The following is a 56,811-nucleotide window of genomic DNA, read 5'->3' on the forward strand; positions in this document are numbered from 1 at the left end:
ACGCCCGCTGTACTCCTCGCGCAGGTTGAGGAAGGCCACCGGCCGCTCCGGGCAGGCCTCGTTCAGCTCCGCGACGAGGTCCACGAGCCGGGTGATCCGGTGCACCTGCTCCGGCAGGATCACGTAGTTGAAGCCGAGCGCCGGCCCGTGCCCGCGCCGCCGGACCGCCCGCTGGTACTCGAGCAGGTTCGCCCGCACCCGGGTGAAGGCGCCGGCCCGGCCGGTCGTGCCGGTGTACTCCCCCTCGTCGGTGCCGTAGAGGGAGACCCGCAGCGCGCCGAGGTCCCACAGCCCCGGCTGGCGCCGCAGCGTGCCCGGTGTCAGCGCGAACGCGTTGGTGTAGCAGGTGACGTTGAAGCCGCGGGCGGCCGCGCGGCGCACCAGCTCGCCCGTGCCGGGGTTGGTCAGCGGCTCCAGCCCGCCGGAGATGTGCAGCCGCTCCGGGTCGTCGGTGGGCAGCTCGTCGATGATCGCGGCGAACGTGTCGTTGCCGGACGCGATGGCCGGCGTCTCGTACCGCACGCCGGTCAGCCGGCCGCAGAAGCCGCACCGCAGCATGCAGGTCGGCCCCGGGTAGAACCCGATCATCTGCGGGTACCGGGGCAGGCCGCGCAGGACCGCGTCGAGGCTGCCGGACTGCTCCAGCGGCAGCACGGTCTTGGCCCAGTACTTCTGCGTCGGTCCGGTGAGCACCGCCTCCCGCAGCTGCGGCACCTCGTGGAACGCGCGCAGCAGAGCGGCAAGGCGCGTACGGTCCACGCCAAGCCGGCGGCGCGCCTCCTCCAGCGTGAGGAAGGGCTCCGCGACGTACATTCCGGTGAGCCTCACCAGCTCGGTCGCGGTGCGGGCCGGGTCGTCGGGCAGGTCCGGCTCGTAGGGCGGGCGGACCGGCCGGCGCCGCAGCGCGGCGAGCACCCGGTCCCGGAGGTCACGACTCTGGACGTCGGTGGTCACGTGCGAATCTCCCTTCGGTTCGTCCGCCCCCGGGGGCTGGCGGGATCCGGGTCCGAGGAGCGCAGCGACGAGGCCGGATGGCGCCGGCCCCGGGCGCGCCCAGCGAGCGAAGCGAGCGCAACAAGCACAGCCCCGCCGCACCGGTTCACCCCGCCAGGTACGCCTCCGCGCGGTTGGCGAGGGTCGGCGCGTGCGCGACGGCGAACCGGATGAGGTCGCAGATCCGGCGCACGTCCTCAAGGGAGACCGACGGCCCGGTGGGGAGCGCGAGGACCCGCGCGGCGAGGGCGTCGGCGTGCGGCAGCGACACCGCGGCCCGGTCCCGGTACGGCGGCAGCCGGTGGCAGCCGGGCGAGAAGTACTTCTGGACGATCACGTTTTCGGCGGTGAGCACCTCGGCGAGCGTGTCGCGGCCCAGCCCGGCGCCCGGGTCGACGGCCACGACCTCGTAGTGGTAGTTGTTGCGCTGCCGCTCGTCGAAGCGGAGCAGCCGGACGCCGTCGACGCCGGCCAGCTCCCGCGCGTACCGCCGGTGGTTGGCGAGGTTGTGCGCGGCCGACGCGTCGTACGCCTCCAGCGAGGTCAGCCCCATCGCGGCCGCCGCCTCGCTCATCTTCGCGTTGGTGCCGGGGCCGAGCACATCGCGGGACCCGTTCATCCCGAAGTTGCACATGGCCCGGAGCCGCTCGGCCAGGTCGGCGTCGTCGGTCACCACGCAGCCGCCCTCGAACGCGTTCACCACCTTGGTGGCGTGGAAGCTGAACACCTCCGCGGCGCCGAACCCGCCGACCGGACGGCCCCGGTACGACGCCCCGAACGCCTGCGCGGCGTCGAAGACGAGCGTGAGCCCGTGCCGGTCGGCCAGCGCCTCCAGCTCCTCCGCCGCGCACGGCCGGCCCCACAGGTGCACGGCCAGGATCGCTGTCGTGCGCGGCGTGATGGCGGCCGCGACGGTGGCGGCGTCCGCGTTGCCCGTGCGCGGGTCGACGTCGCAGAAGACCGGTCGCAGGCCCAGCCACTGCAGCGCGTGCGGTGTGGCCACGAACGTCAGCGCCGGAACGACCACGTCGCCCCGCATGCCGGTGGCCCGCGCGAGCAGCTGCAGCGCGGCCGTGCCGTTGCAGGTCGCGACGCAGTACCGCACACCCGCGCGCTCGGCCACCCGCCGCTCGAACTCGCGCACCAGCGGGCCGCCGTTGGTGAGCCAGTTGCGGTCCAGCACACCCTGGAGCCGTGCGAACAGCCGCGCGGTGTCGCCGACGTTCGGCCGGCCGACGAACAGCGGCTCGGCGAACTCCGGTGTCCCGCCCAGAACGGCGAGATCGGCGGCCTGAAGCTTCACGCGCGTGGCCTTCCCCAAACGGGCGAGCGCCGGGCCGACCAGCCCGGCTTGCCGTTAGCTTCTAAAACATATAGCGTACGCCTATCCGGGGTCAACGACGCCGAGTACGCCAGCCGGCCTGCACCGAGTGGGGTGGTCGACATGTTCGAGCGGTTCACCGACCGAGCGCGACGGGTTGTCGTCCTGGCTCAGGAAGAAGCCCGGATGCTCAACCACAACTACATCGGTACGGAGCACATCCTGCTGGGTTTGATCCATGAGGGTGAAGGCGTCGCGGCGAAGGCTTTGGAGAGTCTGGGTATTTCGTTGGAGGGCGTCCGCCAGCAGGTGGAGGAGATCATCGGGCAGGGTCAGCAGGCGCCGAGCGGGCATATTCCGTTCACGCCGCGGGCCAAGAAGGTGTTGGAGCTGTCGCTGCGTGAGGCGTTGCAGCTTGGTCACAACTACATCGGTACTGAGCACATCCTGCTGGGGTTGATCCGGGAGGGTGAGGGTGTCGCGGCTCAGGTGCTGGTGAAGTTGGGTGCTGATTTGAACCGGGTGCGGCAGCAGGTGATCCAGTTGCTGTCCGGCTACCAGGGCAAGGAGCCCGCTGCGGCGGGTGCTGCCGCCGGTGAGGCCGCCCCGTCGACGAGTTTGGTGTTGGACCAGTTTGGTCGGAACCTGACCCAGGCTGCCCGGGAGGGCAAGCTGGACCCGGTGATCGGGCGGGAGAAGGAGATCGAGCGGGTCATGCAGGTGCTGTCCCGCCGGACGAAGAACAACCCGGTCCTGATCGGTGAGCCCGGTGTGGGTAAGACCGCCGTGGTGGAGGGGCTGTCTCAGCGGATCGTCAAGGGTGAGGTCCCGGAGACGTTGAAGGACAAGCAGCTGTACACCCTGGATTTGGGTGCGTTGGTGGCGGGGTCCCGGTACCGCGGTGACTTCGAGGAGCGGTTGAAGAAGGTCCTCAAGGAGATCCGCACCCGCGGCGACATCATCTTGTTCATCGACGAGATCCACACCCTGGTGGGTGCGGGTGCGGCGGAGGGTGCGATCGACGCCGCCTCGATTTTGAAGCCGATGCTGGCCCGGGGTGAGTTGCAGACGATCGGCGCGACCACGCTGGATGAGTACCGTAAGCATTTGGAGAAGGACGCGGCGTTGGAGCGGCGGTTCCAGCCGATCCAGGTCGGTGAGCCCTCGTTGGCGCACACGATCGAGATTTTGAAGGGGTTGCGGGACCGGTACGAGGCCCATCACCGGGTGTCGATCACCGACGCCGCGCTGGTCGCCGCGGCCACCCTCGCCGACCGCTACATTTCGGATCGGTATCTGCCGGACAAGGCGATCGACTTGATCGATGAGGCGGGTGCGCGGATGCGGATCCGTCGGATGACCGCGCCGCCGGACCTGCGGGACTTCGATGAGCGGATCGCTCAGGTGCGCAGGGACAAGGAGTCCGCGATCGACGCGCAGGACTTCGAGCGGGCGGCGCAGCTGCGGGACAAGGAGAAGCAGCTGCTGGGTCAGAAGGCGCAGCGGGAGAAGGAGTGGAAGGCCGGCGACCTCGACGTGGTCTCCGAGGTTGATGACGAGCAGATCGCTGAGGTGTTGGCGAACTGGACCGGTATTCCGGTGTACAAGCTGACCGAGGAGGAGACCTCGCGGCTGCTGCGGATGGAAGACGAGCTGCACAAGCGGGTCGTCGGGCAGGAAGACGCGGTCAAGGCGGTGTCCAAGGCGATCCGCCGCACGAGGGCCGGGTTGAAGGACCCGAAGCGGCCTTCTGGTTCGTTCATCTTCGCCGGGCCGTCGGGTGTGGGTAAGACCGAGTTGTCCAAAGCCCTGGCCGAGTTCCTGTTCGGGTCCGAGGACGCGTTGATTCAGCTGGACATGTCGGAGTTCCACGACCGGTACACGGTGTCCCGGCTGGTCGGTGCCCCACCCGGGTACGTCGGCTACGACGAGGGTGGTCAGCTGACCGAGAAGGTCCGCCGGCGGCCGTTCTCGGTGGTGCTGTTCGACGAGATCGAAAAGGCCCACCCGGACGTGTTCAACACGCTGCTGCAGATCCTGGAGGACGGGCGGCTGACCGATGGTCAGGGCCGGATCGTCGACTTCAAGAACACGGTGATCATCCTGACCACCAACCTCGGCACCCGCGACGTCGCCAAAGCCGTCAGCTTGGGGTTCCAGGCTTCGGAGGACTCCGAGTCGAACTACGAGCGGATGAAGCAGAAGGTCAACGACGAGCTCAAGCAGCACTTCCGGCCCGAGTTCCTGAACCGGATCGACGACACGATCGTGTTCCACCAGCTGCAAGAAGACGAAATCCTGGAGATCGTGGACATCATGATCGCCCGGATCGAAACCCAGCTGCGGAACAAGGACATGTCCATGGAGCTGACCGACAACGCCAAAAAGTATTTGGCGAAGAAGGGCTTCGACCCCGTCCTGGGCGCCCGCCCACTACGCCGCACCATCCAACGCGACATCGAAGACAACCTCTCCGAGCGGATCCTGTTCAACGAACTCAAACCCGGCCAGATCGTCGTCGTCGACTGCGAAGGCGACCCGGAGGACGTGTTCCGGTCGACGCTGCTCTTCCGCAGCGCCGCCAAGCCGGAGCCCGCTCCCGCGCACGTGCCCGCCGACCTGCTGGCCCGCGGTACCGATCAGGAGTAGCCGTAGGCGGCCGCGCCCAGTGCTTCAAGGCGTCGCCGGGTCACCTCGTCGCAGAGGGCCCCGGCGACGCCCGCTTCGTAGGCGGCCGAGGGCGGGACGCCCAGCCGCTCCGCGACCGTCCACTCGCGACCCAGGTCGGTGTCGAACATCGCCGGGTCGTCGGTACCGACCGAGCAGCGGACACCGGCCGCGTGCAGCGCCGGCAGCGGGTGGTCGTCGAGCGTCTCCACGACCCGGGTGCGCAGGTTGGAGGTCGGGCAGACGTCGAGCACGATCCCCCGGTCCACGATCTCCTTCAGCAGGCCGGGATCGTCGACCACGCGCAGGCCGTGCCGCACCCGCGCCGGGTCGAAGCCGAGCACCTCCCGCACCGAGTCGCTGCCGCCGGCCTCCCCCGCGTGCGGCACCAGCGCCAGCCCACCCTCGCGGGCGATGGCGAACGCGCGCGCGTACCGCGACGCCGGCGCCGCCAGCTCCGGACCGCCGATGCCGAACCCGACCACCCCGCGGTCGCGGTAGCGGACGACCTGCCGGGCACACTCCTGCGCCAGCTCGGGATCCAGCTCGCGGTCGATGTCCGGGGTCAGGCGCACCACGACACCGTGCTCCTGCTCGGCCGCCGCGGCGCCGTCCGCGTACCCCTCGAGGATCTCCGCCCAGCCGACGCCGCGCATCACCCGCTCCGCCGGCGAGAAGATCCCCTCCAGGTACACGGCGCCGTGCCCCGCCGCCTCCGCCGCGTAGTCCACCACGACCTGCCGGAAGTCGTCCGCGGTGCGCAGGCAGTTCGTGGTCATGCTCCACACGCGGATGAAGTTGGCGAAGTCGGTGAACTCGTAGAGCCTGCGCAGCTCGTCCACCGTGTCCACCGGCAGGCGCTGCCCGTTGCGCCGGGCGATCGCCAGGAGCGTGTCCGGGCGGACCGTCCCTTCCAGATGCACATGAAGCTCGATCTTCGGCGCCGGACTGCCGGCCGCCCTCGTCGTCACGCCGTCCCGCTCGAGCACGCCTGCTCACGATACGCGCTCGGCGACAGCCCGACCCTCAGCTTGAACCGCGAGCTGAACGTGCCCACGCTCGCGTACCCGACCCGCTGGCTGATCTCGGCCACGCTCAGGTCGGTGGCGAGCAGCAGGCGCTGGGCCTCCTGGATCCGCAGCGCGGCCAGAAACCGGCCCGGCGTCACGCCCGTCGTCTGCCGGAAGAGCCGGATGAAGTGGTACTTGCTGAACACCGCCGTGCGGGCCATGTCGTCGGCCGTGAACGAGTCGCCCAGGTTGTCGTGCATCGCTTCGACCACGCGCCGGACAGCATCTTCGGCAACGGTCCCCATGTGTCGCCCCCCAGCCACGGAAGCTTTTAAAAAGGCTAGCATTGAGATCGCTTGCTCCACCATAGCCAGCCTTCGAGCCAAGTGGTCTTTACCTTAGCTTCAGAACCACATAGCATTTTGTATCGTGACCAACCCTCTCCACACGGCCCTCGGCCGCACCGGCCTGCAGGTGAGCAGGCTGGGCCTGGGCACGGTCAACTTCGGTGGCCGGGTCGAGGAACCGGAGGCCCGCCTGCTGCTCGACGCGGCGGTGGACCGGGGGATCAACCTGGTCGACACGGCCAACATCTACGGCTGGCGGGTCCACAAGGGATACACCGAGGAGCTGCTCGGGCGCTGGCTGTCCAGCCGCCCCCGGCGCCGCGACGACCTCGTGCTGGCGACCAAGGTGGGCTGGCCGATGACCGACCGGGTCAACGACCGCGGCCTCTCCGCCCGCAACATCATCGCGGCCTGCGAGGCCTCCCTGCGCCGGCTCCGGACCGACTGGATCGACCTGTACCAGATGCACGAGGTCGACCGCGCGGTCGGCTGGGTGGAGATCTGGGAGGCGATGGAGACGCTGATCCGCCAGGGCAAGGTGCGGTACGTCGGGTCGTCCAACTTCGCCGGCTGGGACATCGCCTCCGCGCAGGAGGTCGCGGAGCGGCGCGGGCTGCTCGGCCTCGCCGCCGAGCAGTGCTGCTACAACCTGGTCACCCGGCACACGGAGCTGGAGGTGATCCCGGCGGCCGCGGCCCGCGGGCTCGGCGTGCTGGCGTGGTCGCCCCTGCACGGCGGGCTGCTCGGCGGGGTGCTGCGCAAGCTGGGGGAAGGCACGGCGGTCAAGTCCGCGCAGGGCCGCGCGGTGCCGGCGCTGGAGCGCGACCGGGCCACGATCGCCGAGTTCGAGCGCTACTGCGCCAAGGTCGAACGGGATCCCGCGGAGGTCGCCATGGCCTGGGTGCTCGCCCAGCCGCACGTCACCGGCATCATCACCGGCCCGCGCACACCGTCCCATCTGGACGCCGCGTTCGCGGCGCTCGAACGCGGGCTCTCCGGCGAGGAGCTGGCCCAGCTCGACGAGCTGTTCCCGCCGATCGGCAACGGTGGACCGGCACCGCAGGCGTGGATGTCATGACCAGCAACAGCTACCGCGACCCGAGCCACCTTCCGCACGAGTCCTCCCGCGAGCGGGACGTCCGGGAGCGGCTGAGCCACCTGCTCGGCACGACGCCGATCCGCTCCGAGTACCTGATCGACAACCTCGCGCTCTACATGCGCCGGCACCAGCTCACCGACCTGCTCTCGATGGACGAGCTGTACCGGATGATCCTCGACGTCCCCGGCGTGATCATGGAGTTCGGCGTGCTGCACGGCCGCCACCTGGCCACGCTGACCGCGCTGCGCGGCATGTACGAGCACTACGACACGGCACGCCGCATCATCGGCTTCGACACGTTCAACGGCTTTCCCGACATCGCCGACGTCGACGAGGTCAGCCCCAGCGCGGTCGTCGGCCGGTTCGCGACGCCGCCCGGATACCCCGAGCACCTGCGCGAGGTGCTGGCGGCGCACGAGGCCGGCGAGGCCAGCGGCCACGTGCGGCGCACGTTCGCGATCGAGGGTGACGTGCGGGAGACACTTCCCAAGTACCTGGCCGACCACCCGGAGACGGTGATCGCCCTCGCATACTTCGACCTCGACCTGTACGAGCCGACCCGGCACGCGCTCGAGGCGATCCAGCCGTACCTGACCCGCGGCAGCGTCATCGCCTTCGACGAGATCGGCTACCCCCGGTGGCCCGGCGAGACGGTCGCGGTGCGGGAAACCATGGGCCTGGCCGGGTCGGCCCTGCGCAAGCTCGCGACTCCGCGCGACCCCCGGTCGTGTACCTGCGCTGGGGTCTCTGACGAAAGGCAGCGTGTCATGACCAACGTAGAGGCGCGCCCCCGCCCCGGTACGGCGCCGGCGACCCCCACCGACCTGCCCGAGCGGCTCGCCGCCTCGGCCGCACAGGCACCGCGCTCCGCGGCCGAGATCGCCGGCTGGCTCGACGAGCGGCGCCGCGGCAACCCGTCCACTGTGGAGCGGGTACCGTTCGCGGACCTGACCGGCTGGGAGTTCGCCGCCGGCAGCGGCGACCTCGTGCACAGCACCGGCCGCTTCTTCAGCGTGCACGGCCTGCGGGTGCGTACCGACTACGGCCACCGCCCAGAGTGGGAGCAGCCCATCATCGACCAGCGGGACGTCGCGATCCTCGGCATCGTCGCCCGCGAGATCGACGGTGTGCTGCACTTCCTGATGCAGGCGAAGATGGAGCCGGGCAACGTCAACACCGTCCAGCTCTCCCCCACCGTGCAGGCCACGTCGAGCAACTACCTGCGCGCGCACAAGGGCGCCGCGTCGCGGTACGTCGAGTACTTCATCGACCGCACCCGCGGCCGCGCGCTCGTCGACGTGCTCCAGTCGGAGCAGGGCTCCTGGTTCGTCGGCAAGCGCAACCGCAACGTCGTGGTCGAGGCCCTCGGCCCGGTCGAGCCGCACGACGACTTCATCTGGCTCACGCTGGGCGAGATCTTCGCGCTGCTGCGGGAGCCGCACCTGGTCAACATGGACGCCCGTACCGTGCTGTCCTGCCTGCCGATCCCCACACCCGGGGGCGCGAGCAGCACGTCGTGGCGGACCATGCCCGAGGTGCGCAGCTGGCTCACCGAGCGCAAGGCCAACTACGCGCTCGCCGCGGACTACGCGCCGCTGGCGTCGGTGTCCGGCTGGCGGCGCACGGCCGACGAGATCGTGCACGACGAGGAGCGTTACTTCCGGGTCATCGGCGTACGCGTGTCGGCCTCCAACCGCGAGGTGCCCGGCTGGTGCCAGCCGCTGCTGGCACCGTGCAGCACGGGCCTCGCCGCGTTCGTCATGCGCCGCATCGGCGGTACCCCGCACGTCCTGGCCCGCGCCGACCTGCGCCCCGGCTACCGCGACGTGGTCGAGGTGGGCCCCACGGTGCAGTGCACGCCGGACAACTACACCGGCCGCCCCGCCGACGAGTGGCCCGCCTACCTCGACCTGGTCCTGTCCCGCCGGGTACGCCCCATCTTCGACGTGGTGCAGTCCGAGGAGGGCGGCCGCTTCCATCACGCCCTCACCCGGCACCTGATCGTCGAGGTCGGCGGCGGCTTCCCGCTGGGCACCCCGCCGGACTTCGCGTGGCTCACCCTCGACCAGCTCGGCGAGCTCACCCGCCACAGCTACCAGCTCGACATGGAGGCGCGCAGCCTGCTGCTCTGCCTGCGCGGCCTGGCCACCTACCGCTAGCGACCCTTCGGGGTCGGGGGCGGGGTGGGTGGGACCTCCGCGGCCTTCAGTAAATCCAACCCAAACGAGACGCGAGCTACCGCGACGCCCGCGGTGGTCCGGACCGTCGCTCCCGCGGCCTCACCCTCCGCGGTCGCCCCGCTCCACCCAGGAGCCCACTCCGGCAGATCTTGGCAAGTTAGCGTCGAAATGGCGGGGCTAACTCACCAAGATCTCGAAGCTCACACCGACCCAACAGATCGACAGTCACAGACCGCGACGACGGTGCCGAACCGCGGCGGCCCCAGACAGGTGGATCTTGCATCTTGCCTTGTCAATGCCATACCCCGTAACCGGCCAACGCGGCGCGGACACACCGTGAGCTGGGAAGACGCCGGAAGCTGTCCGACGGCGCAGGGCGAGGCCCGCAACCGCGAAAGGTCGCTAGCGGATGCGGCCGCGGAAGAGGTCCATGCTCAGGGCGGCGAGCACGATGGTCATCAGCGGCAACGTCAGCAGGTGTCCCACGACGATGACGTTGGTGATCTCGCTCATCGACGGGATGGTGGCGTAGATGATGTCCTGTCGCATGGCGGCTCCCGGCCGGCTCCAGCGCGGGCGTCAGGAGGCGACCGCGGCCCACTTCTTCTTGGCGTTCTTCCAGGTGGAGGAGTTGATTTCGCTCCAGGCGCGACTGCGCATCTCCTCGAGGACGTCCGGGGGCACGAGGGTGCCGCTCATGTTCGCGTTGTAGATGTTCATCGTGTCCGGGTCGAAGTCCTCGCTGATGTGACCGCCGGCGACCGCCTGGTCGAAGAGCGGGGAGCCGGGCAGCGGCACGACGAGGAAGAAGTTCGCGGCGTCCAGGCCGTACGACACGTGCTCGCGGGCGAGGTCCAGCGTGCGTTCGATCTCCTCGAGCGTCTCGTCCGGGTACCCCATCATGTAGTTGCCGTAGATCTTGAAGCCGTACTCCTTCATCGCGATGATCAGGCCCTTGATGTCCGCCATCTCGATGTTGAGCTTGTTGCTCGCGTACTTGCGCATGATGCGCAGGTTGCCCGTCTCGAACGGCATGTTGATCTGGGTGAAACCGGCGTTCGCCAGCGCCTCGAGGACCTCGTGGTCCGGCTTCCACTTCTTCAGCAGGTGGATGATGTTGATGCCGTTGAGGTCGCAGATGGTCACGCCGGCGCCCTGGATCTTGCGCAGCAGCCGCAGTCCCCGCCGCTTGTCGCCCAGCAGCGAGTCGTCCTCGATGAACACGTCGGTCACGCCGAGGCCCTTGAGCGTGTCGATCTCGGCCAGCACCCGGTCGTCGGACTTGACGCGGAACTTGCCGATCGGGCCGCTCAGGCTGCCCTCCTGCTCGCCCGCGATGTGGCAGTACGCGCAGTGGAAGGGGCAGCCGAGCGAGGTCATCATCTGCGCGTACCGCAGCTCGACGCCGGGCTCGAACATGCCCGAGTGCGGCCGGGCGATCTTCCAGTACCGCGCGTTGGGCATCAGGTCCCAGGCGGGCATCGGCAGCTTGTCCAGGTCCCAGACGACGTCCTGCGCGCGGGCGGGGTTGGCCAGGATCCGGCCCTCGCCGGGCAGCGCGACCCCGTGTATCCCGCTGAAGTCGGGGTTCGGCGAGCGCCGGGCCGCGTCGACGATCTCGACGATCGCCTGCTCGCCCTCGGAAAGGGCGATCGCGTCGAACCCGGCCGCGAAGAAGCGCGGCATGCGCGACCGCGCGTTCACGCCGCCGGTGATGAGGAGCTTCTCGGGGTACGCCGCGCGGATCAGCCGCGCGCAGTGCAGGACCATCGTCTCCTGGTCCGTGAAGATCGAGGTGATGCCGACGATGTCGTAGTCGGCGGCGACCTCGAGGATGCGCTCGTCGCTCACGCCGGTGCGCAGGAAGCCGCTGGGCAGTGGCACGGGCTTCGCGAACATCTCCTCCAGCGGGTCGCCGTCGCTGCCCACGCACGCGTCGAAGATCCGCACGTCGACGCCGTGCTCGCGCAGGGCGCCGGCGAGGTTGGGGTAGGCGAGCGACCCGTTCGGCTTGCACACCGCCCCCGGGGCGGTCTGGGCCGGCGGGTACAGGAGCAGCACGCGTACATCACGAAGACCCATGCCCACAAGACTATCTAATTTTCAAGCTATGGCAAGGGCGTCCTAGCGCAGCACATGACCGCTGCGGCCGTACGGCGGCCACTGTGGAATCCCCGCGTGCGAGGGGTCTCCGGTGTGGACGAACGCCGCGACCGTCCGGAGCACCCCGCCGGCCAGTGCGCCCGCCGCGGCGCCGTCGATGCCGGCGAGCATCGGCGCTTCCGCGAAGGCGGGCAGCGAGTCGAAAGCGTAGGCGGATTCGGCCGCGTCGCCCAGGAAGTTGTCGCAGATCCGCACGGCTCCGGCGTGGTCGGCGGCGCGGACCCGCTCGTCCACGGGTGCCCACGCGGCGGCCTCGTGCCGCGTGTACCCGAGCATCCGGCTCGCGACCGCACCGCTCGCGGCGGCGACCGGGTCTCGGACCGACGACGCTCGACAGGCGGCCGGCGGCTGTGGCGCGCCCGGCCCTCGGGTCGTCGCGTCCCGCACGCCGGACCACGGCGGCGGCTCCCGCGGCGCGGCGAAGCGCAGCGGTCCCACCGGCGCCGCGGCGTACGGGACGGCGAAGAACGCGGTGGTCGTGCCGGCCCGCCGGCCACGCACCGCGCCGCCCGCCGTGCGCACCACGACGTCCGAAGTGGACATCAATCTCCGGTGCGGCGGTAGAAGTCCTCGATGTACTTCGTGAACGGCTCGCGGTCGAGGTAACCGTCGCCGTTTTCGTCCAGGCGCTGAAACGCCTCCAGGCTCGCGACCTGCGGATAGTCCGAGACCGACTGGGTGGTCATCCAGACCTGCAGCGAGACCCGGCCCTCGCCGTCGGCGCCCATGTCGAAGACGGACACGGCCCACGGCATCGCGACCCGCTCCACGAAGTCCCAGTCGTCGTGCGCGGCCACCCAGTCGTCGAGGCTCACCACCTTGTCGCCGGCCTCGTCGATCCGGCCCGGAAGGTGCTGCCAAAGGCGGTTGGAGTGCGTGGTGATCGCGTACCACTGTGGACAGCCGGGAGCCACGTGCAGTGCCACGCACCAGCGCTGGTTGAGAAGGTCCAGATCGGACTGCCGGATCAGGCCGTCACCGTTGTGGTCGTACCGCTTGAAAAGCCCTTCGTACTCGGCCCTCGTGGCCATGGGTCACCCTCCAAACCGGTTGCCGATGCGCTCCGCCACCACTGGCAGCAGGCGCCGCTCCAGCAGGTCGCGCCAGGCCGACTCGTGGCCGGCTCTCGTCTCGTCGTCGGGAAAGCCGCTGTGGGTGAGGCGCTGCGCGCTGCCGTCGCCGTCCGGCCACAGCTCGACCCGGAGCACGGTCTCGTGCCCGCGGGTGCCGGCCTCGTTGACCCAGGTCAGCACCAGCAGCCGGTCGCGCTCGACGCCGAGGAAGCGCCCGTAGTGCGGATGGCGCCGTCCATCGTGGAACGTCTCGAAGAAGTACGGCGCGTTGACCTCGGGGGTCAGCACCATCGCGCCCGGCTCGGCGAACCAGCGGTCGAAGCCCGCCGTCCAGGCGTGGAAGAGCACCGGCGGCGGTGCGGGGAACGTGCGCTCGACGACCAGCTCGTGCGGCCGGGCCGACAGGTCCGGCGGGCAGATCGGCTCAGTCAAGGCGGCGCCTCCAGGTATATGAGCACTTGCAATTGATATAGTAATGTAGATCCTGCTCGCACGGAACACCGGCCGGGCCCGAGAGCGCCGGCCACGGTCTGCCGAGAGGATCCCGCGATGCGCGTGCTGCTGACCTCCGTCCCCGCAGTCGGACACTTCTTCCCCCTCGTCCCGCTGGCGCACGCGTTCCGCGCCGCCGGGCACGAGGTGCTCGTGGCGCTCGCCGAGCACCCCGAGTGGGCCGCCAGCGCCGGCCTGCCGGTCGTCGACCCCGCACCGGGCTACGAGGCGGTGGCCCTCGCGATGGGGACCCTCGAAGCGGACCCGGCATTCCGCGACGAGTGGTTCAAGCCGATCGGACCGGACCGCGACATCTCCCCGCGGGCGAAGATGTTCGCCGGCTTCAACGGCCCGCTCGTCGCCGGCACGCTGGAGCTCGCCGAGCAGTGGAAGCCGCACCTGGTGGTGCACGAGCAGACCACGAGCGTCGGCGCGATGGTGGCGGCGAAGCTCGGCGTGCCGGCCGTGCAGCGCAACATCGGGCCGGTCGTCACCAACAACACCCACCGGCTCACCGCCGAGCTGCTGGCCGATCTCAACGAGAAGTACGACATCCCGCCGGTGCCGGCGACCGCGGAGATCGTCGAGCTGCTGCCGCCGAGCATGCTGACCGCGCCGGCCGAGGGCATCTTCATGGGCGGCGCGCCGTACAACGGCGGTGGCCTGCTCGGCCACAGCCTGCCGCGCCGCTCGGAGCGGCCGCAGGTCGTGCTCTCGATGGGCGGCGGCTTCTCGGCGCGGTTCTTCGGCCTCGGCGCGATGCACCCGCTGCTCGCCTCCGCCGCCGAGGTCGACGCGGACTTCGTGCTGGCGCTCGGCAGCGCCGACATCAGCAGCCTCGGCACGCTCCCGCCGAACGTGCGGCCCAGCGGCTGGATCCCCTTCGGCGAGCTGTTCCGCACCTGCACGGCCGTCGTGCACCACGGCGGCGGCAGCACCGCTCTCGCCGCGATCGACGCGGGCATCCCCCAGCTCGTCGCGCTCGACCCGATGGACGTGGGTTCCGGCCCGCTGGCCGCGTCGGTGCAGGAGCGCGGGGTGGGCCTGGTGGCCGCGCCCGACGACGTGACCCCGGCTGTGCTGGAGCGCCTGATCGGCGACGACACCCTCCGCACGGCCACTGCCGAGGTCCGCATGGAGATCGCCGCCCTCCCCTCGCCCTCCCAGGTCGCCACCCGCCTCGCCGACCTGGCCGCGCGCATCTGAGCGCACACCCCCTAGGCGTTGATCAGGGACTTGGTGGAGCGAAACGCCGTACGGCACGCCCACCAAGTCCCTGATCAACGGCATCAACGGGGTTCAGTCGGGTCCGTCCAGCCAGATGTTGGCGGCGTCCAGCCAGCGGTCGATCTGGGGCATGGGCATCGCGTTGCGGACGCGGGGGCTGGTCATGTGGGGGATCGTGGGCTCGCAGGCCAGGATGGGCACGATGGCCACGTCTTCCAGGACCTGGCGGTCGACCTGGTGCCACAGCTCCTCGGCGCGCGCGGGGTCGGGCTCAGCTAGGGCCTCCGAGATCAGCCGGTCGACCACCGGGTTGCGGTAGTCGCCGTAGTTGGCGGTACCGGCCGCGAAGTTGGACTGGAACATCGGCTGCACGTACGCGCGGCCGTTGTTGCCGAACCAGTCCGGCGTCCACGCCGCCGCGGTGATGTCCCACTCCCCCGCCTCGGCCCTGGCCGGGTTCTGCAGCAGCCGGTAGTACTCGTCGGCCGAGCCGGCGAACACGAGCTCGACCGTGATCCCGACCGCCTCCAGGTCCTCCGCGTACGACTTGGCGATCGAGTCGTGCGGCGCGTCCTCGCGGTACAGGGCCTTCAGGGTGAGGCCGCCGGCGTACCCCGCCTCCGCGAGCAGCTCCCGGGCGCGGCGCGGGTCGCCCCGGTCGCCGAGCGTGGGGTACCGGTCGTACTCGCGGTGCCCCACGTTCCCGTACGGGATCGCGGTGTGCGCGGTGACCGTCACGGTGCCCACGTTCATCTCGTCGAGGAAGCGCACCATCGCGGCCTTGTCCACGGCGTACGCGATGGCCCGCCGCACGTTCAGGTCGCGCACCGCGCCGCCCTGGTTCGGGCTGCGCATGTTGAACACGAGGTACGGGTTGAGCGCGTACCCGAGGTGCCGGTCGGCGTCGAGCACCCGCCGGTCCGGGCTGATCACCGGCGCGCCCCAGGAAAGGTCGGCCGCGCCGCTGGCGATCTCCTGGCGCACCGCCTCGTCGCTGGCCCGGGCCATGCGCACCTCGATACGCTCCACGTACTGGTGGCGGACCGGGTCGGTCTCCTGCCGCCAGGCCGGGTTGCGCTCCATCGTGAGCGAGCGCGCCGCCTCGTAGCCGGTCAGCCGGTACGGGCCGAGCGAGCGCAGGTTTCGGATCAGCTCGGGGCTGTCCGGCACGTACGCGTCGTACTCCACCGGCGCCGGCGACGCGAACATCATCGCCAGGATGTTCAGCATGTCGTTGGCCGGCCGGACCAGGTCGATCACGAGCACGTCGTCGCCCTCGGCGGTGAGCCCGGAAATCTCGTGCCGGTTCTGGTAGTCGGCCAGCTCCTCGGCCGTCGCGGACCTGCCGTCGAAGGCGCGGCGGTACCCCTCGGCGAACTCCGCCATGCCGCGGATCGTGCTCGTGTAGTACGTGATCGCGCCGGCGCCGGCGATCGGGTTGCACATCCGCTTGAAGCCGCGCACGAAGTCCGCCGCCGTCACCGGACGCGGCGGGTCCGTGTCCCACAGCACACCCGGGCGCAGCCGGATCCGGTAGCGCCGGCCGTCCGGGCTGAGGCCGCCGCCCGCGACCGTCGGCACCTCGGCGGCGACGTCCGGCACCGGTACCAGGGCCGACTCGTCCAATGTGGTCCGATAGCTGAACAGCTGCCGGGTGAACAGCCGGGTGATCTGGTGCGAGAACGCGTAGTACGCGCACGCCGGGTCCACGTGGTCCATGCCACCGGGGCCGTAGTAGCGCAGGGTGCCGCCGTACCGCGGGTCCGTACCCATCGTCGTCGCCTCCGGTCAGAGGAATCGCTCGGTCGGGTGCTCGTGCGTCCAGAAGCCGGGCTCCACGGTACGCAGCGCGTCCCGCACCTGCCGCATCTCGGCCTCGGTGTTGTAGACGGCGAAGGACATCCGCACGGTGCCCACCAGACCGAGCTCGTCGACGAACGTGTTGGCGCACTGCACGCCGCTGCGCACCGCGATGCCGAACTTGTCCAGGTGACCGCCGACGTCGTACGGGTGGATGCCCGGCATGGTGATCGAGACGATGCCGGCCGGGTCGCCCGCGGGGTCGCCGAGTACCTGTACCGCGGGCAGCTCGGTGAGCAGCTCGACCGCGGTGCGCACGAGCGCGTCGTTGTGCGCCTGGACGTTCTGCCAGCCGAGCTTCTCGACGTATTCGAGGGCGGCGGCGAGGCCCACCGCGGCGGCCACGTTCGGCGTGCCGGCTTCGAGGCGGGCGGGCACCGGCACGTACTTCACCGGCGCGGTGTGCGTCACGCCCTTCACGGTGCCGCCGCCGACCTGGTACGGCTCCAGCTCGCTGAGCAGCTCGCGGCGGCCGTAGAGCACGCCGATGCCCATCGGGCCGTACACCTTGTGGCCGGAGAAGACGTAGAAGTCGGCGCCGACGTCGCGCAGGTCGACCTGCCAGTGCGGCACGGCCTGCGCACCGTCCACCACGACCGGTACGCCGTGCCGGTGTGACTCGGCGACCAGCTCGCGGATCGGGTTCACGGTGCCGAGGACGTTGGAGACGTGGGTGAGGGCGACGAGTCGCACCCGCTCGTCCAGCGCGGCCGCCAGCCGCGCCGGGGAGATCCGGCCGGTCGCGTCCCCGGAGACCACGACGAGCTCGGCGCCGGTCGTCTCGCAGAGCCGCCGCCAGGGCAGGAGGTTGGAGTTGTGCTCCATCCCGCTGACCACGACCCGGTCCCCCTCGTGCACCACCGAGCGGCCGAACGTGTCGGCGACGAGGTTGAGGGCGGCGGTGGTGCCGGGCGTGAAGACGATCTCGTCCGCGTGCTCGGCGTTGAGCGCACGCTGCACGACCCCGCGGCTGTGCTCGTACGCGTCCGTCGCGGCGAAGCTCAGCCGGTAGTACCCGCGGCCGATGTTGCTGTTGGTCGTCTCGTAGTAGTCCCGCATCGCGTCCAGCACCGCGACCGGCTTCTGCGTGGTCGCCGCGTTGTCCAGGTACACCAGCGGCCTGCCGTCGATCCGGCGGCGCAGGATGGGGAAGTCGTCGCGGATCGAATCGTCCAGTGTGGACATCGTGGTCCCCTATCCGTCGGTCGGGGCCGGCCCGGTGGCGACCCCGGCGAACATGCCTTTGAACTGATCGAGGAAGAACCGCGGGAACTCGAAGACCTTCTGCTCCGGGTACCGCCGGTCGCCGTCCGTCAGGTGCGGGCCGAAGTAGTACCAGCAGATCTGCGCCACCTGCTCGGTGAACAGCACCGGGTGCACGTCCTCGGAGTACATCTCCATGTGGCAGAAGGTGGCGCGGAACTCGCCGCGGGCGGAGAAGGAGTTGCCGTACATGACGTGGCCGAAGATGTCGTGCACCGCCCGGAAGAGGTCGTTGTGCGCCAGCTCGACGCCGTCCACAGTGACGCCCGAGGGCTGCCGCAGCGGGTGGAAGCCGGGCGTCGGCGTCGACCCGTGGCCCTCGCTGGTCAGGTACACGTAGAGGGTGCCGGTCGCGCGGACCGACGCGCACAGCTCGGCCGAGCTGGCGTACGGCTGGCCGGGCCGCAGCCAGGGCGCCACCCGCAGCCCCGCGTCGACGATCGCGTGAAACTGCCGCACGGTCTCCCACTTGAACCGGTCGTAGAGCTGGCTCAGCCGGGCGTCGTACGCCAGCGCCGGCCCCCGGTCGTACCACGCCGCGACGCGGCGGCAGTACCCCTCGTCCCAGCGTGGCACCGCGCCCGCCATCGGTCCCGCGGTGCGCCGGCCAGGGAACCACCGGTCGAGGTAAGCCTGCGCGAGCCGGGTCAGCACGATGTCCGGCGCCGCCTTCCCCGCATCCATGTCCGCTCCAGACCGCTACAGGTTTGCTATATATCTTTCTAGCAACTCAAGCCGCTCACGTCCATCGGAGACTCGTCCGCTTCACTTCGATATAGTTATGCCGATTGCCAGGATTCGAGCGAGGGGGCCGCCGTGGTACAGCCGACGATCGATCCGGTCCGGATCAAGCAGCAGCAGCGGGTGACCTGGGACGCGGTCAGCGTCGGGTGGGAGGCGTCCACGGACCTCTTCGAGCGGTACGCCGCGCAGGTCACCCGGCACCTGCTGGCCGCCGGCGGTGTCGGGCCGGGCCAAGCGGTGCTGGACGTCGGCACGGGGCTCGGCGAGCCGGCGCTGAGCGCGGCCCGCCTGGTCGGCCCGCGCGGCCGGGTGCTCGGCATAGACCTCGCGCCCGCGATGGTCGAGGCGGCCCGCCGGCGCGCGGCCGGGATGCCCAATGTGGAGTACGCGGTGGCCGACGTCGAGGACGGCGACCGGCTGCCCGCCGGCCCGTTCGACGTCGCGCTCAGCCGCTGGGGCCTGATGTTCGCGGTCGACCACGTGGCCGCGTTCCGCGCGATCGCCCGGCTGCTCGTGCCCGGCGGCGTCCTCGCGGCGGCCGTGTGGGGCCCGCCACCGGCCGCGCCGATCGTGGCCTTCAGCTTCGCCGCGGTGAGCCAGCGCCTCCAGCTGCCGCCACCGCCGCCCGGCCTGCCGGGCCCGTTCAGCATGGCCGACCCGGCGCAGCTGGCGGCGGAGGTGCGCGCGGCCGGCTTCGTCGACGTGACGGTCGAGGAGGTCATGGTCCCGTTCCGCTTCGCGTCCGTGGCGGAGTACACCGGCTTCAGCCGCGCGATCACCCCGCCCGGCCTGCTCGACACGATCCGCGAGCGCACCGGCGACGCCGGCGACCCGGCCACCTGGCGCGCGGTCGGCGAGGCGGCCCGCGAGCGGTTCGCCGACGGCGACGGCCTGCTGCTCCGGTCGACCGCGCTCTGCCTGCGCGCCACCACCCCGCGCGCGGCCTCACCCGCCGCCTGAGCACATTCCGGATCCGGGCTACCGCGACGTCCGCGGCGGTCCGGACCGTCGCGCGCGGCCTCGCCCGCCGCGGTGGCCAAGCTCAGATCGTGGTACGCACCTGCCCCTCTGAGGCGTATGCGTACCACGATCCGTTCCGCGCCCACAGGCGCGGCTCAGTCCTTGACGAGGCGCGACATGGCGGCGATGTGTTCGGGAGTGGCGCCGCAGCAGCCGCCGACCATCGCCAGCCCGTAGTCCTGGCGCCACCGGGCCATCAGCTCGCCGAACGCCTCCGGCTCCAGCGCGGCCGGCAGCTCGCCGTCGAAGTGGGTCCAGCGGGGCAGGCTGCTGCGGTCCTCGACGTTGGGGTACGCGCCGATCGGGCCGGAGCAGGCCTCGCGCAGCGCCCGCAGGCAGTCCTCGGTGTCCGCCAGCGCGGTGCAGTTGACAAGCACCGCCTCGGCACCGTCGGCCTCCACGGCCTTGGCGACCCGGTCGAGCGGTTCGCCGGACAGCAGCCGGGCGCCGCTGTCGCAGATGAAGCTCACCCACGCGCGGCGGCCGCCGGCCAGCGCCGCCTCGAGGGCGATCCGGGCCTCGCGCTCGCTGTTCATGGTCTCGATCAGCGTGAGGTCGACGACGGTGGAGCGGCTCAGCTCGGTGGCCAGCCACGCGTGCTCGGTGCGCAGCTCCTCGTCGCTCGGCACCAGGTCCGGCCGGTAGCAGTCCTCGACGGGCGCGACCGAGGCGGCGATCTGCGTCCGCGGCGTACCCGCGGCGTTGCGGGCGGCGAAGGCCACGCCGACCGCGGCGTGGACCATCCAGGCCAGCCCGGCGTCCTGCAGGCCGGCCCGGCTCAGCGCGCGGAGGTTGCACCGGAACGTGTTCGCGGTGATCACGTCCGCGCCGGCGCTCAGGAAGCGCTCGTGCGTGTCGCGCAGCACCGTGCGGCGCGCATCCGTGAGCACCGCGCGGGTCGTCCACCAGGGTGCGCTCAGCGGGACGCCGGCGCGGCGAAGCTCGGTGGCCGTGCCCCCGTCGAGGCGCAGTGTCGCGGGACCGTTGTCGGCTCGGCTCATGTCTGTGTGCTCCTCCCAGCGGGTTGGTCACTCCTCGGCGCGGAGGGCGGCGAGAAGGTCGTCCACGAGATCGACGGGGTCCTCGATGCCGATGGACAGGCGGACGAGGCTGTCGGTGATGCCCAGGCGGTCCCGCTGGTCCTTCGGCACGCCCCAGTGGGTCATCGTGGCCGGGCACTCCACAAGCGACTGCACCGCGCCGAGGCTGACCGCGCAGATGAAGATCCGCAGGCGGTCCATCAGCTTCTGCGGGTCGCCGCGGTACTCGAAGGAGATCATCGAACCGGGCGCGGTCATCTGGCGGGCGACCACCTCGCGCTGCGGGTGGTCCGGCAGGCCGGGGTAGTACAGCGCGCCGACGGACGGCTCGGCACGCAACGCCGCCACCACCCGCTGCGCGCTCTCCACCTGCCGCTGGATCCGCACGGACAGCGTCTTGAGGCCGCGGTGGATCAGGAAGCAGTCGAGGCCGCCGGGCACGTTGCCCGCGGTGGTGCGGTAGCGCAGGAAACCCTCGTGCAGCGCGGCCTCGTCGGTGACCAGCGCGCCGCCGACCGCGTCGAGGTGGCCGGCGATGAACTTCGTGGTGCTGTACAGCGACACGTCCGCGCCATGCGCGAGCGGCTGCTGCAACGCGGGGCTCGCGAACGTGTTGTCCACGACCACGTACGCGCCGAGGGCGTGCGCCCGGCGGCTGACCTCCGCGATGTCGGTGACCTTCAGCATCGGGTTGGTGGGCGTCTCGACCCACACCGCGCCCAGGTCGGGCCCGGCGGCGTCGAACGCCGCGTCGCGGGCGGCCGGGTCGGCCAGGTCGACCTGCGTGATCCGGATCCCGTAGCCGGCGAGCAGGGCGAACAGCGAATACGTGCCGCCGTACACGTCGTCGGAGGCGAGCACGGTCTGCCCGGGCGACAGCACGGAGAGCGCGGTCATGCCGGCCGCCTGCCCGGAGGCGTAGACGGTGGCGAACCGGGCGTCCTCGAGCGCCGCAAGGCAGCTCTCCAGGTCCTCCCGGGTGGGTTGCTCGCCGCGCGCGTAGAAGTAGCGGGGCGGATCCTGGACCCGCCGTTCGTAGGTGGTGGCGACGTGGATTGGCGGGACGGCCGCACCGGTACCGGGCGACGCTTGCTGTCCTATGTGGACGAGCCTGGTGTCGAAACGCATCTGCCCCTCGCAAAGCGCCGCGGATCGAACGGAGGCGTTTGAGTTTAACATGACATAGTCTCTTGGAGACCAGCCACGCCCTCAGCAGCTTGGCAACCTCGCTCCCCCGATCACATGCTTTAATGAAGCATAGCGATCAGGAGCCCCGCGCAGGCCGGCATCGCCGCCGGCGGTCGAGAAGGGTGGTGCGCAGCCGTCATGCGTTTTCTCCCCGATTCACACGCTCCCTCGGTCACGGTCGTCGGCTTCGGCTACGTCGGGTCCTGCCTGGGCGTGACCCTCGCCGAGCGGGGCCTCCGCGTCACCGGCGTCGACAGCAACCGCGCGCTCGTCGACGAGCTGCGCGACGGGCGCTGCCCCATCCCCGAGCCCGGGCTCGCCGATGCCGTCGCCCGGCTGGCCGGCTCGGGGCGGTTCACCTGCACCACGGGGTACGAGGACGCCGGCGCGACCGACGTCGTGGTCATCACCGTCGGCACGCCCGTCGGCCCGGACCACCGGATCGTCACCGACCAGCTCGAGGAGGCGTGCAAGCGGCTCGCCACCCGGCTGCGCCGCGGGCAGCTCGTCGTCGTCAAGAGCACCGTCCCGCCAGGCACCACCCGCGAGCTGGTCCTGCCCCTGCTGGAGCGCAGCGGGCTGGTCGCCGGGCGCGACTTCGGGCTGGCGTACTGCCCCGAGCGGCTGGCGCAGGGCAGCGCGCTGCGCCAGCTCGCCGAGCTTCCCGTGGTCGTCGGCGGCTACGACCCGGAGAGCACCGCGGCCGCCGTGCAGTTCTGGAAGCAGGCGCTCGACGTACCGGTCCAGACGCTGCCCGGCCTGGAGACCGCCGAGGTGGTCAAGCTGGCCTCCAACTGGTGGATCGACGTGAACGTGGCGCTCGCCAACGAGCTGGCCCAGTTCTGCGCCCCGCACGGCGTGGACGTGCTGGACGTGATCGCCGCGGCGAACGCGCTGCCCAAGGGCGAGGGCCGGGTCAACATCCTGCTGCCCAGCGTCGGCGTGGGCGGCTCCTGCCTCACCAAGGACCCGTGGATGGCCTGGCGGGCGGCCGCCGACCGGGGCATCGCCCTGGAGACCGTCGAGACCGCGCGCCGGGTAAACGACGCCATGCCCACCCGGGCCGGCCAGCTCATCGCGGACGAGCTGGCCGCGCTGGGCAAGGCGCCGGCGGAGTGCACGGTGGCGGTGCTCGGCGTCGCGTTCAAGAGCAACACCGGCGACCTGCGGGACACCCCGGTCGTCGGGGTGGTCGACGCGCTGCGCGCCACCGGCGCCGCGGTGCGCCTCTTCGACCCGCTCGCGGACCCGGCCGACGTGGAGGCGCGCTTCGGCGCCCGGCCGGTCGCGTCGGTCGAGGCCGCGGTGTCCGGTGTGGACGCGATCGCCATCCTCGCGGGCCACCAGGAGTTCCACCGGCTCGACTTCGCGCGGCTGCGCGCCGAGGTGGCCATGCCGTGCCTCATCTTCGACGGCCGGATGTACTACCCGCCGGACACCATCGCCGACCTGACGTCGCTCGGCTACCGGTACCGGGGAGTCGGCCGATGACCGCGGTCGTGACCGGTGGCAGCGGCTTCATCGGCAGCCACCTCGTGGAGCGGCTTGCCGTGGAGGGCGGCCAGGTCCGCACGTTCGACCTCGGCCCTCCCCCGCCCGACGCGGGCGCGCACACCGCCGGCGTGGAGCACGTCGTCGGGGACATCCGCGACGAGGCCGCACTGCGCAGTGCGATCCGGCCGGGCGTCGAGGTGGTATACCACCTGTCGGCGGTGGTCGGCGTCGACCGGTACCTCGCCTCCCCGCTGGACGTCATCGAGGTCAACCTGCTCGGCACCCGCAACGTGCTGCGGCTCGCGCACGAGGTGGGCGCGAAGGTGGTGGTCGCCAGCACCAGCGAGATCTACGGCAAGAACCCCCAGGTGCCGTGGGCCGAGGACGGCGACCGCGTGCTCGGGCCGACGAACACCGACCGCTGGTCGTACTCGTCGAGCAAGGCGCTGGCCGAGCACCTCACGTTCGCGTACGCGCGCGGCACCGGCCTGCGCGCCTGCGTCGTGCGGTACTTCAACGTGTACGGCCCGCGCCAGCGCCCCGCCTACGTGGTCAGCCGCACCATCCACCGGGTGCTGCGCGGCGAGCGCCCGCTCGTGTACGACGGCGGCCTGCAGACCCGCGCGTTCACGTACGTCGCGGACGCGGTCGCCGGCACGCTGCTGGCCGGCGCCGACCCCGCCGTCGACGGCGAGATCGTCAACCTCGGCAGCGACCGGGAGAGCACCGTCGCCGAGGTGGTGGAGCTCGTCTGCGCGCTGTCCGGCACCGGGCTCTCACCGAAGCCGCTGGCGACCGGCGAGGCGTTCGGCGCCGCGTACGAGGACATCCCCCGCCGCGTGCCCGACGTGGCCAAGGCGCGGCGGCTGCTCGGCTGGAAGTGCGAGACCCCGCTGCGCGAGGGCATCGACCGGACGATCCGGTGGGCTCGGGCGAACCCGTGGTGGATGGCGCCCGGCCTGCGCACCTGAACCCCTACCGAGGAAAGGGCCGAACCATGATCCCCTTGTTCAAGGTCGCGATGTCGCCGGCGGCGATGGGCCGGATCGCGGACGTGTTCAGCAGCGGCATGATGGTGCACGGTCCCACCGTGGGCGCGTTCGAGGAGGCACTGCGCCGGGTCGTCGGCAACCCGCACCTGGCCGCGGTCAACAACGGCACCAGCGCGCTGCACCTGGCCATGCGGCTGGCCGCCGACCCCGGTCCGGGCGCCGAGCCGCGGCCGGCGGGGCGGGACGAGGTGCTGGCGACGCCGCTCACCTTCGAGGCGGCCAACTTCGCGGTGCTGGCCAACGGGCTGCGCCTGCGGTGGGTCGACGTCGACCCGGGGACGTTCACCATCGACCTCGACGACCTGGCCCGCAAGATCTCGCCGGCCACCGCCGCGATCTCGCTGGTGCACTGGGCCGGCTACCCGGTGGACCTGGACCGGCTCAGCCGCATCCTGGACGACGCCGAGGCCGCGCACGGCCACCGGCCGCTGGTCGTCGAGGACTGCGCGCACGCCTGGGGCACCACGCTGCGCGGCCGCCGGCTGGGCAACCACGGCAACGTGTGCATCTTCAGCTTCCACGCGCTCAAGCACCTGACCTGCGGTACCGGCGGCATGATCACGCTGCCCGACCAGCGGATGCACGAGCGGGTGCAGCTGCTGCGCTGGCTCGGCATCGACCGGCGGGCCGACCGGATCAACGCGAGCTACGACGTGCCGGAGTGGGGGTACAACTTCCAGCTCAACGACATCGCCGCCGCGATGGGGCTGGCCAACTTGGAGATCGTCGACGAAAACCTGCGCCGGCACCGGGCCAACGCCGCCTACTACGACGAGGAGCTGGCCGGCGTGACCGGGCTGGAGCTCACCGACCGCGCGCCCGGCCACGACTCGTCGTTCTGGCTGTACCCGCTCAAGGTCCGCGACCGGGACGCGTTCATGCGGAAGATGACCGAGGCCGGCATCGCGGTGACCCGCTTCGTGCGGCGCAACGACTGGCACTCCGCCGTGCGCGAGTTCCGGGTCCCGCTGCCGGGCCTCGACGGCGTCTACGACCAGATGGTGTACATCCCGGTCGGGTGGTGGCTCACCGAGGAGGACCGGGCGTACGTCGCGAAGACCATCCGGGCCGGTTGGTGACCGCGTCCGGCCGAGCGCTACAGGAGGGGCAGAACATGACGACCGTCGAGCAGCCGGCGGAGCGCGTGGACTACGGCGGCTACTACGGGCCGCTGAGCCAGTGGTACGACATGGTCTACATCGGACGGGGCAAGGACTTCACCAGTGAGGCCAAGGACGTGGCCGCCATCATCCGGGCCCGCCGCCCCGACGCGACGTCCCTGCTCGACGTCGGCTGCGGTACCGGCGAGCACCTGCTCCGCTGGCGCACGATGTTCGCTCTGGTCGAAGGCGTCGACATCTCGCCCGACATGCGCGCCGTCGCGCAGGCCAAGGTGCCCGACGTGCGGATCCACCTCGGCGACATGCGCGACTTCGACCTGGGCCGTACGTTCGACGGCATCTGCTCGCTGTTCAGCACGATCGGCTACATGACGTCGACGGCCGAGCTCGACGCCGCGATCGCCAACCTCGCCCGCCACCTGACCCCCGGCGGCGTGCTCGTGGCGGAGCCGTGGTGGTTTCCCGAGCAGTTCCTCGACGGCTACATCGGGCACGACGTCGTCGTGAGGGAGGGCGCCACGGTCGCCCGGGTGGTCCGCACGACGATGGTCGACGGCACCGCGCACCTGGAGGCCCACTACGCCGCCGCGGACGCGGACGGCATCCGCAGCTTCGTGCACGTTCAGCGGTTCACCCTGTTCGAGTACACCGACTACCGCGACGCCTTCGTGCGCGCCGGCTGCGACGTCGAGTACCTGCGCGACCCGGGCGCCAACATGACCAGCACCGGCCGCGGCCTCTTCGTCGGCGTGAAGCGCGGTTAGGGCCCGTCTCCCGGAGACGGGCCCTGACCAGGGGGTCTGGCTCTATTTCGTGGCCGTCTGCCGCTTCTTCTCGACGTACCAGGGCCTGTTGATCTCCTCCCACGCACGGTGCCGGATCTCCTCGAGCTTGTCGGCCGGCACGAGGGTTCCGCTCATGTTGGCGTGGTAGATGTTCATGTTGTCCGGATCGAAGTCCGGGGAGAAGTGCCCTTCGGCGATCGACAGGTCGTAGAGGGCGGAGCCGGGCAGCGGCACCACGACGAAGAAGCTCGCGGCGTCCATGCCGTACGACATGTGTTCGCGGGCGAGCTGGAGGGTCGTCTCGATCTCCTCCATCGTCTCGTCCGGGTACCCGATCATGTAGTTGCCGGTGATCCTGAAGTTGTACTCCTTCATCGCGACGATCAGCGACTCGATGTCGGCCATCTCGATGTTCAGCTTGTTGCTGGCGTACTTGCGCATGACCCGCAGGTTGCCCGTCTCGAACGGCAGGTTGATCTGGGTGAAACCCGCGTTCGCCAGCGCCTCCAGGACCTCGTGGTCCGCCTTCCACTTCTTCAGCAGGTGGATGATGTTGATGCCGTTCAGGTCGCAGATCGTGAAGCCGGCACCCTGGATCTTCCGCAGCAGCCGCAGCCCCCGCCGCTTGTCACCCAACAGCGAGTCGTCCTCGATGAAGACGTCCGTCACGCCGAGGTCCTTGAGGAAGTCGAGCTCGGCCAGCACCCGGTCGTCCGACTTCACGCGGAACTTGCCGATCGGCCCGGCGATGCTGCCCTCCTGCTCGCCGGAGATGTGGCAGTACGCGCAGTGGAACGGGCAGCCCAGCGAGGTCATCAACTGCGCGTACCGCAGCTCGACACCCGGCTCGAACATGCCCGAGTGCGGCCGGGCAATCTTCCAGTACCGCTTGTTGGGCAGGAGGTCCCAGGCCGGCATCGGCAGCTTGTCCAGGTCCCACACCACGTCCTTGGACCGGGCGGGGTTGATCCGGGTGACTCCGCTGGAGTCGACGAACGCCACCCCGTGGATGGACGAGTAGTCCGGGCGGCTCGACTGCCGGACCGCGTCGATGATCTCCACGATGGTGAACTCGGCCTCCGACAGGCAGACCACGTCGAACCCCGCATCGAAGAACCGTGGCAGGCGGGACCGCGCGTTCACTCCCCCGGAGATGAGGATCTTGTCCGGGTACGCCTCGCGGATCTGCCGCGCGCAGTGCAGGACCCTCGTCTCCTGGTCCGTGAAGATCGACGAGATGCCGATGATGTCGTAGTCCGCCGCCACCTCCAGGACCCGCTCGTCGCTGACTCCGGTGCGCATGTAGCCGCTGGGCAGCATCGTGGGGTTGTCGAACATCTCCTGGAGCGGGTCGTCCCCGTCACCGACGCAGGCGTCGAAGATCCGCACGTCCACGCCGTGGGCGCGCACCGCACCGGCCAGGTTCGGGTAGGCGAGCGACGCGTTCGGCTTGTTCGTCGTCCCCACGGGGGACTGGACCGGCGGAGAGAGCAACAGCACCCTGACATCGCGAAGAGCCATAGCAAAATACTATCAGTATTTAAAGCGTTCACAAGACCGCGATGCTGGCGGCAGAGGGCATGACCAGCAACCTTCGACCGTGACCGTCCACAGTGCAGCGCGCCCCCACCTGGGCAGCGGTCCGGGCCACGGCGGACGTCGCGGCAGCTCGCCTCTTCAGCCCACCGCCACCGGGAAGAGGTCGAGCCCGCGGCCGATCCAGGTGTCGCGCCGGACCGGTTCGCCGGCGACCGCCATGTCCGGGAAACGGCGCAGCAGGCGGGGAAGCGCGATCCGCGCCTCCATCCTGGACAGTGGCGCGCCGAGGCAGAAGTGGCCGCCGGCGCCGAGGCTCAGCGGGACGAACGGCGGCCGGTCCGGGTCGAACCGGTCCGGGTGGGCGAAGCGGCGGGGGTCGCGGTTGCCGGCGGCGAGCATGATGACCAGCTTGGTACCGGCCGGCACCAGCTGGCCGGCGAGCGGGACATCGCTCCCGGCCCACCGGCTCGTCGCCTGCACCGGCGGCTCGAAGCGCAGCGTCTCCTCGACGTACCCGGTGGCGAAGCCCGGCTCGCCGCGCAGGCGGGCGGCGTGCGCCGGCGTGCGCAGGGCGATCAGCAGCGCGTGGCCGAGCAGGAAGCTCGTCGTCTCGAAGCCGGCCGTGAGCATCAGCATCATGTTGCCGATCAGCTCGTCGCGGCTGAGCCGCTCCCCTTCGGTGTCGTGCGCCTGGACCAGCGCGCTGGCAACGTCGTCCGCCGGCGCCGCACGGCGCCGCGCGACGAGGTCGTCGAAGTAGGCGGCCAGCTCGTCCATCGCCGTGTCGGCCACAGCCAGGCGATCCACATTGGTGATCCCCTCCAGTGCGATCGTGATCCGTGCCGCCACGTCGCGGAACCACGCCTGGTCCCGCTCGGGAACGCCGAGCAGCTCGCTGATCACGGCGATCGGCAGGCGCGAGGCGAACTCGGCGATGAAGTCGACCGGCCCGTCCGCGCCCAGCTCGGCCATCCGGTCCAGCAGCCGGTCGGTGACCCGCTCGATCGGTCCGCGCAGGGCCTCCACCCGCCGCGGCGCGAACCCGTGGCTGACCAGCCGCCGCATCCGCGTGTGGTCCGGCGGGTTCCGGTAGAGCATCGAGTCGGTGTACGCGCGCAGCGACGAGTGCGCCCGCCAGGCGGGGTAGATCTGGTCGTAGCTCTCCCCGTCCTGCACCCGCAGCCGCGTCTCGCGCAGCGCCTCGTCGCACTCGGCGTACCCGACGGCCACCATGAGGCCGGGCTTGACCGCGACAAGCCCGCCGTGGGCGCGGATCACCTCGTACAGCGGGTACGGGTCGCGCCGACCCTCGGGTGACACCAGGGCGGCCACCGCCTCGCGGGGGCCCATCGTGCGCGTGCCGGCCGGCATCAGCGGGCCGCGCTGAGCTGGACGACGGACAGCTGCCGGGCCGGGTGCACGGCCCTCACCGCGAGCCCCACCCGCGCGGCCAGCTCGCCGATCTCGGCGACGCCGCGCGACTTGCCCGCGGTGAGCGTGAGCATCCGCAGGTCCATGCCGCGCATCGGGGAGGCGCCGTCCGGGCCCACGTTCTCCGCCACGAAGACGGAGCCGGTGGCGCCCGCGGCGGCCGCGCACGCGCGCAGGATCCGCAGCGCCATGTGGTCCGGCCAGTTGTGCAGCACCCGGAAGACGAGGTACCCGCCCGCGCCCGCCGGCACCGACTCGAAGAAGTCACCGGTCACCACGTCGGCCCGGTCCGCCACACCGGCGGCCGCCAGCGCCTTGCGCGCCGTCTCCGCCGTGTCCGGCCGGTCGAAGACGGTGCCGCGCAGCGACGGGTACGCGGTCAGCAGCTCGGCCAGCGCCGCGCCGTTGCCGCCGCCCACGTCCACGACGTGCCCCAGCGCGCCCCAGTCGTAGCCGGTCGACACGAGCGCCCGCGCCCGCTCCGGCACCTGCCCGCCGAGCAGGTCGTGGAACGAACCCGACCGCTCCTCGTCGTCGTTGACGTCGTCCCAGAACGAGCGGCCGAACAGCAGCGGGAACGCCGGCTCGCCGGTCCGTACACTGTGGAGCAGATGGACGAAGGCGAGCTCGCCCCGTCCGGCCCCCTCGATGTCCAGCCAGCCGCGGACCGCGGCCGGGTGGTCGTCGCGCAGCGCCTCGCCCAGCGCGGTCAGACCGTACCCGCCGTCGCCCTCGGCGACCAGCACGCCGCGGGCGGCCAGGTACCGCATCAGGCGCTCGAGCGCGTCGGGGTCGCAGCGGGTCAGCGGCGCCAGCTCCGCCGCCGTGCGGTGACCGGCGGCGAGGTGGTCGGCGATGCGCAGGGTGGCCGCCACCCGCACCGCCATCGGCAGGGCGAGCTGCGCCATCGACCAGAGCGCCGCGCCGGCCTGCCGCTCGTCGGGTACGGGCATCGCTGCTCCCATCCGTGCCTGCCGGCTCACTCGAACCGGTCGGGGAAGATCGCCTTGAGCCCGGTCAGGCCGGAGAGCATCGTCGCGAAGTCGATCTCGGCGGAGCGGGTACCGTCCGGGCCGATCGTCTGCTGCGCCTTGGCCCGGTAGTCGTCGCGGGAGCGGTCGCGGTGGTAGAAGTAGCGGACGAAGGAGAGCAGCGAGTCGAGAAACTCGCGGTACGCCTTCTCGTAGCGGTCCAGCTCCAGCTCCTCGGCGTCCGGTTCGCGCAGTGCCCGGTCCACGGCGGCGGCCGCGCCGTGCGCCGCGCGCAGCGCCAGCGTCACGCCGGTGGACAGCAGCGGGTCGATGAACGCGGCGGCGTCGCCGATGAGCGCCCAGCCCGGCCCGTGGAAGCGGGTGCAGGTGTACGACCAGTCCTTGATGGTGCGGAAGCCGCTGGCCCGGAACGCTCCGTCGGTGAGGACCCGGACCTCCTCGCTGCTTGCCATCTGCCGCGCGTACAGGTCCTCCAGGCTGAGCCCCGACTCCTGGTACGCGGCGATCGGCGTCACGTAGCCGATGCTGACGGTGCCGTCGTGCAGCGGGATGAACCAGAACCAGCCCGGCGGGCGGCTCTCGGTGAGGATGTCGCCGAAGCGCTCACCCTCGTACCGCTGGCAGCCCTGGTAGTAGGCCCAGATCGCGATGTTGCGCAGGTCCTCGTGCCACTCGACCAGGTCGAGGTGGCGGCCGAGCAGGTGGGTCTGCCCCGAGGCGTCGACAAGCATCCGGCAGCGCGCGACCCGCGCCCCGTCCTCGCCCTTGCGCTGGTACCGCACGCCGACCGCGCGGTCGCCGTCGAAGAGCGGCTCGCGGACCGTGGCCTCCTCGATGACGCGCGCGCCGAGCTCCCGCGCCCGGCCCAGCAGGATCGCGTCGAAGTCGGCCCGCCGCACCTGGTACGAGTGCTCGTAGTTGGACGCCTGCGCGAAGCGGAAGCCCCACCGCCGGCTGTCGGCGCCGCCGCGCGGGCCGAGTGCGCGCCACCCCTGGGCCGGGCGGGTGTCCTCCTTGCCCCACACAAGGGTGCCGCCGTACTTCTTGGTGAAGCCGGCACCGTCGAGCCGCTCGCGCAGGCCGAGTTCCTCCAGGACCGGGAGCACGCCGGTGATCAGCGACTCGCCGATGTGGTACCGCGGGAACTTCTCCCGTTCGAGCACCAGCACGCTGTGGCCGCGCGCGGCGAGCAGCCCCGCCGTCGCCGCGCCGCCCGGGCCACCGCCGATGACGACGGCGTCGAAATGCTCCACGGGTTCGACCATTGCTGTCCTCCGTCCGGCACCGCACCTGGCCTCGGGCCAGGGGGCCGCGCGTCGACTGATCGCGACTCACGAAAAGTGAAGTCACGCTGAGGCCCAGTCTCCCGCCGGTTCCGCGGGCGCCGCATCTCCCGGGTTGCGCTACCGCGAAGACGCCGGTGGCACGCCGGCGCGAAGCCGGCGTGCCACTGCTCGGTGCGGACTCGCGTCAGATGTGGCCGGCGGCGCGGAGGCGGTCGGACGGGACGGCGAGCAGCTGCTCGATCTCCGCGGGCGAGGCGGCGCAGGCCTCGACGTACACGTTCTCGACCGCCGCGTAGGCGACGTACTGCTCGGTGGTGATGTCCATCCGCTCTTGCGAGACGGGCGCGTGCTCGACGCACTCCTTGGCGACCGTCTCGAAGGACCCGAGCTCCGGGCCGGGCTCGATCGGGCAGGACTCGATGGGTTCGATCTCGGCTTGGGTGACGTTTGTGAACTTCATCGTTGACTTGTACGCGAACGTGCTCATGCCCTTGACGGCCGGCGCGGGGACCTCGGACAGGCTGATCGACGCGGTCAGCTTCTTCTCCGGCCAGCTGATCGTGCCGGACGAGCACGTGCCCACGGCTTCGCGAAGCTTGGCCAGGTCGAGGCCGCCCTTCACGATGCCCACCGCGCTCTGGAAGGGCGTACGGCCGGACTTGGTCGGCCGCGAACCGGCCTGCATCCACCCGGTCGCCTGCGCGTCTCCGAGGGCGATCTGCAGCGCGCCCAGGCAGCTCTGCGGCGTGACGACCATGCCGCCCTGGTTCACTGCCTGGTTGGCGGCGCTGATGGGCGCCTCCTGGTACTCGGTTCCCTCCGGGTGTTCGGCCTGCGTCAGCAGGAACGGTTGGATCTGCTCAGCGGTCATTGCCGGCGTCCCGGCTGCGGACGCCATCGACACCCCCGTGGACCGCGCGGTGTAGAGGTAGACGGCGGCTGCGGCGACTGCCACGGCAAGCAGCGCCGCTAGCACCGTGATCCGACGGCCCGTACTGGTCATGTTTCACTCCTAACCGGATGTTGGAGATCCTTGTCACAAGAATCCCATGATCAGGTCGCTGATCGCTATATAAGACTGAAGCTATATTTGCGGATGATGCGATACTCCATCCTCCGATCGGGCATCATGGCACGCCGTGCGGCCAGCGAAAACGACGGCAAATCAACCCATTGCCAGCAGACCCTGGCGGAGTAGACGTCCGGGTTGACGCCCGACTTATCCGCAGCTAGCTTCTAAAAGCGATAGCGTGCCGGTTATCCGCCGGAACGCTGTCCTCCTGCGCGCCGGAGACCTTCCTGTCCAACCCGGACAGACCCTGCTCAATCAGGTATTGGAGGGCACTACAGTGCGTTCAAACAGCAGGATTCGTCGGGCGGTTCGCCTCGCCCTGGTGCCGGTCGCGGTGCTGGCGATGGCCCTCGCCGGCCAGTCCGCGGCGCAGGCGGCCGAGCCGGAGGCCGCCGCGGCGAGCATCAGCGTCTCGCCGTCCACCGGCCTGACCGACGGCCAGAGCGTGACCGCGTCGGTCACCGGCCTCTCACCCGAGGCCGCCGTCGGACAGTGCACGTTCGTCAGCAACGACGTGGTCTGCGACCCGGGCAGCTGGGTCCAGTTCCCGACCAGCGGTGGCAACGGGTCGTCCGCGCTCACCGTGCACCAGTCGTTCGAGGGGTTCACCGTGGCGGAGGACGGGACGTTCGCCTACTGGGGCACCGTCGACTGCACGGTCCTGCCGTGCGTCGTCGGCGGCACCGACGGTCTGGTGGTAGTCACCGCCGCGATCTCGTTCTAGCGGCGGCCGCTCGGATCAGCTGATGGCCGTGTGAGGTGCCGGACCCGCCCCGCGGGTCCGGCACCGTCCACTCCTGACTGTTTGTATCCGGACTACTCGTACGCGATGGCCCGCAGCACGTCGAGCCGCGCGGCCCGCCAGGCCGGCCAGACCGCCGCGAGCACCCCGGCCACGGCGGCGACCGCCACGAAGACGAGCAAATTGGTCCAGGGGATCGCGACGGTATTGAGCAGGTCGATGTTGCCCAGGGCGAGCGTGAGCACCACACCCAGCCCGACGCCCAGCGCGATGCCGAGCAGGCAGCCGAAGACCGACAGCACCACCGACTCGGTGACGATCATCCAGGTGACGCCGCGCCGGCTCATGCCGACCGCACGCAGCATCCCGAGCTCGCGGGTGCGCTCGTAGATGCTCAGCAGCAGTGTGTTGATGATGCCCAGCAGCGCGATCAGGATGGCGACGCCGAGCAGGACCGAGATGATGGCCAGCGCGGTGTCGACGAGGGTGGAGAGCTCGTCCACGAGGCTGGCCCGGTCGCCGACCCGGACCAGCGGGAAGTCGTTCATGATCTGCTCGATCCGGGCGATGGCCGCGTCCGCGTCGGCGCCCTCGTCGAGGCTGGCGTACCCCTGGTACACGAGCGGGCCGGCGAAGTACTGGATCGCCGACTTGGACACGAACATCGTGTCGGTCAGGATCGGCGTCGCCTCGTAGATGCCCACGAGGAGGTACGGCTGCGCGTCGCCCTTGTCAGCCTTGAGCCGCACCGTGTCGCCGACCTGCCAGCCGTGCGTCTTCGCGGTGTTTTCGTCGGTGGCGAGCTCGCCGGGGCCGAGCGCGCGCAGCGTGCCGGCGACCGTCTCCATGGCGAACATGTCCCGGACCACCGTCAGGTCCTCGACCGCGAACGTGCCGCCGAACGGTGGCGTCGAGCCCTCGGCGCGGGTCTGGCGGGACACCCAGAACGGGACCATCCGCTCCACCTCGGGGAGCTCGCGCACCTGCCGCAGCGCCTCCTCGGAGTAGCCGGTCTCGCCCGGTACGCCGGACAGGTCGGTCTGGATGACCACCTCGGCGCCGAGCGTGGCGGTCACCGTGCGGTCGATCGAGGTGGTGAACGAGTGGCCCACCACGCTGGCGGCGCTCACCAGCGCCACGCCGATCATCAGCGCCGCGGCGGTGACGGAGGTACGGCGCGGGTTGCGCAGCACATTGGCGACGCCGAGCCGGCCGCTCACGCCCCACGCCACCGCGCGGCCGACAAGGCCGGCCACGGGCCGGGTGAGCAGCGGGGACAGCAGCCCGAGACCGGCGAAGACGAGGGCCATCCCGATCCAGATGCCCGCGATGACGTAGCCGCTGCTGGTGCCGACCGCCAGCGAGACGGCCAGCATCGCCGCGCCGGGCAGCGCGATCGAGGCGGCCACCAGCGAGAGGGTGCGCAGCGGCTTGTCGGGGGCGGCGACGTCACGCATCGCGGCCAGCGGCGGCACCGAGGAGGCGCGCATCGCCGGCAGGAACGCGGCGGCGACGGTCACCAGCACGCCCACCGTGTACGCCAGCACGACCGGCACGACGCCGACCCGGACGCCGGCGTCGGGGAGCTGGCTGCCGCCGAACGAGCCGACCGCGGCGCTGCCCGCGTAGCCGAGCCCGATGCCGCCGAGCAGGCCGAGGGTCGCACCGACGAGGCCGATCAGCACCGCTTCCACGAGCACCGAGCCGGTGACCTGGCCCCAGCTGGCCCCCATGGCCCGAAACAGCGCGAGCTCCCGGGTGCGCTGGGCGACAAGGATGTTGAACGTGTTGAAGATCAGGAAGATGCCGACGAGCAGCGCCACGATGGCGAACGGGCCGAAGAAGTAGGTGGCGAGCTGGGACAGTCCCTCTTGGACCTCGCTCGCCCCGTCGGCGTTGGCCTGCACGCCGGTCTTCGCCTCGAAGCCGGCCGGCACCACCGCTGCCATCCGGTCGCGCAGCTCCTGCTGTGACAGCTCGGGAGCGGCCCGGAAGGACGCACCGGAGTACTGGCCGGTCTGCCCGTAGAAGAGCCGCTGCGCGTCGGCCAGCGGGAAGGCCACGAGCGTCTCGCCGGCCAGCGACGGCCGGTCGCCACTGTAGACGGCGATGCCGACCACAGTGGACTCCGTGGCCGCGGGGGCGCCGGGAAGGTAGACCTTGATCCGGTCGCCGAGGCCCGCGTGCGCCTGCTCCGCCGTGTACCGGCTCAGCGCCACCTCGCTCCCGGCGCTCGGCCACCGCCCCTCGGCGATCTCGATCAGGCGCAACGGGTCGTCCTGGCCGCTCACGCCGACGCCGAGCTGCGGCGTTCCCGACGTACGCACCGGCTCGCCGTCGCGCAGGTCGAACGGCACCACGCCGAGCGCGCTGACGTCGCCGGAAACCCCGTCGACCCCCTCGACGGCGGCCAGCCGGTCCAGGTCCTGCTGGGTCAGCCGCGGCTGGGGGTGGTCGTTTTCCGCGTCGTCGGTGAGCGTCACCTGCACGTCGACGTTCTGGTTGATCGACGAGTACAGCCGCTCGAAGCGGGCACCGAGCGAGTCGGTGAGCACGAACGCGCCGGACAGGAAGGAGACGCCCAGCACGATCGCCACGACGGCGAAGGTGAGACGGAGCTTGCGCGACAGAAGGCCCCTCAGGCTGGCCCGCAGCATACCGCTCTCCCTCGTCGATCGGAGCTCGCCGATTGCCGGGCTACACGATACTGAAGTGTGTTGTCGCTGGCTACTTCAGGCACGGCAACGCGTCCGGGCCCGCCGGTCGGCGGACCCGGACGCGTACAGGCGTCAGCCGCCCTGACGGGACACCGGCGCCAGGCGGTCAGCCTGAGCCGGGTCGTACTCGGCGGGGCGCGCCACCTCGACGCTCAGCTGCGCCGGAGCCTTGCCCAGCCATGGCCGCAGCTTGTGGAACGGCCGCTCGAACGCGTAGTAGCTGAAGATCGCCATCCCGATGGCGACCGCGAGCTCCGCCGCGTACACGATGAAGAAGTTGGTCGGCTCCGCACCGAAGATCGGCACCAGGAAGAGCAGGTAGACGATGACGTGCCAGAGGAAGAGGCTGTACGAGATCTTCCCCAGGAAGCGCATCGGTGCGTTGGCCAGCAGCCCTTCGATGAACCGGGACTTCATGCCCGGCACGATCAGCGGCGTGACGATCAGCATCGCGAACGCGATGAACAGCCAGTAGTCGACGATCCCCGCGGTCATGCCCGGGTAGTCGAGCTTGTGGTTCTCGGAGAACGGCGACACGCAGGCGAGCACGTACACGACCAGCGCGCCCGTCCAGAGCACGAGCGGCCGGCGGCCGGCGAACCTGAAGATGCCCGGCGACGAGCCCGGCTGCACCTCTTCGGCGGCCGACCACGCGGCGAGGATCATGCCGGCGGCAAGCCAGCCGATGTAGCTGGTCGGCCACAGGTACTGCATCGGCCACAGCGCCATCGGGTCGTTCATGAACTGGCCGGTGTGGGTCCACATCGTGAAGCCGAGGCCCACGAAGATCAGCCCGACCAGCGGGAGGACGATGCGGAGCAGGCGGGTGCGCAGGTCGGAGGCGCGCTTGGCCCACAGTCCGAGAAGGACGGCGAACACCGGCATCGCCAGGTAGTACGCGAAGTCGACCGCGTTGCTCCAGGTGTGCTCCATGCCGACCGGGATGACGAACGGCTCGTAGATGTGCAGCAGCAGCACGGGCCGCAGGACGTCCCAGATCCCGCCGATGCTGCCCCAGTCGACCTTGGCCGTCGTGCCGACGACCCCGCTCAGGAAGAGCGCCACCGCTGTCAGCACCCAGTACGCCGGCAGGATGCGCAGCGCGCGCCGCCAGAAGTACCGCTTGGTGTCCGGCCTCTTGCCACCGGTGAGGGTGGCCAGCGCGAAGGAACGGTAGAGCAGGTATCCGGTCATGATGAAGAAGATCGGGAAGGCGACCGCGGTGCGGTGCAGGATCGCCCCCAGAACGGGTCGCCCGGGTACATCTCGGTCCAGCCGACGAGGCCGACGGCCTGGCCGGTGTGCCCGGTGACGACGAGCAGCGCGACGGCTCCACGGAGCCCTTCCAGCGCCGGGATGAACATGCGTTGCGGGCGGGCCGGTGGGCCGGCGTCATTGCCGACTGTCCCACCCTGTCTCGCGTCCGCGTCCCGCACGGTATCGGTCATGGCGGTCCCCAATCACTTTGTCCGTCGCGAACTCTTTATGGGCATCCTTCGATCTGACCCGCACAGTTGTTCGGCGTGTTGCTCTTGATCGTGGTGTTGGTGGAGACGAACAACCCACCGGCCGCGTTGGAGATGCCACCACCGCTCGTGGCCGTGTTGCCGGTGATGGTCGAGTTGATGACGCGGGTCGTACCGCCGAAGTGGTTGTCGACCCCGCCGCCGACCGCGTCGGACTTGTTGCCGGTGATCGTCGTGTTCGTCACCGTCAGCAGGCCGCCGCCGGCGTTCAGCACACCGGCACCCGGTCCGGTGAACGTGTTGTCGGTGATCTGGCTGTCGGTGACCAGCACCGTGCCGCCGCCCTGGCTGGCGATGCCGCCACCGGCGTTGCGGGAGATCCGCGTCTTGATCACGTTCAGCGTCCCGGTGGTGACCAGGCCGCCGCCGTCCGGAGACGTGTTGTCCACGACGTCGCTGCCGATGATGGTCACCGTGCCGGCGCTGTTGACGTACGCACCGCCGGAGTCGGCCGTGTTCTTCGACAGCAGGGTGTTGATGACCAGGACCGTGCCGGTGTTGTTGGCCATCCCGCCGCCGAACATCGCCTTGTTTCCGGTCACCTTGCTGTTGGAGACCGTCATCGTCGCGGTCACGCCGCTGTTGCCGAGCCCACCGCTGTTGCCCGAGGCGGTGTTCCCGCTGATCTCGCTGTCGTGCACCGACATCGTCCCGCCGGCGTTCGCCAGCCCACCGCCGAAGTAGGCGCTGTTGCCGACGATCTTCGACTTGGTGATCGTGACCCGACCACCGGTGTTGTTGCGCACCGCCGCGTTCGTCGAACCCGTCAACGTCAGGCCCGTCAGCGCCAGCACGCCACGGTCGCGCACGTCGAAGATCGGTGCGCCGCCGCGCAGTACCACCGAGCCCGGCGTCGCCGACAGGCTCAGCTTGCCGGTCAACGGGGTCAGGCCCTTGGCACCGATCGCGATCTCACACGCGCGGCCGCGACCCAGGCTCTCCGACACGTCCCGACCGGAGTTCGCCTGGCCGATCCACCGGTTCAATGTGGATTCGGACAGGCCCTTGCAGGCCGGCAGGCTCCCGCCGGCCGCACCCGCGACTGTGGACGGTGGCTTGGCCGCGGCCGAAGCCGGCAGCACCAGGCCGATCGCCACCAGGAGCATCACCGCGACCGAAGCCCGTCGCCCCGGCACAGACCAGACTCGCATCCGAGATCCTTCCCCGAGCAGACACCGATCGTTACTGTCCGCAAACACTTCGGAAAAGGCTAGCATTATGATCCGCTGGGACACCATAGCCGAGTGATCGACTTCGACTTCGAGGCTGCTATAACAAGCCGATCGGGCGGATCTGGGTGGCGCGGCAGCCGGTCGACACGCGCCAACCCAACTTCATAATTAACTAGCTCGGTACGGCCTCGACGACGGACATCACCGACGGCGTGGGGATCAGCCTCGCCGGGCGCAGGCCGGCCTCGGCCAGCAGCGGCGCCAGCTCGGCCTCGGTGCGCTCCTGGCCGGTCATCGCGGCGAGCATCATGAAGTCCATCGCCCTGCTCTGGTGCGGGTCCCGGCCGGCCGGGACGATCGCGTCGACGACCAGCACCGCTCCGCCCGGGCGCAGCGCCGCGCGGCAGTTGCGCAGCAGCCGCACGGTGTCGCCGTCGTCGAGGTTGTGCACGATCCGCTTGAGCACGATCACGTCCGCCGGCGGTACGGCCTCGAAGAAGTCCCCGCCGACCGCCTCCCACCGCCCGGCGACCTCGGGCGCGTCGAGGCGGTGCTTGGCGACCTCCTCCGGCTTGTCGAGCAGGACGCCGCGCAGTCCGGGATTGGCGCGCAGCACCTCCAGCAGCAGGCCGCCGTACCGGCCGCCGACATCCGCGACCGTGCCCTCCGGCGGAAACTCGTAGCTGGCGGCGATGAGCGGGTTTTCGGCGTCGGAGACCCGCTCCATGCCGTCGTAGAAGAGCGCCTCCTTGTCGGCGTTCCGCTCGAAGTACTCCCCAGCGGCATGCCGAACACCTCGGCGAAGGTGGCGCCGTCCCGGCGCATGGTGGTGGCCAGCTCGTACGACGTGTTCCAGAACATCGCGTCGGTGAACATCAGGATGCCGGACCGGGCTGGCACCGCCGCGTCCGAGCGCAGCGCCTCGCCGGCTTCCGCCAGCCGGAACCGGCCGTCCGCCTCCTCGGCGAAGATGCCCCGCCCGGCGAGCAGCCGGAGGATCCGCCCCAGCGCGCCGGCGTCCACGCCCACCTCGGCCGCCACCTCGGCGACCGCGCGCGGTCCGTCACCGAACGTGTCGGCGACCCGGAGGGCGGCGACCGCCCGCAGCGCGGCCGAGTACGTGAACGCCATCGCCTCCTCGTAAAGGAACAGCGCCGACTGCCTGCCGTCCGACATGACCGTGTACTCCCTCCGAAGTGGACTCAGCGGACCGTCGTCGCGGCGAGCGCGGCCGCGGCGACGAGGATCGCGGCGGCGGCCGCGAACGCGACGACGAAGCCGCTCGCGGCCGCGCCGGCGCCGCCGTGGACACCGGCGAGGGTGACCAGGATCGCGGCGGCGAAGGCGGTGCCCACCTGGGTCGCGGTGTTGACCAGCCCGGCGGCGATGCCCTGCTGCCCGGGTGCCACCCCGGCCGTGCCGGCGAGCGTGAAGAGCGTGTAGAAGACGCCGAAGCCGGCGGCCACCACGAGCATCGCGAGCAGCACCGCGGCGAGGTGGCCGTCGCCGGCCGCCACGACGCTGAGCGCCCCCGCGCCGGCGGCCATCAGCAGCGCGGCGGTCGCCAGCGCGCCGCGCAGCCCGAGCCGCGCGGTGAGCCACGGCGCCGCCTGCGCCGCGACCGCGATGGCCACGCCGAACGGCAGGAAGAAGACGCCGGCCCAGAGCGCGGACAGCTCCCGCACCTCCTGCAGGTAAAGGGAGAGCAGCAGGGTCGCGGTGCCGAGCACGCCGGCGCCCAGCGCGCCGACGCCGAGGGCGGCGGCGAGGTTGGGGAGCCGGAACAGGCCGAGGGGCAGCAGCGGGTCGCGGGCCTTCCGCTCCACCAGCAGCAGGACACCGAGCAGCACCGCGCCGGCGGCGACGAATGCCACCCCGCGGCCGAGCAGGCCCGGCCGGGGCGCCACGGTGAGGCCGTAGCTCACCATGGTCAGCCCGGCGACGCCGAGCACCGCACCGGCCACGTCGTAGCCGCGCCGCGGCGGTGACAGCCGGCCCGGCTCGCGCAGCAGCAGGTACGCGACCGGGATGGCGACCGCGATGAGCGGCACGTTCATCAGGAAGATCGCCCGCCAGCCCAGCGCCGAGGTCAGCACGCCGCCGGCCAGCACGCCGAGGCCGAAGCCGCTGGCCGAGGCGGCGGTGAACCAGCCGACCGCGCGGTCCCGCTCGGGCCCCTCCGGGTACAGGGTGGTGATCAGCGAGAGCAGCGCCGGTGCGATCAGCGCGGCGCCACCGCCCTGGATGGCGCGCATCACCACGAGGACCTCGCTGCTCTGTGCGAGCCCGCCGACGAGCGAGGCGAGTCCGAAGAGGACGAGCCCCGCGACGAAGAGCCGGCGCCGGCCGAGCAGGTCGGCGAGGCGGCCGCCGAGGAGCAGGAACCCGCCGAACGTCAACGCGTACGCGCTGACCACCCAGGCGAGACCGGACGGGCTGAAGCCCAGGGCCTGGCGGATGTCCGGAAGTGCGATGTTGACGATCGAGAAGTCGACGAGCAGGAGCAGCTGGGTGCCGCAGAGCAGGACCAGCGCGGCACCCCGGCGCTCGGTCTCCACCCGGACTGCCGTGCGCGCATCGCTATACATATTGAAAGTCTAGGACATCGTGGGGCGCGCCAGACCCGGCGGAATTGCTCTACCGCCAGCGCTTGAGGTACTGGCTGGCGGTCAGCGGCACGAACACCGCCACCAGCACGGCACAGGTCACCAGGCCCGCGGTGAGCTGCCCGGAGGTGAGCGTGCCGTCCATCAGCCCGCGCACGGTCGTCGTCGCGTACGTGACCGGGTTGACGTCGACCACGACGCGCAGCCAGCCGGGCATCGTCTCCTGCGGCACGTAGATGTTGCTGAGCAGCGAGAGCAACAGCTGGATCATCCAGCTGACGCTCTGCACGGTCGTGGGGTTTTTGACCGAGACGCCGAACAGCGTCCACACCCACACCATGCTGAACGCGAAGACCTGCAGGTAGAGCAGGGCGAACAGCACGCCGGTGAACCCGCCGCCGGGCCGGTAGCCGAGCGCCAGGCCGAGCAGGAGCGGGATGATCGAGACGGTCGCGTAGCGCACGACGTCGCCGACCATCGCGCCCACGATCACCGACGACCGCCAGATCGGCAGCGTGCGGAGCCGGTCGAAGGTGCCCCGGCTGATGTCGAGGTTGAGCGCGATCCCGGTGTAGGTCGTCGTGAGCGACACGGTCAGCACGATCACGCCGGGCAGGAAGTAGTCCAGGTACTCCTGGGGGGAGCCGGAGATCGCGCCGCCGAGCAGGTAGGTCAGCCAGACCGTGAAGATGATCGGCATGATCAGCGCGCTGGACAGCTCGTCCGGCGAGTGCTTGATCTTCAGCAGGGTGCGCCAGGCGAACGTGCGCGTCGCGAACAGCGCCGTCGCCCGCCGTGGCGGGGCCGGTGCGAGCAGGACCTCGCGCACGCCGGTCAGATCACTCGGGCCAGATGCCCGCGCTGCCATCTCCACCGCGACCCTCCTTCACCCACGACGCACCGGCCACGTTAAAGCAGCGGCTTATATAGGTCAAGCCATAAGTATGGAGCGGTGCGCCGTCCACATGGTACCCAGATTCACTTGAATATCATATGGTGAGCAAGGAGCGAGATCGACCGGGAGGGCCGATGGAAGAGGTCGTGCGCGACTACCTGAAGCTCGGCCTGCGGCTCGGCCGCGCCATCGACGGGTTCGTCGACTGCTGGTTCGGCGACCCGGCGATCGCCGCCGAGTTGGCGGCCGAACCGGTGCCGGCGGCCGCCGACCTGGTGGCCCAGGCGGTGGCCACCCGCGCGGCGCTCGCCGGCAGCGGCCTCGCCGCACCGCGGCAGCGGTTCCTCGCCGCGCAGCTGCGCGCGCTGGAGTGCTCCGCCCGGCGGCTGGCCGGCGAGCCGATGCCGTTCCTCGCCGAGGTCGAGGAGTACTTCGAGGTCGGCGTGGAGCTGGGCGACCCCGGGCTGTACGCGGAGCTCCACGACACGATCGCCGGCTTGCTGCCCGGAAGCGGCGACCTGGCCACCCGCGTCGACGCCTTCTACGAGCGCAACGCCATACCGCCGGACAAGCTGCTGCCCGGCATCCGCGCGGTCTCCGAGCGGCTGCGCGAGCTGGCCCGGCCCGCGTTCGCGCTGCCGGACGGCGAGCGGGTCGACTACGAGGTGGTCGAGGACGCGCCGTGGAACGCGTACAACCGGTACCTCGGCGGCTTCCGCTCGTCGGTCGCGCTCAACGCCGGCGCCGGCCGCACGATCGCGGCGCTGCCGCTGCTGGCCACCCACGAGTCGTACGCGGGGCACCACACCGAGCGCTGCCTGAAGGAAGCCGGCCTGGTGCGCGCCCGGGGTGAGGCGGAGCACACGCTCGCGCTGGTGAACACGCCGCAGTGCCTGATGGCCGAAGGCACCGCCGAGCTGGCCGTCGAGGTGGTGCTCGGCGAAGGCTGGGGACGCTGGACGGAGGAGCTGCTGGCCGACGAGCTCGGCCTGCGCATCGAGGGCGAGCTGGTGGAGCGGATGCTCGGCCTGGTGCGCCGCCTGCTGCCGGCCCGGCAGGACGCGGCCATCCTGGCACACGACCGCGGCGCGGGACCGGACGAGGTCACCGACTACCTGCGCCGGTGGCTGCTGCTTCCGCGCGACCGGGCCGAGCACATGACGACGTTCCTCACCGACCCGCTGTGGCGGGCGTACTCGGTGACCTATGTGGAGGGTCACCGGCTCGTCGCGGCGTGGCTCTCCGCGCGGCCGGCCGGCCAGCCGGTGGCCGACCGGTACCGCGTACTGCTGGAGGAGCAGCTGGTCCCCTCCGACCTCCTCGCGGAGGCCGTGGGCTGACAAAGCCTTAGAACAGCTCCCGCTCGATGCGGGCCACGGTCGCCGCCGGGGTCGGCAGGGCCAGCATCTCGGCGCGCACCTCGGCGGTGCGCGCGCGCAGCACCGGGTCGGACACCAGCCGGTCGAGCAACACGCCGTCCACGGTGGACCGGTCCTGCTGGAAGCCGATGCCGGACGCCTCGATCGCCTGGCAGATCCCGTACTGCATCGGGTCCATCGGGTTGCGGGCGACGAGCTGCGGGATGCCCACCTCCAGCGCGGTCATGGTGGTGGCCGGCCCGCCGTGGTGCACGACCCCGGCGCAGGTGCGCAGCAGCGCGTACATCGGGGTCCAGCCGGCCAGCCGCACGTTCGGCGGGAGCGCGCCGAGCGGCCCGAGGTCGATGTCGCCGACCGCGAGGACGAACTCGGCGTCGACCGTGCCCGCCGCGGCGACCAGCGGGCGCAGCGACTCCACGCCGAGCGCCTGCAGCTCGGCGGTGCCGAAGGTGACCGCCACCCGCGGCCGGTCCGGCGGTGGCTGGGGCAGCCGGTCGCCGAGGACTCCGCCGCCGCTGTAGCTCACCCAGCGCATGAACCAGCCCTCCGGCTCGAACAGCAGCATGCTGGGGGGAAACAGCTCTAGCGTCAGCGCCGGCTCGGGCAGCGCGACCTCGTACCGGTCGACGAAGTCCGCGAGGTAGCCGGCTATGGCCTGGTGCATCTTCTTCGTCCGGTTGGAACCGAGGTTGCGCTGCACCGCCGGCACGCCGAGCCGCCCGGCGACGAAGAGTCCGACAGTTGTCGGCTGGTCGTAGACCACGAGGTCGGGCCGCCAGTCGTCGGCGAGCGCGACCGTCCGTTCCATCAGCTCGCGGTTGACCGCCGCGAGCCCGGCGGCGAAGGCTTCCACGTTGTTGTCCAGCGGCCGGCTCATCGCCTCGATCATCTCCGGGTGGTCCCGGTTGACCCGCTCGGCGATCGTGGGCAGGTCGAAGTCCGGCGCGACGTCGACGACCTCGAGGCCCGCCTTCGCGGCGGTCTCGGCGTAGTCGGCGATCGCGACGATCACGTCGTGACCGGCCGCGCGGAACCCCCAGGCGAGCTGGACGAGCTGGAAGTAGTGCCCCACCGCGGGGTGGGAGCAGAACAGCACCCTCATCGCCGCCGCCCTAGCCCGCCACGCGCCGCAGGTACGCCTCGACCCCGTCGGCGGCGGCCACCGCGCCACCCGCCGTCCGGGTGTCGGTCCGCATCCGGTCGACCCGCTCCCGGACGCCGGGGTCGGCCACCAGCCGCTCCACGAGGTCGGGCAGGCCGCCGGAGTCGAAGGTCTCGCGGCTCATCTCGTATCCGAGGCCCAGCTCCAGCGCCCGCGTGGCGGTCGGTCCGGCCTCGGCGGCGAACTCACTGAAGATGAGCAGCGGCACGCCGTGGTACATCGCGTCCATCGTCGCGCCGACCGACCCCTGCATCAGGAACGCGGTGGTGTGCGGGAGCACCTCCACGAAGGAGATCCACGGGTGGGCCTCGACGTTGTCCGGCAGTTCGCCCAGCTCCGCGAGGTCGGTCCTCCCGGTCGCCATGACCACGTGCCAGCGCGTACCGGCGAACGACCGCGCGCAGGTGCGGAAGAAGTCCGGCTGGTCGTTGAAGTCGTCGCCGAGCGAGACGAGCAGCAGCGGCCGGCCGTCCGCCGGCGGCTGCCATTCGCCGCGCCGTCGCTTGCCGTGGAAGATCGGCCCGACGAAGTGGAAGCGGTCGTCGAACGTCTCGCCGCGGGCCTGGTAGGAGCGGGGGATGGAGGCGACCGTGTACGCCTCCGGCTCGCGGAAGATGTCCGCCACCGACCCGCCGAGCCCGTACTCCGCCATCAGCTCCTCCACGGCGGTGCGGAACGTGTCGTTGTCCGCCCACGGCCGGTGCCCCTGCGTGTCGACGAGCTCCTGCCAGAGGTTGTAGTGCTCGTTGGAGCAGGGGCCGCCGACGAAGCAGAGCGCGGGACGGCCCCACTTCGCCGCGAGGAGCCGGCCGGCGATGATCGGGAAGATCTCGTACGCCACGACGTCCGGCACGTCGCCGGCGAGGTGCTCCTCCGCCGCCCGCAGCATCGCCAGGTTCTCGTCGAGGAAGAGCATGCGGGAGAAGGTCTCGGAGTCCTCGTGCGCGACGACCTCCGGCAGCGTGATGTCGTCGAACACCGACTTGTACGGCGCGAACCGGGCACCGGCCGCCTGCACGTTCTCGGCGAACTGCTCGGTCGTCACGTAGGTCACCCGGTGACCCCGCGCGACCAGCTCGCTCACCAGGCCCAGCGTCGGGAAGATGTGCCCGCCGCCCCCGATGGCGACGAAGAGGAAGTGCTGTGGCATCGCGCCCCCACCCCTGTGTGTCAAATAGCTTGAGGAAGATATAGTATCGTAGCCGCTACCGTCCGAATAGGAGGCTGCGATGACACCCCGCCAGGACACGGCGCTCGCCGAGGTCATCAGAACGATTCCCGCGCCCTCTGCGTACATGTGCGGGCTCACGTGGGACGGCACAAGGTTGTGGCACTCTGACCAGGACGTCGAGACGATCTACGCGGTCGACCCTCGCGACGGCACCGTCACGCTTGAGTTTCCGTGCCCGCACGTCCGGGCCGACCTCGCCTTCGACGGCGCCAGCCTGCTCCAGGTCGGCGGCCGCCCCAAGCAGCTGGTGCTCGTCGACCCCACCACGGGAGAGGTCACCGGCATGAAGCCGGTGCCACCGGCCAGCGGCCGGCTCACCGGCGTCGAGATGGGCCCGGAAGGGATCTGGATGCTGATGCGCGCGCCCACGGTCGTCCAGCTCCGCGACTACGCGACGATGGACGTGATCCGCGAGTTCCCGGCCTTCGGCGAGTCCCCGTCCGGCCTCACGTACGCCGCCGGCACCGTGGTCTACGGCGACTTCGACGACGGCGTCCTGCGCGCCATGGACCCGCGCACGGGCACGCCCCTCGGCGAGGCGCCCGTGCCCGGCCGTCCCACCGGCCTCACGTGGGACGGCGAGCGGCTCTGGTACTGCGACTTTCCCGGGCGCAGCTTCCGTGCGATCGCGCTGGGTTCGCTGGTCGGGGCGGGCTGAGCGGGCCACAACGCGGGGCGCCGGCGACCTGGGTCGCCGGCGCCCCTTTCCGTACCGCTCAGCGGCGTCCCCGCCGGTAGTAGAAGTACACCGTCGCCGGCGCGAAGAGCGCGATCAGGACCGCGCAGGCCAGGATGCCCGCGGTGGCCTGCTCGCCGGTCAGCGTGCCGTGCATCAGGCCACGGACCATCGTGGTGGCGTGGGTGACCGGGTTGGCACTGATGACGGCCTGGAGCCAGCCGGGCATGCTCTCACTGGGCGCCACCACGTTGCTGGTGAAGACCACCATCGTGTTGAGCATGACGATCATCGTCTGTGCCGCGACGTGGCTGCGCACGATGGCACCGACCAGGGTCCAGATCCAGGCCACGCTGAACGCCAGCAGCTGCAGGTACAGCAGGGCCAGCAGCACGCCGCCGAAGCCGCCGTCGGGCCGGAACCCCAGCGCCAGGCCGAGCAGCAGCGGCGCCACCGTGGCGAATGCGTACCGCACGGCGTCGCCGGCCATCCGGCCCGCGATGGCGGCCGGGCGCCACACCGGCAGCGACCGGATCCGGTCGTAGGTGCCCCGGTCGAAGTCCATGTTGAGCCCGATGCCGGCGTCCATCGTGGTGATGACGATGCCGAGCACGAGCACGCCGGGCATGAAGAACTGGAGGTACTCCCCGTCGAGCCGGAGATCGCCCCACCGAACAGGTACGTGAACAGGACGGTGAAGATGATCGGCTGCATGACGGCCGTGGCGACCGAGTCGGGCACCCGCTTGATCCGGACGAGCGAGCGCCACGCGAAGGTGCGCGAAGCCGCGAGCGCGCTGGCCGTGCCGCGGCGCGGGGGCTGGTCGAAGAGCGCCGTCCGCACCTCGTCGACGGCGGGCTCGGCCGGGCTGACCGCGGCGGTCACGCCGGCGCTCCGTCCGATCCGCCCCGGGACGCGCCCGCGGTGACACCGGCGCCATTCGGCGAGGGCTCGGCGTCGCTGTCCGATGTGGACGGCGGGCGGCCGGTCAACGCCAGGAAAGCCTCGTTGAGGCTCGGCCGGCCGAGGGAGAAGTCGACGACGCCGATCCCCGACGCGGTCAGGTCGCTGAGCGCCCGCGTGGCCCGCTCGGGGTCGAAGACCTGGGCGGTCAGGTGTGAGGGGTCGCCGTCGATCCGGACCGGCGCCTGCACGGCGCGGGCGAGCACCTCGCGCGCCGCGTCGACCTGCGTGGGGTCGGCCAGCCGCACCTGGAGAGCGCTCGTGCCGGTGCGGGACTTGAGCTCCGCCGGCGTCCCCTCGGCCACCACGACACCGTGGTCGATCACGGCCACGCGGTCGGCGAGCTGGTCGGCCTCGTCCAGGTGCTGGGTGGTCAGCACGATGGTCGTGCCCTCTTCGACGAGCACGCGCACGATGTGCCACACCTGCTGCCGGCTGAGCGGGTCGAGCCCGGTGGTGGGCTCGTCGAGGAAGAGCAGCTTGGGCGTGACCACGAGGCTGGCCGCGATGTCCACGCGCCGCTTCTGCCCGCCCGAGTACGTCTTCACCTGCCGGTCTTTCTCGTCGACCACGTCGAAGGCGGTCAGCAGCTGCATCGCCCGCCGGCGCGCGTCGGCCGGCGTGTAGCCCCACAGCCGGCTCACCATGATGAGGTTTTCCAGCCCGCTCAGGTCGTCGTCGATCGACGTGGACTGCCCGGTCACGCTCACCAGCGAACGCACGGTGGCCGCCTCGCGGACCACGTCGTGCCCGAACACCTCGGCGGTCCCCGCGTCCGGCCGCCACAGCGTGGCGAGCATCCTGATCAGCGTGGTCTTGCCCGCGCCGTTGGGCCCGAGCACGCCGTAAACCTGGCCGGCCGCGACGGAAAGGTCGATGCCGTCAACCGCCCGGACGTCGCCGAAGGTCTTGACCAGACCGGCCGTCCGCACCGCTTCAGTCACTGCGCCCACCCCCTCCTACACCCGCTCGTCGTCCGCCACGTTAAAGCACGCCCTTATATAGGTCAACCGTTAAGTAAGGGCCCTCCCCGGCCGCCATCGAGCCAGGGCAACACTTGAATATTATATGGTAATCTCGCCGGGAAGTCGCTACTCGGTACGGGAGGCACCGTGACCCAGACCGCGATCCCCGAGACCCTCGCCGACTCCGCCGCACCGGACTTGCGCGACGCGTCGTGGGATCAGATCCGCGAGCTGTTCATGCTGACGCCGAACTCGATCCACCTGAACACCGGCACGATCGGCGCCATGCCCTACGAGGTACTGGACACAATGGACCAGGTGACCCGGGCGTGGACCGGCGGGCTGATGGACGTATACCCGCCGGGCATGTACACCGAGCACCGGGCCAACATCGCGCGGTCGTACGGCGTCGACCAGGACGAGATCGTCATCACCCACAACGCGACCGAGGGCGTGGCCCGCATCATCAACGGCCTCGACCTCCACGAGGGCGACGAGGTCGTCACCACCACGCACGAGTGCTACTCGGTGCTGTCCAACTTCAACCTCGTCCGCAACCGCCACGGCATCACGGTCAAGACGATCACGCTGCCGTCCGGGTACGACGTGCGGGCCGAGGAGATCGTCGAGCTGTTCGAGCAGGCGATCGGCCCGCGCACCAAGGTGCTGGCGTTCGCCGGGGTCACGCTCTTCACCGGCACGATGATGCCGATCCGGGCGCTCTGCGAGCTGGCGCAGCGGCACGGCCTCATCACGGTCATCGACGGCGCGCTGCTGCCCGGCATGCTCGACTGCGACATGCGCGCGCTCGGCGCCGACTTCATCTCCTGCTCCGGCTCGAAGTTCCAATGTGGACCGCTCGGCACCGGCCTGCTGTACGTGCGCAACAAGGTGGTGCCGGAGTACAACCCGCTGCCGCTGCCGACCCTGTGGCCGATCATCTCCACCTGGTACCCGATGCAGGGCAGCCCTCCCCCGCGCAGCCACACCGCGATCGAGAGCGACAACATCGGCGACTACCTGCAGAGCGCGGGCAGCGCCAGCATCGCCCGCGGCGCCGGACTCGCCAAGGCCTGCGAGATCTTCGACCGGATCGGCCGCAAGCGGATCGAGCGGAGGGCCATCGAGCTGGCCGACCACGGCCGCAGGCTCATCGCGGAGCACTTCGGCGAGCAGGCCATGTACTCCCCGGCGCGGACACCCGGCTGCGGTCGCCGCTGGTCGCGTTCCACCCCTTCCGCGACAAGCGCGACGCGTGGAACGTCAAGAAGGTCCACGAGTTCGTGATGCGGATGGAGCAGGAGCACCGGATCTGGATCCGGTGGACCGAGTTCGACGTGCCCGGCTCGCCGCACCAGCACTACGCCGCCCGCTTCACCGCGCACCTGTTCAACAACCACGAGGAGGTCGAGCGCGCCGTCGCCACGATGGTCCGCCTCGCGGAGGAGATGTCCTGATGTTCACCGAGACCGAGCCGGTCCGGGTCGACCTCACCGGCGTCCGCACCGGCGGCACCCTGCGGCTGCGCGGCCCCGGCGACCCGGCCGCCCTCGACCCCTCGTGCGTCGACGACGTGGCGTCCGCGCGGCTGACCCGGCTGTACGCGCGCCAGCTGTTCACCTACCGCGCCGAGCCGGACGCGCGCAGCTGGCAGGCGATCGCGCCGGTACCCGACCTGGCCGCGCGCATCCCCTCCATCTACAACGCCGGCCTGGGCGCCAGCGGCACCACGTACGTGGTGCACCTGCGGCCCGGCGCGCGCTGGGACACGCCGGACCTGCGCCCGGTCACCGCGCACGACGTGGTGCGCGGCATCAAGCGGCTGGCCAACCCGGTCCGCCCGCCCGCCGTCCTGCCGTACTTCACGAGCACGATCCGCGGAATGGCCGAGTTCCACGCCGAGTTCGTGGCCGCGGCCGGCGCCGACCCGACCGCCGCGGAGCTGGCCGCGTTCCAGGACAGCCACGAGATCGCCGGCGTCTTCGCGCTCGACGACGAGTCACTCGTGTTCGAGCTGGTCCGGCCGACGCTCGACTTCATCAGCATGCTCGCGCTGCCGGCCGTGGCGCCGGCGCCCGCAGAGTACGACGCGTACCTGCCGGACAGCCCCGAGCTGCGCCAGCACCTGCGCGCCAACGGCCCGTACCGGGTGGCCTCCTACGTGCCGGGCCGCCAGCTGGTGCTGGAGCCGAACCCGGCGTGGAGCCAGGAGACCGACCCCGTGCGCCGGCAGCACCTGGACCGCGTCGAGGTCGGCCTCGGCGCCGCGTCCGACCCGGTGCGGCTGGCCGGCCTGGTGCGCTCCGGCGATGCTGACCTGACGTGGGGCACGCGGGTGGCGGAGCCGTACACCGGCGTGCCGGCCACCCCGCTCGCACCGCTCGGCTGGCGGCTCGATCCTTATATGATTTTCAATCTCCGCGGGGACGGCCCGCTCCGCGACCGCCGCGTGCGGGAGGCCCTCGCGTGCGCGGTCGACAAGGCCGCCGTCGCGGAGGCTGTCGCCGGACTGCGCACCGGCACGGTCATCCGGGTCGCCGGCGCCGCGGTCCCGCCGGACAACGAGGGCCACCTCGGCGCCGACCTCCACCCCGCGCACTCGCCCGACCGGGCCCGCGCGCTGCTCGCCGAGGCGGGGCACGCGGGCGGCCTGGCGCTCACCGCGATGCACCTCGACACGCCGGAGGCCACCGCGGTGGCGCGTACCCTCGCGACCGACCTGTCCCGGGTCGGCGTGGCGGTGCGGCTCGAGGCCCTCTCGCCGGCGCGGCACCGCGCCCGCCTCGCGGACCCGGCCGGCGCGTGGGACCTGGCCACGCTGTCCTGGTCGCCGGGCTGGCTGCACGGCAACGCCCGCGTGTTCCCGCAGGCCCTCTTCCAGAGCGGCAACCCGGCGGGTACGTCGAGCCCGAGGTCGACCGGCTCATCGAACGGGCGCTGGGCAGCATCGACCCGCGCCGCGCGACGCCGCTGTGGCAGGAGGTCGAGCGCCGCGCGCTGGCCGACCTGCCCGTGGTGCCGCTGCTCTTCCAGACCCCGGCCGTGCCGTCGCCGCGCGGCTCGCGGGTGCGCGACGCGATCCCGCTGCCCGCGCTCGGCTTCGAGGACGACCTCTGCGTGGTCTGGCTGGACTGACCACTGCGATTTCGATGCCCCGGTCCGCCTCAGCTGTGGGCCGTTTGCTCCCGCGGGCACCGCGGAGGTCGGCGGCTCGCCAGGGCTCGCCGAGTGCCCCGACCTCCGCTGCCGGGTCCGCGCCTCAAGCCCGACACCCACGCCCGCGCGGGGCTCGGGTAACGGCAACGCGCTCGGCGGTGACCCACGCGAACAACATCGCGGCCCGCACGGCTACGGCAACGCGGACAGTGAGCCACGGAGAGCAGGGTCGCGGCCCGCGTGCTCAAGCTGGGCGCACCGGTGCGCCCAGCTTGAAAGTCTCCGTGGCAAGATCGCCAGGTCGCCGGGCGGGAGGTCGCATACCGGGCGTGCGCACCCGATCGGCAGTCACAGACCGCGACGAGGGCGGACTCGCGCACTCCCGCCTGGTTCCTTGATCGGTGTCAACAAAGGCCCCCACAGAGCAGATCGTGGTCGTTTACTGCCGCTATAGGGGCAGTAGACGACCACGATCTCAACGGGACCCCGGGGTGAGCTTGCCCACCGCGGAGGGTAAGGCCGCGGGAGCAACGGTCTGGACCACGGCGGACGTCGCGGTAGCCCAAATCGCTTGGACAGATCGGCTAGGGCAGCTGGATGGACAGGCCGTGGCGGAAGACGTTCAGCGGGTCCCAGCGCTTCTTGACCTGCTGCAGCCGGGCGTAGTTGCCCTTGTAGTAGAGCTGGTGCCAGGGCACGCCGGACGTGTTCCACGCCGGGTCGGCCAGGTCGACGTCGGCGTAGTTGATGTAGGCGCCGTCGTTGACGTCGTTCGGCACCGGTACGCCGCCCGTGTCGGCGTAGATGTCGCGGTACAGCTCGCGGACCCACTTCAGGTGCGTCTCGTCCTCGACCGGCTCCCGCCAGGCCGCCCCGCAGATCATCTTGACCACCGAGTCGCGCTGGGCGGTCGCCGTCGCGTCGGGGGCCACGGCGCTCACCTGCCCGCCGTACGAGAGCAGGAGCACGAGCGCGTTCGGGTTGGCGTACGTGGGGCTGGTCAGGTAGCGGTACATGGTGGAGACCTGCCGATCGCTGTACCGCTTGCGCAGGTAGGCGGACTTCGCCTTGTACCGCCGCGTCTCCCGGTCACCCCACTTGCCGCCACCGGGGTACGTCATCCAGTACAGCCACGGCTGGATGTCCTGCCGCTGGACGACCGGCTCCACACCGGTACCGGCGTTGAGCTCCCGCAGGTGCGCGGTCATCAGCCGCTCCGCGCCCGGCGTCGACTCGTCCATCATGGCCGCGAGCACGAGGGCGCCGCGCGACTTGTGCGGCACGACGAACCAGCTGGCCAGGTTGGCGTACGGCGAGTCGGGCGAGCTGTTCTGCTCGTACCAGCGGCCGTGGTTGCGGATGATGCGGGTGAAGGACTCCTCGTTCAGCATGTCCCAGGCCCAGATGAGCGTGCCCACCCGGAATGACGAGGGCGCCTTCGGCAGCAGCCCGGCCGGGTCCCAGCCCTGCGCCCCGGGGCTGCGCAGCCAGTAGCGGGTCGCGATGCCGATGTTGCCGCCGCCCGCGCCCGTGTACGCCCACCACAGGTCGCGGTTGGGGTCCCGACTGTCCCTTGTGGCCACCACGGCGCGCGCCCGGCCGCTGCGGTCCACGACGACCACCTCGAGGCCGAGGAGGTGGTCGGAGACGGTGCCGTACCGCCGGGACAGCGGGCCGTAGCCACCGCCCGGGATGTGGCCGCCGACCCCGACGTCGGGGCAGTCGCCGCCGGGGAAGGCCACGCCCCAGCGCTTGAACAGCACGTCGTACGCCTGCCCGAGCGTCGCGCCGGGCTCGATGGCGAACGCGCGGCGGTGGCGGTCGAAGCCGACCGAGTCCAACTGCGACAGATCGATGAGGACGCGCGCGTCGGGCGCGGTGGTGAAGTCCTCCCAGCAGTGCCCGCCGCTGCGTACGACCGGCCGCCGGCCGGTGGCGAGAGCCTGGTTGACCGCGGCGACGACCTGGGCCGTCGACTCCGGCAGCCACACCTTGTCGGGGCTGCCCACGAAGCGGTGGTTGTCGCCGCGCAGCAGGCTGGCGTACCGCGGGTCGCGGGGGGTGATCGGCGCCGGCAGCGCCTCGGGATGCCAGTCGGGAACGGCGAGCGCCGGTGGGGCGGCGGCGCCCGCCCCGACCACGGCACCGGACAGAGCGGCTCCGGCAAGGACACTGCGGCGCTTGACACCGGCCATCGTCGTGCTCCCATCCTGGAATATTTGTTCGCTAACAGATAGTCTCGGTAGATCATCCTCCCGCCCTAGGTCGACGGTCTTCTTCGAGGCTGCCTGATATACCAGGGCAATGGTCAACTTGATGGTCTCGACCATGGTGTGGCGCCAACATGTATTGCTACTCTTTTTCGCAGCTTCTGGGTGCCAGGTGCACGGGTTGGAGGGTCCACATGGGAATCTGGTCGGCACCACGAAGGCGCATGGCGACCGGGATGGTGGCCGTGTTGGCCGTCGTCACGGTCGCGCCCGCGTCAGCCTCGGCGCGGGTGCCAGAGAGGGCAGGCGGCGCGAGCCAGGCGGCGCCGGCGTGCAAGGGCGTCACCGAGGCGACGCTGAACCAATGGATACGCAACGCGAACGCCGGCGCCGACGTGCGCCAGGTCGTGACCGCCCGGCCCGCCGGCTGCCAGGTGACGATCGGGGCGCAGGGCCTGGACCAGCTGTTCGGGCGGCTGACGCTGTCGACGACGGGCGGGCGGGTGATCCTGCACGGCGGTGACTCGATCTTCGACGTGCAGGCGCGCGCGGTGCTGTCGGTCACCGGCTTCACGCTCAGCGGCGCCACCAACTCGGCGGTCAGCACCACGTACAGCACCCGCACGACGCTTTCCGACTGCACGATCAGTGGCAACAGCGCGTTCTTCGGCGGCGGGATCGCGAACAGCGGCGGCGCCATCACGATCAACAACTGCCTGATCACCGGCAACACGTCGCAGGGCGCGGGCGGCGGCATCGCCAACAGCGGCGCCACGAGCACGCTGAAGGTCGTGGACAGCAAGATCAACGCCAACAACGGGCTGTACGGCGCCGGCCTCTACAACGCGGCCGGCACGATCACGCTGATCAACACCGAGATCAACGAGAACTCCGCACAGGGTGCGGCGGCCGGCTTCGTCAACAGCTCCGGTACCGCCACCGTCATCAGCAGCGACATCAGCCGCAACATCATGGCGATCGACAACGCGGGCGGGTTCTCCAACGCCGGCACGCTCAACATCATCAACAGCACCGTGACCGACAACCGCGGCACCGCCTTCTTCAACGGCGGCATCCTGCTCGTGAGCGGCAGCCGGATCTCCGGCAACACCGGCGGGGCGCCGGCGGCGCGATCAACAACGGCGGCGGTGGCACCGCGACGGTCGCCGACAGCGAGATCACCGGCAACAAGGCCGGCGGCGCGGGCGGCGGCATCGCCAACGTGGACGGCGGCGCGGTCGAGCTCATCAACACCGAGGTCACCGGCAACACCGCCGGCGAACCCGGCGGCGGCCTCGCCAACACCGGCGGCGGCCTGGTCATCGTCAGCGGCGGCACGGTCACCGGCAACACCCCGGACCAGTGCAGCCAGGTGACGGGCTGCGGCTGACGGCCCCATCCGGCGGCTTCCGGCCCGCCGCGCCTTCTCACGTGCCCGGTCCGCGCCTGTCGCGGGCCGGGCGTTTCCGGGCGATGGCCGGCACACGCTAGATCAATTCGTAGCGTGGCCGGGTCTCGGCGGCCCACAGAGCGGGACGCGGCGCACACGAAACCGGCTCGCCCGTCCCCCGTCCGGGGGCGGGCGAGCCGGTCGCGCGACGTGGTCGGCTCAGCGGTTGCGCCAGGCGTTGGCGACCTCGGTCCACTCCTTGCCGGCGAGCTCCCAGAGCTGCTGGGCCTCGGGCGACAGGTCGTTGGGCGAGTCGTCCTCGGCCAGCTCACCGTGCAGGTACGCGTCCAGGCGGCTGAAGCCGTGGTCCCAGCCGGGCGCGAACTGGCCCAGGCCGGCGGCCCAGGTCTCGTCGTCGAAGGGCAGCACGGCGGTGTGCCGGAGGTCGACCACGGTGGCGCCGTCGCCGTCGGGCGAGAGGCGGACCTCCAGGTCGGACGAGCCGCCGCCGTCGTACTCCCAGGTCAGCACGAGCGAGTTGGGCTGGTCGCACTCGCGGATCTCGCCGCCCGCGTTGCCCTCGAGCTGGTACTTGCCGCCGACGCGAAGGTCCCCGGTGATCGGGTAGAACCACCGCTTGAGCCGGGTCGGGTTCGTCAGCGCATCCCAGACGTCCTCAATGGGCGCGGCGAAGGACCGGCGCAGCACGACCGTGCGGGAGCGACCCGCGTCGGTGTCCTCGGCTTCCACCTCACGGTGAATGGTCTTCAGCCAACTTGCGGTGTCGGTCATGACTCCCGAATCCTTTCCTGGCAGATATGTCTGCAGTGGACAACACCCCGCGGGTCCGGCGCCGCCCGGCCTCGGTGACCAGTGCACCGTACTCGCACAGGGTCACCGTACCAGACTGCCGGCCTTATATAAGCAGCGCCTAAGCTTCTCTATCAGGTGAAAGTGAAGAGCCGCCGATCCCGCGTGAAACGCCTCGCCAACTTCAATCACGCATAGTAGATCCTGCCGGTTCACGGCGTGTACCCGGCCGGTCTAGCGGACCATCGCGTATGCCGCACTGTCACGCAGCACAGCCCTTTGCACCTTTCCGGTGGTGGTCCTGGGCAGCGCGGCGACGAACTCGATCTCCCGCGGGCACTTGTACGGCGCGATCGAGGCCCGTACGAGTGCGCGCAGCTCGCCGGCCAGCTCCTCGCCAGCGGCCGCGGGGTCGGCCGGGACGACGAACGCCTTGACCACGGTGCCGCGCTCGGCGTGCGGGACGCCGACCACCGCCGCTTCCCGGACACCGGCGTGCTCCAGCAGCACCGCCTCCACCTCCGGGCCCGCGATCTTGTATCCGGACGCGACGATGATGTCGTCCGCGCGGGCCTGGAACCAGTAGTACCCGTCGGCGTCGCGCACGAACACGTCGCCGGTGAGGTTCCAGCCGTCCCGCACGTACTCGTGCTGCCGCTGGTCGTCCAGGTAGCGGCAGCCGGTCGGCCCCTGCACGGCCAGCAGGCCGGCAACGCCGTCCGGCACGGGCGCGCCGGCGGCGTCGACGATCT

47 protein-coding genes and 4 pseudogenes (2 of these 51 running past the window's edge) are annotated in these 56,811 nt (G+C 71.1%); 17 read left to right on the top strand and 34 right to left on the bottom strand.

Going from position 1 to position 56,811, the window contains the following annotated elements:
• Both desII and Phou_RS04760 read right to left on the bottom strand, forming a co-directional pair.
• Nucleotides 1-954, bottom strand: partial view of a dTDP-4-amino-4,6-dideoxy-D-glucose ammonia-lyase gene (gene desII, locus Phou_RS04755; RefSeq protein WP_173053880.1) — the 5' portion only. Its footprint begins 480 nt before the window's first position; the window shows 954 of its 1,434 coding nt (coding positions 1-954); the start codon lies at nt 952-954; the stop codon falls past the left edge of the window.
• Between the two features lie 145 nt (nt 955-1,099).
• Nucleotides 1,100-2,296, bottom strand: coding sequence for a DegT/DnrJ/EryC1/StrS family aminotransferase (locus Phou_RS04760; RefSeq protein WP_173053882.1), 1,197 nt, complete (start codon nt 2,294-2,296; stop codon nt 1,100-1,102).
• Nucleotides 2,297-2,437: 141 nt separating this feature from the next.
• On the opposite strand from Phou_RS04760, the gene Phou_RS04765 reads away from it, so the two are divergent.
• Entirely contained in the window at nt 2,438-4,963 is a 2,526-nt protein-coding gene (locus tag Phou_RS04765) for an ATP-dependent Clp protease ATP-binding subunit (RefSeq protein WP_173053884.1), read from the top strand.
• Here the strand turns inward: Phou_RS04765 and add are convergent.
• Both add and Phou_RS04775 read right to left on the bottom strand, forming a co-directional pair.
• Nucleotides 4,954-5,970: an adenosine deaminase gene (add, locus tag Phou_RS04770; RefSeq protein WP_246273234.1), complete on the bottom strand. Its 1,017-nt coding sequence runs from the start codon at nt 5,968-5,970 to the stop codon at nt 4,954-4,956. The genes Phou_RS04765 and add overlap by 10 nt on opposite strands.
• 8 nt (nt 5,971-5,978) lie before the next feature.
• Nucleotides 5,979-6,296 (bottom strand): annotated as a pseudogene (locus tag Phou_RS04775) (helix-turn-helix domain-containing protein); the annotation flags it as partial.
• A 124-nt stretch (nt 6,297-6,420) separates the two neighbouring features.
• Between Phou_RS04775 and Phou_RS04780 the strand changes: the two are divergent.
• From Phou_RS04780 to Phou_RS50915, 3 genes and pseudogenes are all read left to right on the top strand, one after another.
• Nucleotides 6,421-7,416: an aldo/keto reductase gene (locus tag Phou_RS04780; RefSeq protein WP_246273242.1), complete on the top strand. Its 996-nt coding sequence runs from the start codon at nt 6,421-6,423 to the stop codon at nt 7,414-7,416.
• Nucleotides 7,413-8,188, top strand: a pseudogene (locus Phou_RS54920) (class I SAM-dependent methyltransferase). The gene Phou_RS04780 and the pseudogene Phou_RS54920 overlap by 4 nt, the downstream one beginning before the upstream one ends.
• A gap of 16 nt (nt 8,189-8,204) precedes the next feature.
• Complete coding sequence (locus Phou_RS50915; RefSeq protein WP_173053888.1) at nt 8,205-9,596, top strand: NDP-hexose 2,3-dehydratase family protein; 1,392 nt, start codon at nt 8,205-8,207, stop codon at nt 9,594-9,596.
• A gap of 423 nt (nt 9,597-10,019) precedes the next feature.
• Here Phou_RS50915 and Phou_RS04795 read toward each other — a convergent pair whose 3' ends face one another.
• From Phou_RS04795 to Phou_RS04815, 5 genes are read right to left on the bottom strand one after another with little or no spacing between them, the layout of a single operon-like run.
• Nucleotides 10,020-10,166: a hypothetical protein gene (locus Phou_RS04795; RefSeq protein WP_173053890.1), complete on the bottom strand. Its 147-nt coding sequence runs from the start codon at nt 10,164-10,166 to the stop codon at nt 10,020-10,022.
• A 30-nt stretch (nt 10,167-10,196) separates the two neighbouring features.
• The gene (locus Phou_RS04800) at nt 10,197-11,699 is read right to left on the bottom strand and encodes a B12-binding domain-containing radical SAM protein (protein ID WP_173053892.1); all 1,503 of its coding nucleotides are present in this window, start codon (nt 11,697-11,699) and stop codon (nt 10,197-10,199) included.
• A gap of 42 nt (nt 11,700-11,741) precedes the next feature.
• The gene (locus tag Phou_RS04805; RefSeq protein ID WP_173053894.1) at nt 11,742-12,323 is read right to left on the bottom strand and encodes a carboxylesterase family protein; all 582 of its coding nucleotides are present in this window, start codon (nt 12,321-12,323) and stop codon (nt 11,742-11,744) included.
• Nucleotides 12,323-12,811 (bottom strand): EF-hand domain-containing protein, encoded by a 489-nt coding sequence (locus tag Phou_RS04810; RefSeq protein ID WP_173053896.1) that lies wholly within the window; start codon nt 12,809-12,811, stop codon nt 12,323-12,325. Before Phou_RS04810 ends, Phou_RS04805 begins: the two co-directional genes overlap by 1 nt.
• A 3-nt stretch (nt 12,812-12,814) precedes the next feature.
• Nucleotides 12,815-13,285 (bottom strand): SRPBCC family protein, encoded by a 471-nt coding sequence (locus Phou_RS04815; RefSeq protein WP_173053898.1) that lies wholly within the window; start codon nt 13,283-13,285, stop codon nt 12,815-12,817.
• Nucleotides 13,286-13,402: 117 nt separating this feature from the next.
• Here Phou_RS04815 and Phou_RS04820 point away from each other — a divergent pair, with 117 nt between their 5' ends.
• Nucleotides 13,403-14,551: a nucleotide disphospho-sugar-binding domain-containing protein gene (locus tag Phou_RS04820; protein ID WP_173053900.1), complete on the top strand. Its 1,149-nt coding sequence runs from the start codon at nt 13,403-13,405 to the stop codon at nt 14,549-14,551.
• A gap of 93 nt (nt 14,552-14,644) precedes the next feature.
• Here Phou_RS04820 and Phou_RS04825 read toward each other — a convergent pair whose 3' ends face one another.
• Genes Phou_RS04825 through Phou_RS04835 form a run of 3 tightly spaced genes read right to left on the bottom strand, consistent with a single transcriptional unit; the run spans nt 14,645 to nt 18,379 of the window.
• A complete protein-coding gene (locus tag Phou_RS04825; protein ID WP_173053902.1) occupies nt 14,645-16,345 on the bottom strand; it encodes an ABC transporter substrate-binding protein in 1,701 nt (566 codons plus the stop codon).
• 15 nt (nt 16,346-16,360) lie between these two features.
• The gene (locus tag Phou_RS04830; RefSeq protein WP_173053904.1) at nt 16,361-17,617 is read right to left on the bottom strand and encodes an aminotransferase class V-fold PLP-dependent enzyme; all 1,257 of its coding nucleotides are present in this window, start codon (nt 17,615-17,617) and stop codon (nt 16,361-16,363) included.
• A 9-nt stretch (nt 17,618-17,626) separates the two neighbouring features.
• A complete protein-coding gene (locus tag Phou_RS04835) occupies nt 17,627-18,379 on the bottom strand; it encodes a hypothetical protein (RefSeq protein WP_246273243.1) in 753 nt (250 codons plus the stop codon).
• Nucleotides 18,380-18,511: 132 nt separating this feature from the next.
• Between Phou_RS04835 and Phou_RS04840 the strand changes: the two genes are divergently transcribed.
• Nucleotides 18,512-19,399 carry a class I SAM-dependent methyltransferase gene (locus tag Phou_RS04840; protein WP_246273244.1) on the top strand — a complete coding sequence of 296 codons (888 nt, stop codon included), beginning with the start codon at nt 18,512-18,514 and terminating at the stop codon, nt 19,397-19,399.
• A gap of 155 nt (nt 19,400-19,554) precedes the next feature.
• On the opposite strand, the gene Phou_RS04845 is transcribed toward Phou_RS04840, so the two are convergent.
• Together Phou_RS04845 and Phou_RS04850 are read right to left on the bottom strand one after the other, a co-directional pair.
• Entirely contained in the window at nt 19,555-20,460 is a 906-nt protein-coding gene (locus Phou_RS04845) for a homocysteine S-methyltransferase family protein (protein WP_173053906.1), read from the bottom strand.
• Nucleotides 20,461-20,487: 27 nt separating this feature from the next.
• Nucleotides 20,488-21,627: a trans-sulfuration enzyme family protein gene (locus Phou_RS04850; protein ID WP_173053908.1), complete on the bottom strand. Its 1,140-nt coding sequence runs from the start codon at nt 21,625-21,627 to the stop codon at nt 20,488-20,490.
• A gap of 198 nt (nt 21,628-21,825) precedes the next feature.
• Here Phou_RS04850 and Phou_RS04855 point away from each other — a divergent pair, with 198 nt between their 5' ends.
• Genes Phou_RS04855 through Phou_RS04870 form a run of 4 tightly spaced genes read left to right on the top strand, consistent with a single transcriptional unit; the run spans nt 21,826 to nt 26,118 of the window.
• The gene (locus Phou_RS04855) at nt 21,826-23,178 is read left to right on the top strand and encodes a nucleotide sugar dehydrogenase (protein WP_173053910.1); all 1,353 of its coding nucleotides are present in this window, start codon (nt 21,826-21,828) and stop codon (nt 23,176-23,178) included.
• Nucleotides 23,175-24,152 (top strand): NAD-dependent epimerase/dehydratase family protein, encoded by a 978-nt coding sequence (locus Phou_RS04860; RefSeq protein ID WP_173053912.1) that lies wholly within the window; start codon nt 23,175-23,177, stop codon nt 24,150-24,152. Before Phou_RS04855 ends, Phou_RS04860 begins: the two co-directional genes overlap by 4 nt.
• Nucleotides 24,153-24,178: 26 nt before the next feature.
• Nucleotides 24,179-25,312 carry a DegT/DnrJ/EryC1/StrS family aminotransferase gene (locus Phou_RS04865; RefSeq protein ID WP_173053914.1) on the top strand — a complete coding sequence of 378 codons (1,134 nt, stop codon included), beginning with the start codon at nt 24,179-24,181 and terminating at the stop codon, nt 25,310-25,312.
• A gap of 35 nt (nt 25,313-25,347) precedes the next feature.
• On the top strand, nt 25,348-26,118 hold the full coding sequence (locus Phou_RS04870) for a class I SAM-dependent methyltransferase (RefSeq protein ID WP_173053916.1): 771 nt from the start codon (nt 25,348-25,350) through the stop codon (nt 26,116-26,118).
• Between the two features lie 42 nt (nt 26,119-26,160).
• Here Phou_RS04870 and Phou_RS04875 read toward each other — a convergent pair whose 3' ends face one another.
• The 5 genes from Phou_RS04875 to Phou_RS04895 all read right to left on the bottom strand — a co-directional run bounded on the left by Phou_RS04875 (nt 26,161) and on the right by Phou_RS04895 (nt 32,390).
• A complete protein-coding gene (locus tag Phou_RS04875; RefSeq protein ID WP_173053918.1) occupies nt 26,161-27,660 on the bottom strand; it encodes a B12-binding domain-containing radical SAM protein in 1,500 nt (499 codons plus the stop codon).
• A gap of 156 nt (nt 27,661-27,816) precedes the next feature.
• Entirely contained in the window at nt 27,817-29,049 is a 1,233-nt protein-coding gene (locus tag Phou_RS04880; protein ID WP_218578746.1) for a cytochrome P450, read from the bottom strand.
• A complete protein-coding gene (locus Phou_RS04885; protein WP_218578748.1) occupies nt 29,049-30,062 on the bottom strand; it encodes a methyltransferase in 1,014 nt (337 codons plus the stop codon). Before Phou_RS04885 ends, Phou_RS04880 begins: the two co-directional genes overlap by 1 nt.
• Before the next feature lie 26 nt (nt 30,063-30,088).
• Nucleotides 30,089-31,366, bottom strand: a complete 1,278-nt coding sequence (locus Phou_RS04890; RefSeq protein WP_173053920.1) for an NAD(P)/FAD-dependent oxidoreductase — start codon at nt 31,364-31,366, stop codon at nt 30,089-30,091.
• Nucleotides 31,367-31,571: 205 nt separating this feature from the next.
• Nucleotides 31,572-32,390 carry a hypothetical protein gene (locus tag Phou_RS04895; RefSeq protein WP_173053922.1) on the bottom strand — a complete coding sequence of 273 codons (819 nt, stop codon included), beginning with the start codon at nt 32,388-32,390 and terminating at the stop codon, nt 31,572-31,574.
• 346 nt (nt 32,391-32,736) lie between these two features.
• On the opposite strand from Phou_RS04895, the gene Phou_RS04900 reads away from it, so the two are divergent.
• Nucleotides 32,737-33,183, top strand: coding sequence for an enediyne antibiotic chromoprotein (locus Phou_RS04900; protein WP_173053924.1), 447 nt, complete (start codon nt 32,737-32,739; stop codon nt 33,181-33,183).
• Between the two features lie 92 nt (nt 33,184-33,275).
• Here Phou_RS04900 and Phou_RS04905 read toward each other — a convergent pair whose 3' ends face one another.
• The 8 genes and pseudogenes from Phou_RS04905 to Phou_RS04935 all read right to left on the bottom strand — a co-directional run bounded on the left by Phou_RS04905 (nt 33,276) and on the right by Phou_RS04935 (nt 42,090).
• A complete protein-coding gene (locus Phou_RS04905) occupies nt 33,276-35,858 on the bottom strand; it encodes an ABC transporter permease (RefSeq protein ID WP_173053926.1) in 2,583 nt (860 codons plus the stop codon).
• A gap of 132 nt (nt 35,859-35,990) precedes the next feature.
• A complete protein-coding gene (locus Phou_RS04910) occupies nt 35,991-37,112 on the bottom strand; it encodes an acyltransferase family protein (RefSeq protein ID WP_173053928.1) in 1,122 nt (373 codons plus the stop codon).
• Nucleotides 37,109-37,366 (bottom strand): hypothetical protein, encoded by a 258-nt coding sequence (locus Phou_RS04915; protein WP_173053930.1) that lies wholly within the window; start codon nt 37,364-37,366, stop codon nt 37,109-37,111. The genes Phou_RS04910 and Phou_RS04915 overlap by 4 nt, the downstream gene beginning before the upstream one ends.
• Before the next feature lie 35 nt (nt 37,367-37,401).
• Nucleotides 37,402-38,595 carry a right-handed parallel beta-helix repeat-containing protein gene (locus Phou_RS04920; protein WP_173053931.1) on the bottom strand — a complete coding sequence of 398 codons (1,194 nt, stop codon included), beginning with the start codon at nt 38,593-38,595 and terminating at the stop codon, nt 37,402-37,404.
• 193 nt (nt 38,596-38,788) lie between these two features.
• A complete protein-coding gene (locus Phou_RS52190) occupies nt 38,789-39,343 on the bottom strand; it encodes a methyltransferase (protein WP_246273245.1) in 555 nt (184 codons plus the stop codon).
• A 248-nt stretch (nt 39,344-39,591) separates the two neighbouring features.
• Nucleotides 39,592-39,792, bottom strand: a pseudogene (locus Phou_RS56010) (methyltransferase family protein); the annotation flags it as partial.
• Between the two features lie 26 nt (nt 39,793-39,818).
• Nucleotides 39,819-41,204 (bottom strand): MFS transporter, encoded by a 1,386-nt coding sequence (locus tag Phou_RS04930; RefSeq protein WP_173053933.1) that lies wholly within the window; start codon nt 41,202-41,204, stop codon nt 39,819-39,821.
• Between the two features lie 49 nt (nt 41,205-41,253).
• Complete coding sequence (locus tag Phou_RS04935) at nt 41,254-42,090, bottom strand: ABC transporter permease (RefSeq protein ID WP_173058120.1); 837 nt, start codon at nt 42,088-42,090, stop codon at nt 41,254-41,256.
• Nucleotides 42,091-42,251: 161 nt separating this feature from the next.
• Between Phou_RS04935 and Phou_RS04940 the strand changes: the two genes are divergently transcribed.
• Nucleotides 42,252-43,457: a DUF885 domain-containing protein gene (locus Phou_RS04940; RefSeq protein ID WP_173053935.1), complete on the top strand. Its 1,206-nt coding sequence runs from the start codon at nt 42,252-42,254 to the stop codon at nt 43,455-43,457.
• Nucleotides 43,458-43,464: 7 nt separating this feature from the next.
• Here the strand turns inward: Phou_RS04940 and Phou_RS04945 are convergent, their stop codons facing one another.
• Both Phou_RS04945 and Phou_RS04950 read right to left on the bottom strand, forming a co-directional pair.
• Nucleotides 43,465-44,598, bottom strand: a complete 1,134-nt coding sequence (locus tag Phou_RS04945; protein WP_173053937.1) for a nucleotide disphospho-sugar-binding domain-containing protein — start codon at nt 44,596-44,598, stop codon at nt 43,465-43,467.
• Nucleotides 44,599-44,608: 10 nt separating this feature from the next.
• Nucleotides 44,609-45,808, bottom strand: a complete 1,200-nt coding sequence (locus Phou_RS04950; protein WP_173053939.1) for a macrolide family glycosyltransferase — start codon at nt 45,806-45,808, stop codon at nt 44,609-44,611.
• Between the two features lie 79 nt (nt 45,809-45,887).
• Here Phou_RS04950 and Phou_RS04955 point away from each other — a divergent pair, with 79 nt between their 5' ends.
• On the top strand, nt 45,888-46,547 hold the full coding sequence (locus tag Phou_RS04955) for an NHL repeat-containing protein (protein ID WP_173053941.1): 660 nt from the start codon (nt 45,888-45,890) through the stop codon (nt 46,545-46,547).
• Nucleotides 46,548-46,605: 58 nt separating this feature from the next.
• Here the strand turns inward: Phou_RS04955 and Phou_RS04960 are convergent, their stop codons facing one another.
• Complete coding sequence (locus Phou_RS04960) at nt 46,606-47,193, bottom strand: ABC transporter permease (RefSeq protein ID WP_246273248.1); 588 nt, start codon at nt 47,191-47,193, stop codon at nt 46,606-46,608.
• An 84-nt stretch (nt 47,194-47,277) separates the two neighbouring features.
• On the opposite strand from Phou_RS04960, the gene Phou_RS04965 reads away from it, so the two are divergent.
• Nucleotides 47,278-47,493 (top strand): hypothetical protein, encoded by a 216-nt coding sequence (locus Phou_RS04965; protein ID WP_173052326.1) that lies wholly within the window; start codon nt 47,278-47,280, stop codon nt 47,491-47,493.
• Here the strand turns inward: Phou_RS04965 and Phou_RS04970 are convergent.
• A complete protein-coding gene (locus Phou_RS04970) occupies nt 47,447-48,472 on the bottom strand; it encodes an ATP-binding cassette domain-containing protein (RefSeq protein ID WP_173053943.1) in 1,026 nt (341 codons plus the stop codon). The two genes, Phou_RS04965 and Phou_RS04970, sit on opposite strands and share 47 nt — an antisense overlap.
• A 168-nt stretch (nt 48,473-48,640) precedes the next feature.
• Here Phou_RS04970 and Phou_RS04975 point away from each other — a divergent pair.
• Together Phou_RS04975 and Phou_RS04980 are read left to right on the top strand one after the other, a co-directional pair.
• Nucleotides 48,641-49,950, top strand: a pseudogene (locus Phou_RS04975) (aminotransferase class V-fold PLP-dependent enzyme).
• Nucleotides 49,950-52,103: an ABC transporter substrate-binding protein gene (locus Phou_RS04980; protein ID WP_173053946.1), complete on the top strand. Its 2,154-nt coding sequence runs from the start codon at nt 49,950-49,952 to the stop codon at nt 52,101-52,103. Before Phou_RS04975 ends, Phou_RS04980 begins: the two are co-directional and overlap by 1 nt.
• 130 nt (nt 52,104-52,233) lie before the next feature.
• On the opposite strand, the gene Phou_RS04985 is transcribed toward Phou_RS04980, so the two are convergent.
• On the bottom strand, nt 52,234-53,844 hold the full coding sequence (locus Phou_RS04985) for an FAD-binding oxidoreductase (RefSeq protein ID WP_173053948.1): 1,611 nt from the start codon (nt 53,842-53,844) through the stop codon (nt 52,234-52,236).
• 305 nt (nt 53,845-54,149) lie between these two features.
• Here Phou_RS04985 and Phou_RS04990 point away from each other — a divergent pair, with 305 nt between their 5' ends.
• Nucleotides 54,150-55,235 carry a right-handed parallel beta-helix repeat-containing protein gene (locus tag Phou_RS04990; RefSeq protein ID WP_173053950.1) on the top strand — a complete coding sequence of 362 codons (1,086 nt, stop codon included), beginning with the start codon at nt 54,150-54,152 and terminating at the stop codon, nt 55,233-55,235.
• A 233-nt stretch (nt 55,236-55,468) separates the two neighbouring features.
• Here the strand turns inward: Phou_RS04990 and Phou_RS04995 are convergent, their stop codons facing one another.
• Nucleotides 55,469-56,041 (bottom strand): SRPBCC family protein, encoded by a 573-nt coding sequence (locus Phou_RS04995; RefSeq protein ID WP_173053952.1) that lies wholly within the window; start codon nt 56,039-56,041, stop codon nt 55,469-55,471.
• Between the two features lie 252 nt (nt 56,042-56,293).
• Nucleotides 56,294-56,811: the final stretch of an AMP-binding protein gene (locus Phou_RS05000; protein ID WP_173053954.1), read on the bottom strand. 1,105 nt of this gene lie beyond the right edge of the window; the window shows 518 of its 1,623 coding nt (coding positions 1,106-1,623); the start codon falls outside the window, past its right edge; the stop codon is at nt 56,294-56,296.

Source organism: Phytohabitans houttuyneae, from assembly GCF_011764425.1.
In the GTDB taxonomy this organism is placed as follows: Bacteria; Actinomycetota; Actinomycetes; order Mycobacteriales; family Micromonosporaceae; genus Phytohabitans; species Phytohabitans houttuyneae.

Bases quoted from the DNA above. Each gene is read 5' to 3' on its own strand.
- Phou_RS04765 (WP_173053884.1), top strand. From the start codon at position 2,438: ATGTTCGAGCGGTTCACCGACCGAGCGCGACGGGTTGTCGTCCTGGCT.
- Phou_RS50915 (WP_173053888.1), top strand. From the start codon at position 8,205: ATGACCAACGTAGAGGCGCGCCCCCGCCCCGGTACGGCGCCGGCGACC.
- Phou_RS04795 (WP_173053890.1), bottom strand. From the start codon at position 10,166: ATGCGACAGGACATCATCTACGCCACCATCCCGTCGATGAGCGAGATC.
- Phou_RS04800 (WP_173053892.1), bottom strand. From the start codon at position 11,699: ATGGGTCTTCGTGATGTACGCGTGCTGCTCCTGTACCCGCCGGCCCAG.
- Phou_RS04805 (WP_173053894.1), bottom strand. From the start codon at position 12,323: ATGTCCACTTCGGACGTCGTGGTGCGCACGGCGGGCGGCGCGGTGCGT.
- Phou_RS04810 (WP_173053896.1), bottom strand. From the start codon at position 12,811: ATGGCCACGAGGGCCGAGTACGAAGGGCTTTTCAAGCGGTACGACCAC.
- Phou_RS04820 (WP_173053900.1), top strand. From the start codon at position 13,403: ATGCGCGTGCTGCTGACCTCCGTCCCCGCAGTCGGACACTTCTTCCCC.
- Phou_RS04825 (WP_173053902.1), bottom strand. From the start codon at position 16,345: ATGGGTACGGACCCGCGGTACGGCGGCACCCTGCGCTACTACGGCCCC.
- Phou_RS04830 (WP_173053904.1), bottom strand. From the start codon at position 17,617: ATGTCCACACTGGACGATTCGATCCGCGACGACTTCCCCATCCTGCGC.
- Phou_RS04835 (WP_246273243.1), bottom strand. From the start codon at position 18,379: ATGGATGCGGGGAAGGCGGCGCCGGACATCGTGCTGACCCGGCTCGCG.
- Phou_RS04845 (WP_173053906.1), bottom strand. From the start codon at position 20,460: ATGAGCCGAGCCGACAACGGTCCCGCGACACTGCGCCTCGACGGGGGC.
- Phou_RS04850 (WP_173053908.1), bottom strand. From the start codon at position 21,627: ATGCGTTTCGACACCAGGCTCGTCCACATAGGACAGCAAGCGTCGCCC.
- Phou_RS04855 (WP_173053910.1), top strand. From the start codon at position 21,826: ATGCGTTTTCTCCCCGATTCACACGCTCCCTCGGTCACGGTCGTCGGC.
- Phou_RS04860 (WP_173053912.1), top strand. From the start codon at position 23,175: ATGACCGCGGTCGTGACCGGTGGCAGCGGCTTCATCGGCAGCCACCTC.
- Phou_RS04865 (WP_173053914.1), top strand. From the start codon at position 24,179: ATGATCCCCTTGTTCAAGGTCGCGATGTCGCCGGCGGCGATGGGCCGG.
- Phou_RS04870 (WP_173053916.1), top strand. From the start codon at position 25,348: ATGACGACCGTCGAGCAGCCGGCGGAGCGCGTGGACTACGGCGGCTAC.
- Phou_RS04875 (WP_173053918.1), bottom strand. From the start codon at position 27,660: ATGGCTCTTCGCGATGTCAGGGTGCTGTTGCTCTCTCCGCCGGTCCAG.
- Phou_RS04880 (WP_218578746.1), bottom strand. From the start codon at position 29,049: ATGCCGGCCGGCACGCGCACGATGGGCCCCCGCGAGGCGGTGGCCGCC.
- Phou_RS04885 (WP_218578748.1), bottom strand. From the start codon at position 30,062: ATGCCCGTACCCGACGAGCGGCAGGCCGGCGCGGCGCTCTGGTCGATG.
- Phou_RS04890 (WP_173053920.1), bottom strand. From the start codon at position 31,366: ATGGTCGAACCCGTGGAGCATTTCGACGCCGTCGTCATCGGCGGTGGC.
- Phou_RS04895 (WP_173053922.1), bottom strand. From the start codon at position 32,390: ATGACCAGTACGGGCCGTCGGATCACGGTGCTAGCGGCGCTGCTTGCC.
- Phou_RS04905 (WP_173053926.1), bottom strand. From the start codon at position 35,858: ATGCTGCGGGCCAGCCTGAGGGGCCTTCTGTCGCGCAAGCTCCGTCTC.
- Phou_RS04910 (WP_173053928.1), bottom strand. From the start codon at position 37,112: ATGACCGGATACCTGCTCTACCGTTCCTTCGCGCTGGCCACCCTCACC.
- Phou_RS04915 (WP_173053930.1), bottom strand. From the start codon at position 37,366: ATGACCGATACCGTGCGGGACGCGGACGCGAGACAGGGTGGGACAGTC.
- Phou_RS04920 (WP_173053931.1), bottom strand. From the start codon at position 38,595: ATGCGAGTCTGGTCTGTGCCGGGGCGACGGGCTTCGGTCGCGGTGATG.
- Phou_RS52190 (WP_246273245.1), bottom strand. From the start codon at position 39,343: ATGGAGCGGGTCTCCGACGCCGAAAACCCGCTCATCGCCGCCAGCTAC.
- Phou_RS04930 (WP_173053933.1), bottom strand. From the start codon at position 41,204: ATGTATAGCGATGCGCGCACGGCAGTCCGGGTGGAGACCGAGCGCCGG.
- Phou_RS04935 (WP_173058120.1), bottom strand. From the start codon at position 42,090: ATGGCAGCGCGGGCATCTGGCCCGAGTGATCTGACCGGCGTGCGCGAG.
- Phou_RS04940 (WP_173053935.1), top strand. From the start codon at position 42,252: ATGGAAGAGGTCGTGCGCGACTACCTGAAGCTCGGCCTGCGGCTCGGC.
- Phou_RS04945 (WP_173053937.1), bottom strand. From the start codon at position 44,598: ATGAGGGTGCTGTTCTGCTCCCACCCCGCGGTGGGGCACTACTTCCAG.
- Phou_RS04950 (WP_173053939.1), bottom strand. From the start codon at position 45,808: ATGCCACAGCACTTCCTCTTCGTCGCCATCGGGGGCGGCGGGCACATC.
- Phou_RS04955 (WP_173053941.1), top strand. From the start codon at position 45,888: ATGACACCCCGCCAGGACACGGCGCTCGCCGAGGTCATCAGAACGATT.
- Phou_RS04960 (WP_246273248.1), bottom strand. From the start codon at position 47,193: ATGCCCGGCGTGCTCGTGCTCGGCATCGTCATCACCACGATGGACGCC.
- Phou_RS04965 (WP_173052326.1), top strand. From the start codon at position 47,278: ATGACGGCCGTGGCGACCGAGTCGGGCACCCGCTTGATCCGGACGAGC.
- Phou_RS04980 (WP_173053946.1), top strand. From the start codon at position 49,950: ATGTTCACCGAGACCGAGCCGGTCCGGGTCGACCTCACCGGCGTCCGC.
- Phou_RS04985 (WP_173053948.1), bottom strand. From the start codon at position 53,844: ATGGCCGGTGTCAAGCGCCGCAGTGTCCTTGCCGGAGCCGCTCTGTCC.
- Phou_RS04995 (WP_173053952.1), bottom strand. From the start codon at position 56,041: ATGACCGACACCGCAAGTTGGCTGAAGACCATTCACCGTGAGGTGGAA.